40 protein-coding genes (1 of these 40 running past the window's edge) are annotated in these 43,575 nt (G+C 60.1%); 16 read left to right on the plus strand and 24 right to left on the minus strand.

Annotated features, from left to right (window positions below; all coding sequences use genetic code 11):
• Both DM813_RS03790 and DM813_RS03795 read right to left on the minus strand, forming a co-directional pair.
• Window positions 1–616, minus strand: partial view of a homoserine kinase gene (locus DM813_RS03790; RefSeq protein ID WP_128322090.1) — the 5' portion only. It extends 335 nt beyond the left edge of the window; only the first 616 of its 951 coding nucleotides appear in the window; it begins with the start codon at window positions 614–616; its stop codon lies off the left edge, out of view.
• A gap of 64 nt (window positions 617–680) precedes the next feature.
• On the minus strand, window positions 681–971 hold the full coding sequence (locus DM813_RS03795) for a DUF2782 domain-containing protein (RefSeq protein WP_128322091.1): 291 nt from the start codon (window positions 969–971) through the stop codon (window positions 681–683).
• A 74-nt stretch (window positions 972–1,045) separates the two neighbouring features.
• On the opposite strand from DM813_RS03795, the gene polA reads away from it, so the two are divergent.
• Window positions 1,046–3,808: a DNA polymerase I gene (gene polA / locus DM813_RS03800; RefSeq protein WP_128322092.1), complete on the plus strand. Its 2,763-nt coding sequence runs from the start codon at window positions 1,046–1,048 to the stop codon at window positions 3,806–3,808.
• Window positions 3,809–4,110: 302 nt separating this feature from the next.
• On the opposite strand, the gene yihA is transcribed toward polA, so the two are convergent.
• Entirely contained in the window at window positions 4,111–4,743 is a 633-nt protein-coding gene (gene yihA / locus DM813_RS03805) for a ribosome biogenesis GTP-binding protein YihA/YsxC (protein ID WP_128322093.1), read from the minus strand.
• 192 nt (window positions 4,744–4,935) lie between these two features.
• Here yihA and DM813_RS03810 point away from each other — a divergent pair, with 192 nt between their 5' ends.
• The 7 genes from DM813_RS03810 (at window position 4,936) to DM813_RS03840 (ending at window position 12,067) form a co-directional block, all read left to right on the plus strand.
• A complete protein-coding gene (locus DM813_RS03810; RefSeq protein ID WP_128322094.1) occupies window positions 4,936–5,238 on the plus strand; it encodes a c-type cytochrome in 303 nt (100 codons plus the stop codon).
• A gap of 33 nt (window positions 5,239–5,271) precedes the next feature.
• Window positions 5,272–5,889: a c-type cytochrome gene (locus tag DM813_RS03815; protein WP_128322095.1), complete on the plus strand. Its 618-nt coding sequence runs from the start codon at window positions 5,272–5,274 to the stop codon at window positions 5,887–5,889.
• A 173-nt stretch (window positions 5,890–6,062) separates the two neighbouring features.
• The gene (dsbA, locus tag DM813_RS03820; protein ID WP_128322096.1) at window positions 6,063–6,695 is read left to right on the plus strand and encodes a thiol:disulfide interchange protein DsbA; all 633 of its coding nucleotides are present in this window, start codon (window positions 6,063–6,065) and stop codon (window positions 6,693–6,695) included.
• A 12-nt stretch (window positions 6,696–6,707) separates the two neighbouring features.
• Entirely contained in the window at window positions 6,708–7,562 is an 855-nt protein-coding gene (locus DM813_RS03825; protein ID WP_128322097.1) for an endonuclease/exonuclease/phosphatase family protein, read from the plus strand.
• Window positions 7,563–7,590: 28 nt separating this feature from the next.
• Entirely contained in the window at window positions 7,591–9,534 is a 1,944-nt protein-coding gene (locus tag DM813_RS03830) for a diguanylate cyclase (protein WP_128322098.1), read from the plus strand.
• 61 nt (window positions 9,535–9,595) lie between these two features.
• The gene (locus DM813_RS03835) at window positions 9,596–10,369 is read left to right on the plus strand and encodes an N-acetylmuramoyl-L-alanine amidase (RefSeq protein WP_128322099.1); all 774 of its coding nucleotides are present in this window, start codon (window positions 9,596–9,598) and stop codon (window positions 10,367–10,369) included.
• 78 nt (window positions 10,370–10,447) lie between these two features.
• On the plus strand, window positions 10,448–12,067 hold the full coding sequence (locus tag DM813_RS03840; RefSeq protein WP_128322100.1) for an EAL domain-containing protein: 1,620 nt from the start codon (window positions 10,448–10,450) through the stop codon (window positions 12,065–12,067).
• Window positions 12,068–12,076: 9 nt separating this feature from the next.
• Here the strand turns inward: DM813_RS03840 and DM813_RS03845 are convergent, their stop codons facing one another.
• Window positions 12,077–13,861 carry an ATP-binding protein gene (locus DM813_RS03845; protein ID WP_128322101.1) on the minus strand — a complete coding sequence of 595 codons (1,785 nt, stop codon included), beginning with the start codon at window positions 13,859–13,861 and terminating at the stop codon, window positions 12,077–12,079.
• Window positions 13,858–15,204: a sigma-54-dependent response regulator transcription factor AlgB gene (gene algB, locus DM813_RS03850; RefSeq protein ID WP_128322102.1), complete on the minus strand. Its 1,347-nt coding sequence runs from the start codon at window positions 15,202–15,204 to the stop codon at window positions 13,858–13,860. The genes DM813_RS03845 and algB overlap by 4 nt, the downstream gene beginning before the upstream one ends.
• Before the next feature lie 288 nt (window positions 15,205–15,492).
• Between algB and DM813_RS03855 the strand changes: the two genes are divergently transcribed.
• From DM813_RS03855 to DM813_RS03875, 5 genes are all read left to right on the plus strand, one after another.
• On the plus strand, window positions 15,493–15,762 hold the full coding sequence (locus tag DM813_RS03855) for a hypothetical protein (protein WP_128322103.1): 270 nt from the start codon (window positions 15,493–15,495) through the stop codon (window positions 15,760–15,762).
• 41 nt (window positions 15,763–15,803) lie between these two features.
• Complete coding sequence (locus tag DM813_RS03860) at window positions 15,804–15,965, plus strand: DUF1328 domain-containing protein (RefSeq protein ID WP_008092060.1); 162 nt, start codon at window positions 15,804–15,806, stop codon at window positions 15,963–15,965.
• A gap of 2 nt (window positions 15,966–15,967) precedes the next feature.
• On the plus strand, window positions 15,968–16,438 hold the full coding sequence (locus DM813_RS03865; RefSeq protein WP_128322104.1) for an inhibitor of vertebrate lysozyme family protein: 471 nt from the start codon (window positions 15,968–15,970) through the stop codon (window positions 16,436–16,438).
• 745 nt (window positions 16,439–17,183) lie between these two features.
• Complete coding sequence (gene gltP / locus DM813_RS03870; RefSeq protein WP_128322105.1) at window positions 17,184–18,515, plus strand: glutamate/aspartate:proton symporter GltP; 1,332 nt, start codon at window positions 17,184–17,186, stop codon at window positions 18,513–18,515.
• Window positions 18,516–18,646: 131 nt separating this feature from the next.
• Window positions 18,647–19,876, plus strand: a complete 1,230-nt coding sequence (locus tag DM813_RS03875) for a nucleoside recognition domain-containing protein (protein ID WP_128322106.1) — start codon at window positions 18,647–18,649, stop codon at window positions 19,874–19,876.
• Here DM813_RS03875 and DM813_RS03880 read toward each other — a convergent pair.
• The 9 genes from DM813_RS03880 to DM813_RS03920 form a co-directional block, all read right to left on the minus strand.
• A complete protein-coding gene (locus DM813_RS03880; RefSeq protein ID WP_128322107.1) occupies window positions 19,858–20,490 on the minus strand; it encodes an ABC-type transport auxiliary lipoprotein family protein in 633 nt (210 codons plus the stop codon). The genes DM813_RS03875 and DM813_RS03880 overlap by 19 nt on opposite strands.
• Window positions 20,487–21,425, minus strand: coding sequence for an MlaD family protein (locus tag DM813_RS03885; protein WP_128322108.1), 939 nt, complete (start codon window positions 21,423–21,425; stop codon window positions 20,487–20,489). Before DM813_RS03885 ends, DM813_RS03880 begins: the two co-directional genes overlap by 4 nt.
• Window position 21,426: 1 nt before the next feature.
• A complete protein-coding gene (locus tag DM813_RS03890; protein WP_431311908.1) occupies window positions 21,427–22,197 on the minus strand; it encodes an ABC transporter ATP-binding protein in 771 nt (256 codons plus the stop codon).
• Window positions 22,198–22,235: 38 nt separating this feature from the next.
• Window positions 22,236–23,378 (minus strand): ABC transporter permease, encoded by a 1,143-nt coding sequence (locus DM813_RS03895; protein ID WP_128322109.1) that lies wholly within the window; start codon window positions 23,376–23,378, stop codon window positions 22,236–22,238.
• Window positions 23,379–23,416: 38 nt separating this feature from the next.
• Window positions 23,417–24,436, minus strand: a complete 1,020-nt coding sequence (locus DM813_RS03900; protein ID WP_128322110.1) for a DUF5924 family protein — start codon at window positions 24,434–24,436, stop codon at window positions 23,417–23,419.
• Window positions 24,437–24,501: 65 nt separating this feature from the next.
• On the minus strand, window positions 24,502–25,878 hold the full coding sequence (locus DM813_RS03905; RefSeq protein WP_128322111.1) for a M16 family metallopeptidase: 1,377 nt from the start codon (window positions 25,876–25,878) through the stop codon (window positions 24,502–24,504).
• Window positions 25,879–25,914: 36 nt separating this feature from the next.
• Window positions 25,915–27,573 carry a Na/Pi cotransporter family protein gene (locus tag DM813_RS03910; protein ID WP_128322112.1) on the minus strand — a complete coding sequence of 553 codons (1,659 nt, stop codon included), beginning with the start codon at window positions 27,571–27,573 and terminating at the stop codon, window positions 25,915–25,917.
• Window positions 27,574–27,792: 219 nt separating this feature from the next.
• Window positions 27,793–28,566 carry a TerC family protein gene (locus DM813_RS03915; RefSeq protein WP_128322113.1) on the minus strand — a complete coding sequence of 258 codons (774 nt, stop codon included), beginning with the start codon at window positions 28,564–28,566 and terminating at the stop codon, window positions 27,793–27,795.
• A 73-nt stretch (window positions 28,567–28,639) separates the two neighbouring features.
• Window positions 28,640–29,947: a CitMHS family transporter gene (locus DM813_RS03920; protein ID WP_128322114.1), complete on the minus strand. Its 1,308-nt coding sequence runs from the start codon at window positions 29,945–29,947 to the stop codon at window positions 28,640–28,642.
• A gap of 302 nt (window positions 29,948–30,249) precedes the next feature.
• Here DM813_RS03920 and DM813_RS03925 point away from each other — a divergent pair, with 302 nt between their 5' ends.
• Window positions 30,250–30,651 (plus strand): GFA family protein, encoded by a 402-nt coding sequence (locus DM813_RS03925; RefSeq protein ID WP_128322115.1) that lies wholly within the window; start codon window positions 30,250–30,252, stop codon window positions 30,649–30,651.
• 9 nt (window positions 30,652–30,660) lie between these two features.
• On the opposite strand, the gene DM813_RS03930 is transcribed toward DM813_RS03925, so the two are convergent.
• The 10 genes from DM813_RS03930 to gcvA form a co-directional block, all read right to left on the minus strand.
• On the minus strand, window positions 30,661–32,619 hold the full coding sequence (locus tag DM813_RS03930) for a DUF4105 domain-containing protein (RefSeq protein ID WP_128322116.1): 1,959 nt from the start codon (window positions 32,617–32,619) through the stop codon (window positions 30,661–30,663).
• On the minus strand, window positions 32,616–32,936 hold the full coding sequence (locus DM813_RS03935; protein ID WP_128322117.1) for a DUF2388 domain-containing protein: 321 nt from the start codon (window positions 32,934–32,936) through the stop codon (window positions 32,616–32,618). Before DM813_RS03935 ends, DM813_RS03930 begins: the two co-directional genes overlap by 4 nt.
• A gap of 27 nt (window positions 32,937–32,963) precedes the next feature.
• Window positions 32,964–33,257, minus strand: coding sequence for a DUF2388 domain-containing protein (locus DM813_RS03940; RefSeq protein WP_128322118.1), 294 nt, complete (start codon window positions 33,255–33,257; stop codon window positions 32,964–32,966).
• Between the two features lie 121 nt (window positions 33,258–33,378).
• Window positions 33,379–33,696 (minus strand): DUF2388 domain-containing protein, encoded by a 318-nt coding sequence (locus DM813_RS03945; protein ID WP_128322119.1) that lies wholly within the window; start codon window positions 33,694–33,696, stop codon window positions 33,379–33,381.
• A gap of 294 nt (window positions 33,697–33,990) precedes the next feature.
• Window positions 33,991–34,206, minus strand: a complete 216-nt coding sequence (locus DM813_RS03950) for a DUF1127 domain-containing protein (RefSeq protein WP_128322120.1) — start codon at window positions 34,204–34,206, stop codon at window positions 33,991–33,993.
• A gap of 319 nt (window positions 34,207–34,525) precedes the next feature.
• Window positions 34,526–36,019 (minus strand): acetyl-CoA hydrolase/transferase family protein, encoded by a 1,494-nt coding sequence (locus DM813_RS03955; protein ID WP_128322121.1) that lies wholly within the window; start codon window positions 36,017–36,019, stop codon window positions 34,526–34,528.
• A 177-nt stretch (window positions 36,020–36,196) separates the two neighbouring features.
• Complete coding sequence (locus DM813_RS03960; protein WP_128322122.1) at window positions 36,197–37,633, minus strand: NAD(P)(+) transhydrogenase (Re/Si-specific) subunit beta; 1,437 nt, start codon at window positions 37,631–37,633, stop codon at window positions 36,197–36,199.
• Between the two features lie 2 nt (window positions 37,634–37,635).
• Complete coding sequence (locus DM813_RS03965; protein WP_107024308.1) at window positions 37,636–37,953, minus strand: NAD(P) transhydrogenase subunit alpha; 318 nt, start codon at window positions 37,951–37,953, stop codon at window positions 37,636–37,638.
• 11 nt (window positions 37,954–37,964) lie between these two features.
• Window positions 37,965–39,086, minus strand: coding sequence for a Re/Si-specific NAD(P)(+) transhydrogenase subunit alpha (locus DM813_RS03970; RefSeq protein ID WP_128322123.1), 1,122 nt, complete (start codon window positions 39,084–39,086; stop codon window positions 37,965–37,967).
• 407 nt (window positions 39,087–39,493) lie between these two features.
• Window positions 39,494–40,420, minus strand: a complete 927-nt coding sequence (gcvA, locus tag DM813_RS03975) for a transcriptional regulator GcvA (protein ID WP_128322124.1) — start codon at window positions 40,418–40,420, stop codon at window positions 39,494–39,496.
• 161 nt (window positions 40,421–40,581) lie between these two features.
• Between gcvA and DM813_RS03980 the strand changes: the two genes are divergently transcribed.
• Window positions 40,582–41,763 carry an acyl-CoA dehydrogenase gene (locus DM813_RS03980; RefSeq protein WP_128322125.1) on the plus strand — a complete coding sequence of 394 codons (1,182 nt, stop codon included), beginning with the start codon at window positions 40,582–40,584 and terminating at the stop codon, window positions 41,761–41,763.
• 14 nt (window positions 41,764–41,777) lie between these two features.
• A complete protein-coding gene (locus DM813_RS03985; protein WP_128322126.1) occupies window positions 41,778–42,998 on the plus strand; it encodes a CaiB/BaiF CoA transferase family protein in 1,221 nt (406 codons plus the stop codon).
• The last annotated feature ends 577 nt before the right edge of the window (window positions 42,999–43,575 follow it).

Genomic DNA, 43,575 nt, shown 5'->3' on the forward strand with positions numbered 1-43,575 from the left:
CGGTCAGGTGTGTGCCTTCGAACAGCACGTTGTCGCGGAACAGGTCGGCATGCAGGTTGGCCCGTGGCAGCGCCATGATCTGCGTCTTGTGCTCGGCGATCTCGTCCAGGCAGCCCTGTAACAATGCTTGTTGCACCGGGGTCAGGCGCGGCATGAGTTCGGCGCCGGTCTCCAGCATCCAGTCCAGGCCGCGGTCAGTCTTGCGCTCCAGAACCTTGTTGCGCGTAGCCAGGTGCAAATGGCCGAGCAGCTCGCCGATCTGCACGCAGTGCTGGTTGTTGACGTCCTTGATGTGTTTGCCCGGAAGGCGTGGCTGCAGCAACGCCGGTTTGCCAGCCAGCTCGCGCAGGGCCACGCCATCGTTGCCGCGCAGGGCGTAAGGCACCGGCAGGTCGGCCTCGTGCAGCACGTCGAGCAACTCGATGAAGAACGGCAGGTCCTGGATCGGGCCACGTTCGACCAGCGTCAGCACGTACTCCCCCTGTTCCAGGCTGACAAAGAAGTTGCTGTTCTCGGTACCGGCGGCGATGCCCTGGAAGTCCCGCAGGCGACCCAGGCCATACGGCGCCAGAAAGGTTTCCAGCTCAGGCCGGGTCAGGGGGGTGAAGACTGACATGATCAAAAATTGCCCATACGGGCACTTCTACTGGGAAGTGCCGGGTTGATAGGAAAGGTACGGCTTATTTCCACTCGAAGATTTTCCACGACGGAATCAGCATGTTCGGCTGGTCGGAGCGAATATAGTTTTCCTCCGTACCATCGGCGCGCACCAGGAAATAAGGCTTGCCCCCTTTCGGGGTGACCTTGATTGCGTACAAAAAGCCATTCTGGCGGTATTCCTGAATGGTTTTATCGCCTTCCTGGCGAATGGTTACATCAGGTTCGGCCGTTGGTGCGTCATCCGCTGCCAGCGCGACGACCGGCGTGACTGCCAACAGGCTGAGCAGCAACAGGCGATTTAGTGTACGCATGATAACCTTGTCCCTTTGTCGTCAATGTTCCGGACATTCTAGCGCCGGGCCCGTCGAAAAGGTTGATTCTGCTCATGAGCCAAGCTCCCCTCGTCCTGGTGGACGGTTCCTCATACCTCTATCGCGCCTTTCATGCGCTGCCGCCGCTGACTACGTCCAAGGGCATGCCGACCGGTGCCGTCAAAGGCGTGCTGAACATGCTCAAGAGCCTGCGCAAGCAGTACCCGGACAGTTTGTTCGCGGTTGTCTTCGATGCCAAGGGCGGCACGTTCCGCGACGAAATGTTTGCCGAGTACAAGGCCAACCGCCCGAGCATGCCGGACGATCTGCGGGTGCAGATCGAGCCGTTGCACGCCAGTGTCCGTGCGCTGGGGTACCCGCTTCTGTGTGTCGAAGGCGTGGAAGCGGACGATGTGATTGGCACCCTCGCCCGCAGCAGCGCCGCTGCCGGGCGTCCGGTGGTGATTTCCACCGGCGACAAGGACATGGCACAGCTGGTGGATGGCCACATTACGCTGGTCAATACCATGACCGGTACCGTGCTGGATGTGCCGGGCGTGCATGAGAAATTCGGCGTCGGTCCTGAACACATCATCGATTTTCTCGCCCTGATGGGCGACAAGGTCGACAACATCCCGGGCGTACCCGGTGTCGGCGAAAAAACCGCCGTGGGCCTGCTCACCGGCATCGGCGGTGGCCTGCGTGAATTGTACGAGAACCTCGACAAGGTTCCCGGCCTGGCTATCCGTGGCGCCAAGACCCTGCCGGCAAAGCTTGAGGAACACCGCGATGCAGCGTTCCTCTCCTACGAACTGGCGACCATCAAGATTGATGTGCCGCTGGACGTGCAAGTCGATGAGCTGGTCTGCGGCGAGCCGGACCGTGAGGCGCTGCTGGAACTGTACACCGAGATGGAATTCAAGAGCTGGATCGATGAGGTTCAGCGCGAGGCCAAGCGGGCCGGGCAGGAGATCATCGCTGACGAACCTGAGGCGGTCGTCGAAGCCAAGTACGAAACCATCCTTGACCAGGCCCGCTTCGACGTCTGGCTGGAAAAGCTGCGTAACGCGCCGCTGTTCGCCTTCGATACCGAGACCACCGGCCTGGATGCGCAACAAGCGCAGCTGGTGGGCCTGTCGTTCGCCGTGCAGGCCCATGAGGCCGCCTATGTGCCGTTGACCCACACGTACATGGGCGTGCCTGAGCAACTGGATCGCGACACGGTACTGCTGGCGCTGAAACCGCTGCTCGAAGACCCGAAAAAGCTCAAGGTCGGGCAGAACGCCAAGTACGACATGAACATCCTCGCCAACTGCGCCATCGCCGGCGATATCACCAACGGCATTCAGATGCAGGGCGTGGCGTACGACACCATGCTTGAATCCTATGTGCTCGATTCGACGGCTACCCGTCATGACATGGACAGCCTGGCGCTCAAGTACCTGAACCACACCACCATCGGTTTTACCGACATCGCCGGCAAAGGTGCCAAGCAACTGACCTTCGACCAGATCAACCTGGAACAGGCTGGCCCCTATGCCGCCGAAGACGCCGACGTCACCCTGCGCCTGCACCAGGCGCTGCAACAGAAACTGGCGAAGACGCCGAGCGTGCTGCCGGTACTGAACGATATCGAGATGCCGCTGGTGCCCGTACTGGCGAAGATCGAACGTCAGGGCGCCTTGGTGGATGCCAACCTGCTCGGCATCCAGAGTGTCGAGCTGGGCGAGAAACTGGTGCAGCTGGAACGCGAAGCCTTCGACATCGCGGGAGAAGAGTTCAACCTCGGTTCGCCCAAGCAGCTGGGGGTGATCCTCTACGACAAACTCGGCATGCCGGTGCTTAACAAGACCGCCAAGGGCCAGGCGTCCACGGCTGAAGCGGTGCTGGCCGAACTGGCCGAGATGGAGTTCCCGCTGCCCAAGGTGCTCATGCAGTACCGCTCGCTGAGCAAGCTCAAAAGCACCTACACCGACCGGCTGCCGGAGCAGATCAATCCGCGTACCGGGCGTATCCACACCTCCTACCAACAGGCAGTGGCGGCGACTGGCCGTTTGTCGTCCAGTGACCCGAATCTGCAGAACATTCCGATCCGTACCGCCGAAGGCCGCAGGATCCGCCAGGCGTTCATTGCCGCGCCTGGCTACAAGCTGCTGGCGGCGGACTACTCGCAGATCGAGTTGCGCATCATGGCCCACCTGGCCAAGGACGAGGGGCTACTGCATGCCTTCCGCAATGATCTGGACGTGCACCGGGCCACGGCGGCCGAGGTCTTTGGGGTGGACCTGGCGGATGTCACTACCGACCAGCGGCGCAGTGCCAAGGCGATCAACTTTGGCTTGATCTACGGCATGAGCGCCTTTGGTCTGGCAAAACAGATCGGTGTCGACCGTAAACAGTCACAGGCTTATATCGATCGCTATTTCGCCCGTTACCCAGGGGTACTGGCCTACATGGAGCGCACTCGAGCGCAAGCCGCCGAGCAAGGCTTTGTCGAGACCCTGTTCGGTCGTCGCCTGTACCTGCCGGAGATCAATGCAAAGAACCCGGCCTTGCGTAAAGGCGCAGAACGCACGGCGATCAACGCGCCGATGCAGGGGACGGCGGCAGACATCATCAAGCGCGCCATGGTGGCGGTGGATAACTGGCTGACCGATTCGGGCCTGGATGCCCGCGTGATCCTGCAGGTACACGACGAATTGGTGCTGGAGGTTCGCGAGGATCTGCTTGAGCAGGTGAAGGAACAAATTCGTCCGCACATGAGCAATGCCGCCCAACTCGATGTGCCGCTGCTGGTTGAGGTGGGAACAGGGGCGAACTGGGACGAAGCTCACTAAAAAATCGGTTAAATGCAGGGAAACGTTGCGGCATATCGTCGCGGCTTTCTCTGCGTTTATAAGCGGGTTGGGCGAAGTTTTTTTGCGTTATCGCAAATAGTTTCTAAACCTTCGGAACTAAACCGGTGAACCACGACTCAGAGTAACTGAATGGCTGGTGAAGCCTTTCGATGCTCCTATGTTGTGTTAAGTGTTGGCAGATATCTGGACCCCGCCCTAGCGGTCCGGAACTTGGACCCCGAACTTCCCCCTCCCCATACGAAGTCCGGGGTTTTTTTTGCCCGGCGTTTGCCGGGCAGCCCTTATTCTGCGGGCTTGTCAGGCAGTTCCATCCAGTTCGCCAACACCCCGTAGGCCTCTTCCAGGCCTTGGCGTTTTGGCGCCGAGAATAGCTGGATGGTCACCGCATCACCCCAGCCTTTGCGGATTTCCGACTGCACCTTGAGCAAGGTGTTCTTGGCCGCACCGAAGGTCAGCTTGTCGGCCTTGGTCAGCAGAATGTGCATCGGCATGCCGGCGGCCTGCGACCAATCGAGCATCATTTTGTCGAAGTCGGTCATCGGATGGCGCACGTCCATCATCAGGATCAGGCCCTTGAGGCACTCGCGGCTACCCAGGTAGGCCTCCAGGTGCTTTTGCCAGTGTTGCTTGAGCGGAATAGGAACTTTTGCATATCCGTAGCCCGGCAAGTCGACCAAACGCCGTTCATCGTCCAGACTGAAGAAATTCAACAGCTGGGTGCGTCCCGGAGTTTTCGAGGTACGGGCCAGGCTGGCGTGGGTCAAGGTATTCAGCGCGCTGGACTTGCCGGCGTTGGAGCGGCCGGCGAAGGCTACTTCATAACCCTGGTCTTCCGGGCACTGGTCGACCTTGGCAGCGCTGAGAGCGAATTTGGCCTGTTGGCAGAGACCGAGGATGGGGTTTTTGACTTGCATGGTTTATCCGGTTGGGCGTTGCGCGAGGGCGTCTCGGCAAGCGGTGTCGTTTCCGTTTCAGTAACGGGAGTATATAATGCCCCAGTTTTTGTGTGCGCATTATCCCAGCGTAGGAGGATGTGCACGAGGGCGGTTGAATCAAGCTTGCGCGGTAGAACGCAGTGCAACCGCCAACCCTGAAAGGTCGTTCGTATGACGAAATGGCTGCTTGCTGTAGGTGTCTTGATACCGTTTTTCAGCGCTCAGGCTACACAGGATCCCCAGGCAGTGTACAAGCGAGCGTGTGTCGCTTGCCATGCCGGACAGCTACCGCAGGCGCCGCAACCGGGCGACCAGGCGGCGTGGGAGCCACGGCTGGCGCAGGGGATGGAGACGCTGGTGAAGCATGTCACACAGGGTTTCAAGGCTATGCCGCCGCGTGGATTGTGCATGGACTGCAGTGCCGAGGACTATCAGGCGATCATCCAGTGGATGAGCCGGAGTCCCGATACATAACTCTTTCACCCTTAGCCGTAGTTGGATTAGCTGATGAACAAACTACTCGTGAGTCTGCTGTTGACCTTGGGCGTCACCGGTGTAGCCAATGCCGCAGGCAATCTTACAGGCGATGCCGCGGCTGGTCAGGCCAAAACTGCTGTATGTGGCGCGTGTCATAATCCGGACGGCAACAGCATGGCGCCGAACTTCCCGAAACTTGCCGGCCAGGGTGAGCGGTACCTGGAGAAACAGCTTCACGACATCAAGTCGGGCAAGCGTACCGTGCTGGAAATGACCGGTATGCTCGCTGCCTTCAACGATCAGGACCTGGCGGACATCGCCGCGTACTTCTCCAGTCAGAAAGGCAGCGTGGGTGCTGCTGATCCGAAGCTGGTCGAGCGCGGGCGTGCATTGTTCAACGGTGGCGATATCGAGAAAGGCCTGCCGGCCTGCACCGGTTGCCACTCGCCAAACGGCGCCGGCATCGCCCTGGCGGGCTTCCCTCACCTGGGCGGCCAGCATGCAACCTACGTGGCCAAGCAGTTGACCGACTTCCGTGAAGGCAACCGTACCAATGATGGTGATGCCACCACCATGCGGACCATTGCCGCCAAGCTGAGCAACAAGGACATCGACGCACTGTCCAGCTACATCCAGGGTCTGCATTGATCCCGGTAGCAACGTTAACGCTGGGTTAATACTGCGGCGTAATGATGAAAAGGGTGGCTTTGGCCACCCTTTTTTATGCCCGCTGCCGTTACACTAACGAACTCGGGCCCGCTTCGACCTGTCTCAGGGCAGGTCAAGTAGAGGCGACCAAATTGACTGCTCAGGAGTGAAGCATGCGTAATCTGATTCTCAGCGCTGCGCTGGTGGCTGCCAGCGTATTCGGTATGACCGCCCAGGCCGCGGAGCCGATCGAAGCCGGCAAGCAGTATATCGAGCTGAGCAACCCGGTTCCGGTGTCGGTGCCTGGCAAAATCGAAGTGGTTGAGCTGTTCTGGTATGGCTGCCCACACTGCTATCACTTCGAACCGACCATCAATCCATGGGCTGAAAAACTGCCGGCTGACGTTAACTTCAAGCGCGTCCCGGCCATGTTCGGCGGCCCATGGGATGCCCACGGCCAGATGTTCCTGACCCTCGAAGCCATGGGTGTGGAGCACAAGGTTCATGCAGCGGTATTCGACGCCATCCAGAACCAGCGCAAGCAATTGACCAAGCCTGAAGACATGGCCAACTTCCTGGCGACCCAGGGCGTCGACAAGGACAAGTTCCTCTCCACCTTCAACTCCTTCGCCATCAAGGGTCAGGTAGAGCAAGCCAAAAAACTCGCCAAGCAGTATGAAATCACCGGCGTTCCAAGCCTTGTGGTAAACGGCAGGTATCGCTTCGACCTGGGCAGTGCCGGTGGTCCGGAGGCCGTCCTGGACGTTGCCGACCAGCTGATCGACAAGGAGCGCGCCGCCAAGTAAGCGGCGCCTACCATGCGCCGCTGGAAAGCTGAGCGAGGCGTTGGCCTGCACGATCCGCGGGTCAACGAACATCACCTGCAGGCTAACGGCCTGCCAGAGGATGGCCGACTGCGCCTGCTCAGTTTCAACATCCAGGTGGGCATCAGTACTGAGCGTTACCGGCACTACCTGACCAAGAGCTGGCAGCACCTGCTGCCGCACAACGGTCGTGCCGGCAACCTGCAGAAGATCGGCTCGTTGCTGGGCGACTTCGATCTGGTGGCCCTGCAGGAGGCCGATGGCGGCAGCCTGCGTTCAGGCTACGTCAACCAGGTCGAACACCTGGCCCAGTTGGGAGCCTTTCCTTATTGGTACCAGCAACTGAACCGCAACCTGGGACGTTTTGCCCAGCACAGCAACGGTGTACTCAGCCGCCTCAAGCCGCAACTGCTTGAAGATCACCCACTGCCCGGGCCAGCCGGCCGTGGGGCAATCCTGGTACGTTTTGGCGAAGGTGAAGATGCCCTGGTGGTGGTGATGATGCACCTGGCGCTAGGTTCCAAGACCCGCGCCCTGCAACTGGCCTACATCCGCGAACTGATCGGCGGCTATCGGCATCAGGTGTTGATGGGTGACATGAATACGCATGCCACCGACCTGCTCGAGCATTCGCCCTTGCGTGACCTGGGGTTGATTGCGCCTCAAGTTCAGGCCACCTTCCCCAGCTGGCGACCACAACGTTGCCTTGATCATATTTTGCTCAGTCCGAGCCTCACCCTTGAGCGGGTCGAGGTACTCGCCCAGCCCATTTCCGATCATCTTCCGGTCGCAGTTGAGATTCGTTTGCCTGATGCCCTCGCTGTGGATACGCTGCCCGCTTTGAGCTAATTGCCATCACCCCTCTGCGGACCCAGGCATGACCGACGAAGCCCAGCGCTGGAAAGAAAAATACCTCAAGAGTATCGAACAGCAAGAGAAGCTCGAGCGCCGTTGGGACGCGCGACTCGACTTGTTGCGCCGTGGCCTGGTGCGTAGCACCCTGGCGGCTGAAGGCAGCGACCGTGCCGTGGACCAGTGCATGAAGGAAATGCGCGAGGTCATTCGTACCGACAACATGGACGCGGCACTGGCGGGTCTTATTCCGCGTCTGGAAAAGGCAGTACTGGATTCCGAGCAACGGCGGGAAACCCGTATTGCTCAGGTCAGCACCGCGCTCAATGCACTGGTGAGTCAATTGCAAAGCCTGCCATTGCCCAGCGATGTCAGTCGCCCGTTGAAGAAGTTTGCCAAGCAACTGGACTCGCGGGCCACCCAGTCACGGGAAATGCCGTTGTTGCTGGGCGAACTCAGTGGCTTGCAGGGCCAGGCGCTGTCGGCGCTGGAGCGGCCAGAAGCGGCACAGCGCCCTGGTCTGCTGCAGCGCCTGTTTGGTGGCCGGGAGCTGGAAGCCGAAGGGCTACAGCCAGTGTTGGCCGGTGAGGCGCAGGTGCTGTCGAGCGCTGTTGCAACTGCGCAACCTGTGGCCACGACCGAACAGGCGGTTACGCACGATGAGCCTGAGCCTGTTGATATCGACGAACTGCGGCCACTGCCGGAAGACGAGCCCGTCTCTCTCGGGTTCGAAGCCGAAGCCGAAGCCGAACCGATTAGCCCCGAGCCAGTGGCGAGCACGCCGATGCCTGAGGCCATGGCTGAACCGCAAGAGCCTGAGCCGCTGTCACCGCTAGAAGGCGCTCCGCCCGAGGCACCGGAAGTGCCCGCCGAGCTACTGGAAGAGTCAATCCACTACGCCCTGCCCGATGGTACTGAGCCAAGTTACAGTTCAGTGGCCGCGCACATCGAAGAAACCCTGCTGGGGCTGCTCGATGACCTGAATTTTCCAGAACGACACAAAGCTCAGGCGCAGCACGTACGTGAACGCCTGGAGCATGGCCTGAACTGGTATGAGCTGTTGCCGGTACTCGACGATCTGGCCGTCCTCATGTTGGCCATCAACGACAGCGGCCAGCACGAATTCGAAGAATATTTGCAGCAACTCAATGAACGCTTGGAATCGTTCCAGAGCCACCTGCAGGAAGCCAGTGAAGGGCATGCGGACAACAGCACGGCCGCCCGCCACCTGGACAGCCAGTTGCGTGAGCAGGTCGATGGCTTGCAAAGCAGCGTGCAGGGTGCTGCCGACCTGGGCAGCCTCAAGCATATTCTGGAGAACCGTCTGGAAGGCCTGCTGGGCACGATGGACGAGCATCAGCACCAGCGCGATCAGCGCGAACAGGAAATGGCCAGCCGTCTTCAAGGCCTGGCCGAACGGGTAGCCAGCATGGAGCAGGAAGCCATGGGCTATCGTGAACATCTGGAAGAGCAACGGCAAAAAGCCTTGATCGACCCGCTAACCGGTTTGCCCAATCGAGCCGCCTGGTCAGAGCGTGTGGACCAGGAAGTGCAGCAGTGGCAGGAACAGGGTGGGCATTTGCTGATGGCCATCCTCGACCTTGACCATTTCAAGCGGATCAACGACAGCTATGGCCACCAGGCAGGCGATAAAGTGCTGAAAATTGTCGCCAGCGTGTTGAGAAAGCGCCTGCGAGCGCGGGATTTCATTGCCCGTTTCGGCGGTGAGGAATTTGTTTTGCTCATCCCGCAGACCGGAATGGCCGCCGGTTGTCAGTTGGCTGAAGCCTTGCGGGCGGCCATTGAAGCTTGCCCGTTCCATTTCAAAGGCGAGCGGGTGACCATCACACTGTCGATCGGCATCAGCGCATTCCGTTCCGGGGAGCGCAGTGAAGGGGTGCTCAAGCGCGCTGATGAGGCCCTGTACCGCGCGAAACATCTGGGTAGAAATCGGATCGAACAGGGCTGAGTGGCAACAAGGAGGATACGTTATGCTATTGCATTACAGATCACCACATGTGCCCTACCCGATGAAAGCCTTTTTCACTGCGCTGCTGCTACTGACCCTTGCAGGCTGCAGCAGTGGCCTGCGGATAGACCGCAGCCACCCTTCGGTCAACCAGGACAGCCGTATCCAGTTCGTTGTCCTGCATTACACCAATGCATCCCTTGAGCGCTCGTTGTCGTTGCTGACGCATGGCGAAGTGAGTGCCCACTACCTGATCGGTGATTCGCCGGCCACCGTCTATCAACTGGTCGACGAAAGCCGTCGCGCCTGGCATGCCGGCGACAGCCAGTGGGATGGCCGCACCTGGCTCAACTCCAGCTCCATCGGTATTGAGATCGTTAACCCGGGCTTTACCGATACCCCCAACGGCCGCGTCTGGCATCCCTATACCGAGGAACAGATCCAGGCGCTGATCGTGCTGCTCAAGGACATCGTCAAACGCAACAATATTGCGCCTCGCTACATCATTGGCCACAGCGACATTGCACCGTTGCGCAAGCTCGATCCGGGCCCGTTGTTCCCCTGGAAGCGGCTGGCGGATGCCGGCCTGGGTGTCTGGCCGGATGCACGGGCGGTGGCCCAGCAGCAGGCGCGATTCAGCGTCAACCCGCCGAGCATCACCTGGTATCAGCAGCAGCTGGCGCGATTTGGCTATGCCATCGAGCAGACCGGTGTCTATGACGTGAGCACCAAACATGTGCTGGCGGCCTTCCAGATGCGCTTCCGCCCCCAACGTTTTGACGGTGTAGCCGACGCGCAAACGGCGGCGATGTTGCAGGTGCTCAACAGTCGCTGATCAACGGCGCCGCCAAACGGCCAGGCTGACTTGACCGACAGTTGCTATACCTCTTGGTATTCAACTGGATGCTACTTGATGTCAGCTGCCTTATCTGTGCTGCGCCACTTGCTCTATCGTCCCTGGTTATTGGCCACACTCGCGGCTTCGGCCAGCGCAATCCTATTGCTGCTGGCCAGTATCGGTGTGGCCATGCATCAGGTGCAAGTAAGTGAAAGCGAGCAGATGAACGCCAAAGGCGAGCGTTTTCTCCAACGCCTTGAGCAAATTTTCGGGCAGTTGCGCGAAGGTGTCGATGAACTCCAGGCCCAACCCCTGCGCGGCTGTAGCACCGAAATGCTCAAGGTGTTGCAGTATGTGGGGTTCAGCTATCGCTTTGTGTATGAGGCCGCCTACGTCGATGGCACGCTGGCCTGTTCCAATCGCATCGGCCAACGTACCATCAACCCGTTGCGGGCCCCGGACATTCAGGGGCCGACCTACAGTTACTGGCTCAACACTACCACCGAGCCGGATGACAACCTTGCCGCCCTCATGCTGGGGCGTGGCAAGTTTCTGGTGTCGACGTCCCGTGGGCATTTGACCGATGTCGTCGACCTTCCGCCCAATGGCAGCCTGCTGGTTGTGCTGGACAACGGCGCACGTGCGGTACCGGTGCTTGGGCCGCCCCAGGCCTGGCCGCCCTCCACCCATTGGCCGCCCAAATCACTGGATGCGTTGCTGGAGTTGCCTGACCGCCTGATCTACCGCATGCCGACCATGTCGCCAGATTATCAGCTGGTATTGATTGCTCCGCGTGCCAGCCTGCCGTTGAAGATGAACGGTGTGCTTTGGCTATTGTTTCCCGGCAGCCTGGTACTGGCGTGGTGCATTGGCTGGCTGGTGCTGCAACTGGTCCGCCAGCACCGCTCGATGAGTTCTGAGCTGCAAGGTGCGTTGCGTCGGGGGGAGCTGCAGGTGTTGTATCAGCCCATCTTCGAGCTTAACAGCCGCCGCTGCGTGGGGGCCGAGGCCCTGGTGCGCTGGCGACGACCCGATGGCACTTTGACCAGTCCGGACCTGTTTATCCCGTTGGCAGAAAATACCGGCCAGATCAGGCAGATCACCGATTTTGTCCTGCAACGCGTGCTTGAGCAGTTGGGCCAGGTGCTACGTGCCAACCGGCAACTCTATATCTCTGTCAACCTGGCAGCGTGCGATGTCATGGTGCCGAGGATAGGCCCGGTAGCGGCGCGACTGCTGGCGTTGCACCATGTGGCCGCCAGCCAGATCGCCTTCGAAGTCACCGAGCGTGGCCTGATCGACGTGGTGGTTGCCCGCGATAACCTGCAAGCGTTGCGCGCAGTCGGCCATCAGGTGCTGATAGACGATTTTGGCACGGGCTACTGCAGTTTGGCTTACCTGCAGACGCTGCCTGTGGATTGCCTGAAAATCGACAAGGCCTTCATCGATGCGCTAGGCCATGATGCGGCCAGCAGTGGCGTGGCGCCGCACATCATCCGCATGGCGCATGCCCTGCAGTTGCGGGTAATTGCCGAAGGCATCGAGTTTGAGAACCAGGCGATGCTGCTTAACAGTGAAGGGGTGAACTACGGTCAGGGCTGGCTGTTCGCCCACCCGCTGAGTGCCCGTCAATTCGTCGAGCTGATCACCCGGGGCCGACGCATGACACCACGGCGCCTCGATGATGAGGCGTGATGTTGGGTGTCAGACAGGCAAGGCCATGTAGAACTGGGTGCCTTGGCCGGGGCGAGAATACACGCCCATGCGCCCGCCATGCAGCAGAACGATTTCCTTGCACAGCGCGAGCCCGAGACCTGCCCCGCCTTTCTTGCGTCCGACCTGGACGAACGGTTCAAAGATTCTTCCCTGCTGGCTGTAGGCAATGCCCTCACCGTTGTCTTCGATGCTGATGATCACCCGCTCGGCATTGCGCCTGGCGTGAAGGCGGATACAACCGGCCACGGGGGTATGGCGTAATGCATTGTCCAGCAGATTGTCCATTACCCGGTCCAGCTGCGCGGCGTCGGCCTGGATGTGTGGAAGGGGGGCTACCAGTTCCACCTGGATGTCTATCTGCTTGTCGCCCGCTACGGCGGCGAAGCGGTCGCAAGCGCGGGACAATAGTTGGTCCACGGCACAGGGTGTGAGTTCGAGCTTTTGCTGGCCACTCTGGTAGCGGGAGAAGTTCAGCAGGTCGTTGATCAATTGGGTCAGGCGCTGCATTTCATCGCTGATGGTGTCGACCAGGTCGGCTTCGCGCGCCTGTGGCGCAAACGTCAAACGCTCGCGCAGCAAGCCGAAGGCCATGTGCATGCCTGTAATCGGCGTGCGCAGCTCGTGCGAGGCGCGCAGGACAAACTCGCTGCGTACCCGTTCGAAGGCTCGCTGTTCGGTCACGTCATGAAGCACCATGACGGCACCGAGAATCTGGCCGTCAGGGCGGCAGACCGGTGTCAGGCTATAGGCCAACAGGCGCGGTTCTTCTTCTATATCCAGGCTCAGGTCTTCGGGTACGCGATCAAGGCTGGCGCCACGCAGTACCAGACGCACCTGCTCATCCAGCGCCGGGCGCTGCAGTGCTTGGCCCAGTCCGACGCCGAGGCGGCTGTCGTCCCAGCTCAATTGCCGTTGAGCGACCGGATTGATGTGCTCGATGTGACCCTGGCGGTCGATAATCAACAAGCCATCATCGATACTATCGAGTACGGCTTGCAGGCGTTGCTGGCCGGCGAGCAGTTCGTCGACATTGGTTGCCTGGTGCTTGCGCAAGGCTTGCGCCATCAGGCCGAAGCGCCGAGTCAACAGGTTCATTTCCTGCGACTGGGACACGGGCAGGGTAACGTCGAAGTCACCCTGGCCTATCTGGTCTGCCGCCTTCGCCAAGGCTTCAATGGGGTGCCCAAAACGCCGGGCGATGCCGTGGGCGGTCACGAACCCCAGAATCAAGACTGCCAGGCCTACCAGACCCAGTACTCCAGCAATCAACAAGGCGCGGTCATAGGTCTGTTGCTGGCTTTGACTGATGTGCTGCAGGGCGCGCTTGTGTGCGTCGAGCAAGTCACTGCGCAGCGCACTGAAGGCCTTGCCCAGCGGTTGGTCTGCGCCCAGGTTGCGCGGTGTAGGTGTATCGCGAAGTACTTGGAGATAGTGCTGGTAGTGATTGTTGGTGGTGGCAAAGCCTTTGTCGGTGCCCTGCTCACGCTCCAGTCTGATCCCTTCATCCAGCGATGCCTGAAAGCGTGCCTGCAGGCTCTCCAGCAAGGCGGGGTCGGGGGATGCATTGAGTATCAGGGTCAGTTGCTCTCCGAGATTGCGCCGCAGCTCCAGGCCAAGGTCAAGAACCATGGCATTCTCCCGGATCAGCACCTGCTGCGAGCTGGCCATTTGCACGACGCTGACCAGGCCAAGCAACAAACCGAGCAAGGCCACGGTAATCAGTGCGGAGATGCTGAGGAAAAGCCGCGTACGCAGCTTCATCGCCCATTTCATAAGTTGTACTGCTTGCGCTTGCGGTACAGGGTCGAAGCATCGATGCCCAGGGTCTTGGCAGCCTGATCAAGGGTTTCGCTGGTGGCCAGCACGGCTTCGATGTGGGCGCGCTCCAGCTCATCGAGACTTAGCGCCGCGCCGATGCGCGGTGTGTTGCTTGCGGGTTGCTCCGCCATGCCCAGGTGGCTGATCTCGACCCGTTCCTGCGGGCAAATGATGCTGGCGCGTTCAACCACGTTACGCAGCTCACGAATGTTGCCCGGCCAGCGGTAGTTGAGCAGTGCCGCCCGTGCCTCGTCGCTGAAGCCGCGTGCTGGGCGTGAGTACTCTTTGACGAACCTGGCAAGAAAGCGATCGGCCAGGGTCAGGATGTCCTCGCTGCGTTCGCGCAAGGGCGGCAGGTGCAAGGTAATGACGTTCAGGCGATAGAGCAGGTCTTCGCGAAAGCGCCCATCACGAACCATGTCTTCAAGGTTGAGGTTGGTGGCGGCCAGGATGCGTACATCGGCGCGGCGGGTTACCGGGTCGCCGACCCGTTCATATTCCTTATCCTGGATAAAGCGCAGCAGCTTGGGCTGGAGGGGCAGCGGAAAGTCGCCGATTTCGTCGAGAAACAGCGTACCACCATCGGCCTGGTTGACGCGGCCCAAGGTGCTTTCACTGGCGCCGGTAAAGGCCCCGCGGCTGTGGCCGAACAGTTCGCTTTCCATCAATTCCGTTGTCAGTGACGGGCAGTTGATGGTCACGCAGGCTTTACGCGCGCGCTTGCTCCAGCCGTGAATGGCCCTGGCCAACTCGCCCTTGCCGGTACCCGACTCGCCCAGGATCAGGATGTTGGCGTCGGTAGACGCGACCTGGCGGGCGGTCTCCAGCACCACCATCATCGCCGGGCTGTGTGAGTCCAGGCCGTCCTTGGGTTTGTTGACTTCGCCTTCGAGCGCCTCAAGACGTGCCGACAACTGACGCACTTCCAGCTGTTTGGCGGCGGCCAGGCGCAGTTGATCAGGGCTGCAGGGTTTTACCAGGTAGTCGGCCGCGCCTGCCTGGATAGCGTCGACAGCGGTATCGACCGCCGAGTGGGCTGTGACGATGACGATGCGCATCCAGGGGGCTTGAATACGCATCTGCGCCAGCACATCCAGGCCGTTGTCTTCACCCAGGCGCAGGTCGAGAAAGCACAGGTCGAAGACCTGGCGCTGCAGCAGGCTCTCGGCCTGGGCCGCGTTGTTGGCGGTGGCCACGCTATAGCCTTCATCTTCCAGGCAGTAGCGAAAAGTGCGAAGGATGGCGGATTCGTCGTCGACCAACAGGATACGACCTTGATGTTCCTGGGGTGCATCCATTTCCTACGCTCCTTTTAAGAATGATCTCTATTAGTGCCGGAGAAATCTGGCAAGTTGCATGCCTGGTTCCGATTTACTTCGATGTTTGCATGGTAGTCGCTGGTTCCGGACAAATCATGCAAAACGCCCGACCTCACAAGGTGCATCGTGCAGGATACGTTCTGGTGAAATCTTGAGAATAAAGCAACCTGCTGATTAATAAGGGAAATTAAAATTTCCTGAGGCTGGCATGCACGCTGCAACTACTCCTGCAAGACAACGAATAAACGCAGCAGGAGGAGCCCGGTAATGAATCACGTACCCGCCACCCGATTGCAGGTTTCCCCGATTCTGGTTCGCCAAGGGTTGTTCTTGAGCCTGGCGCTGCTGCTGACCCTGATTGCTGGCCACCTCTATTGCAGCTTGCAGGTTACCGAGGAAGCCCGTAGTGCGGTCGGTACGGTAGAGGCTGTCATAGTGCCGATGCCGACCTCCATAGCAGTGATGCAGTCGCGGTCCGCCGTGGCAACCACCGCTCCAGTTGAAACCAGCGTGGTACCTGAGCGCTGGGTGTTCTGAGACTGCGGCGACTTTTTTCTAGAACGGTAAGGAGAATCACCATGTTGAGCTGGGCTATCACCTTCCTGATCATCGCCATTATCGCAGCCGTACTGGGCTTTGGTGGTATCGCAGGCGCCGCTACCGGTATCGCGAAGATTCTCTTCATTGTCTTCCTGGTGCTGTTCGTGGCTTCTTTCTTCTTTGGTCGCGGCAGAGGTTGAACATGAAAAGGACGCTGTACAACGCCCTGGCTGCCGCCCTGTTGGTGGGTGGCAGCAGTGGGGCGATGGCGGCCAGTGATGGCCAGGTACGGGTCAACCAACTGTTGGCTTCGGACCCCGAATACCAGAGCACCTGGAAAAAAGTGGTCGAGAAGGAAGAGCGTCTGCCCGATTGGGTGCTCAACCTCTCTGGCGTCTCTGAGCAGCAAATGTCTGGCGTAGAGGAAGATGGCGACAAGTTCCTCGTAGGGCCACTGTGTGAAGTCGCTCAGAAGTGCCTGAACAAGCGCCTGATCGTTGCCTTCAGCTGGGACAAGGAAGACGCCTACGCCATGCTGGTCGAAGTCCCGGAGGGCCTGCCCGGTGAAAAGTCCCCGACCCGCCACGCCGATTACCGATGGCTGGGCAAGCCGGACCCGGGCATGCAGACGCTGTTGAAGGAGCAACTCAAACGTGATCCCAACTGGTACTGAATGCGCACCGGCATTGAGTACATATATAGAAGCTGAACCTTTTTCCATTTCAGGCTTCTATGTTGCGCCCGCCTGAGGAAGGCCGGCGTACGACCAAGGGGCTGGGCTGCTCTGATTGTTTCAGGATCGGAGGGGCCTAGGGGTACATGGAGTACCCCCGATGAGGGCCGGGTCGGGTTGAGCGGTAGCGGAAGTTACAGGTCGAGCGTCACTCTACTGGGGAGATTCTCGATCTGACTTCCGTAACGCTTTGTTCCTCATCCTTCGCCCTACTCCCCTTATCCACTTTTCCTACCTGGTGTGTCGACGCATATTTTCTGGCGACCGTACATCGATATTTTTTCGCTCCGCCCGGGTGTGTCGGCACAGGTGATTTCACGCATTCGGATTGTCGAACAGCGAGTGATTCCACTCAGGTGGATACGTCCAAATCGGCCGAAATGTGGCGCTTTGGCCATCGTCGGAATTCCGAACGCGGTTCGGAAAACGCTCTGGGACGCTCGTTTCGTTCCAAAAGCGTCATGCCGATTCGGCATAGGGTAGTCGTTTACGGCATTAGACGCCCCCCCTTCACGTGGGAATAGTTGCGCCTTTTTTCGCTGGCCTGAGCGTTCCTACGCTCGCTTGCGGTGACCTTCTACGGAGTCGCCTGTCGATACCATCAACGATCAATTGACGCTGGCAACAGCTCTGGATCGCGGTTATCAGCCAGGTGCCCGTGTCCACTTGAAGAAAAGGTAATGACATGAAGAAGGCAAAGCTAAGCCTCGCCTGGCAGATCCTCATCGGTCTGGTATTGGGGATTGCAATTGGCGCTTTACTGAATCATTTCAGTGCAGAAAAGGCATGGTGGATCAGTAACGTCCTGCAACCTGCCGGTGACATCTTCATTCGCCTGATCAAGATGATCGTCATCCCGATCGTGATTTCGTCGCTGATCGTGGGTATCGCCGGGGTAGGCGACGCGAAAAAACTGGGCAGTATCGGCCTGAAAACCATCATCTACTTCGAGGTGGTGACCACCATCGCCATCGTCGTCGGTCTGGTGCTGGCCAACCTGTTCCATCCGGGTGCCGGTATCGACATGAGTACCCTGGGTACTGTCGATATCTCCAAGTACCAGGCGACTGCGGCTGAGGTTCAGCATGAACACGCGTTCATCGAGACCATCCTCAACCTGATCCCGTCGAACATCTTCGCAGCGCTGATGCGTGGCGAGATGCTGCCGATCATTTTCTTCTCGGTATTGTTCGGCCTGGGCCTGTCGAGCCTTCAGGCAGACATCCGCGACCCGCTGGTGAAAACCTTCCAGGGCGTTTCCGAAGCCATGTTCAAGGTCACCCACATGATCATGAACTACGCGCCAATCGGTGTGTTCGCATTGATCGCGGTGACGGTCGCCAACTTCGGCTTCGCCTCGTTGCTGCCATTGGCCAAGCTGGTGTTGCTGGTGTACTTCGCCATCGCCTTCTTCGCCTTTATGGTGCTAGGCCTGGTTGCCCGTCTGTTCGGCTTCTCGATCCTGAAGCTGATGCGCATCTTCAAGGATGAGCTGGTGCTGGCCTACTCCACCGCCAGTTCCGAGACCGTGCTGCCGCGTGTGATCGAGAAGATGGAAGCTTACGGTGCGCCAAAAGCCATCTGCAGCTTCGTGGTCCCGACCGGCTACTCGTTCAACCTTGACGGCTCGACCCTGTACCAGAGCATCGCGGCAATCTTCATTGCCCAGCTGTACGGCATCGACCTGTCGATCAGCCAGCAGCTACTGCTGGTGCTGACCCTGATGGTTACCTCCAAAGGTATTGCCGGTGTTCCGGGCGTATCCTTCGTGGTACTGCTGGCGACCCTGGGCAGCGTGGGTATCCCGCTGGAAGGCCTGGCCTTCATCGCCGGTGTCGACCGCATCATGGACATGGCCCGTACCGCACTGAACGTGATTGGTAACGCCCTGGCGGTACTGGTTATCGCTCGCTGGGAAGGCATGTACGACGATGCCAAAGGCCAGCGCTACTGGAACTCGCTGCCGCACTGGCGCAGCAAAGAAGCTGCAACTGCCGGCAAGACTGCCAACCACTAAGGTGCAGTCCGGCTGAACGAAGAGCCCCGACCTGGTCGGGGCTTTTTCGTTTCTGCAGTCGATTGGCCGCAGCGGTGCATTGCTCGACCGCTACCGCTATCATGCGTCGCAACTGTGTGGGGGAATAACGGATGCTCAACGGCCTTTGGCTTGGTTTCTTCTTGGTCGCGGCCGTCTCCGCGCTGGCGCAATGGCTGGTAGGCGGTAATGCCGGGATTTTTGCCGCAATGGTCGAGAGCATCTTTGCCATGGCCAAGTTGTCGGTCGAGGTGATGGTCCTGCTGTTCGGCACCCTGACCCTGTGGCTGGGCTTTCTGAAGATTGCTGAAAAGGCCGGTATCGTTGACTGGCTAGCGAAAATCCTCGGCCCGCTGTTCGCCCGGCTGATGCCGGAAGTACCGCCCGGCCACCCCGCTCTGGGCCTGATCACCCTGAACTTTGCCGCCAACGGCCTGGGCCTGGACAACGCGGCTACGCCAATTGGCCTCAAGGCCATGCGCTCGCTGCAGGAGCTTAACCCCAGCTCAACGACCGCCAGCAACGCGCAGATCCTGTTTCTGGTGCTCAACGCCTCCTCCCTGACCCTGCTGCCGGTGACCATTTTCATGTACCGTGCACAGCAAGGTGCCATGGACCCGACGCTGGTGTTCCTGCCCATCTTATTGGCAACCAGTGCCTCGACGCTGGTCGGCCTGCTCTCGGTGGCGGTGATGCAACGGTTGCGGCTGTGGGACCCGGTGGTGCTGGCATATCTAATACCCGGCGCCCTGCTGCTGGGGGGCTTCATGGCCTTTCTCGGCACCTTGTCGGCTTCGGCGCTGGCCGGGCTGTCGTCGATCCTGGGCAACCTGACCCTGTTCGGCCTGATCATCCTGTTCCTGGTGATTGGCGCCTTCAAGCGCGTGAAGGTCTATGAAACCTTCGTAGAGGGCGCCAAGGAGGGCTTTGACGTCGCCAAGAGCCTGCTGCCGTATCTGGTGGCCATGCTCTGCGCTGTCGGCGTGCTGCGCGCCTCAGGGGCCCTGGAGCTAAGCCTGGACGGCATCCGTCACGTGGTGGAATGGCTGGGGATGGATACGCGCTTTGTCGAGGGCCTGCCCACGGCGCTGGTCAAGCCGTTTTCGGGCAGTGCGGCACGGGCGATGCTGATCGAAACCATGCAGACACACGGTGTCGACAGCTTCCCGGCCCTGGTGGCGGCAACTATCCAAGGCAGTACTGAAACCACCTTCTATGTCCTGGCGGTGTATTTCGGCGCCGTTGGTATCCAGCGTGCCCGCCACGCAGTGGGTTGCGCCCTGCTCGCCGAGCTGTCCGGGGTGATTGCCGCCATCTGTGTCTGCTACTGGTTCTTTGCCTGACGTTGCGCCTGGTTGGCCTGGGCATAGGTCCAGTCCACCAGTTGCGCCATCAGGCGGTCGCTGGCGACGCCAAAACCGCTGACTACCGCCGGGACCTGGGTATCGCTCAGTGGCTGACGCACTTCAAAGCGCCGGCTGGCGAGGATGCGTTGGTTGCGCCCTTCTACCAGCCGCGCGTCATAGCGGATCACCACCGCCAGGCCATCATTGCTGTACTCGCTCTGGAAGGCCTGTAGTTCGCCTGCCAACTCGTAGTCGGCCTGCAGGTTGCTGTCATCGGCACTCAGGCGCGGCACCCGGCCGTCGCGCTGGAAGGCGTCGAGCAGGCGGTTGCGCACCAGCAACGGGGCCGGATCACTCCAGCGGGCGCCCTTGTAGTTACTGATCAGGTCACCCTGAGGCACGACGGCAATCTTTGGATTGTCGAGGGCGTGGCTGGCCAGGGGCTTGTTCAGCCGTAACGACCAGTCGGCCACAGGGCCCTGTGTTGCCCGGCTGGTTGCAGCCGAAGGCAGGCGATAGACGTCGGAAGGCTCCGCCTTGGGCAGGATCGAGCAGGCACTGGCCAGGCTCAGCGCCACGGCCAGGGCCAGGTAACGGCAAGGACGACTCATGGCTCGAACTCCTTGTTGGTTTCACGGCCAAGCAGGTAGCCGCTGGGGTTGGCTTCCAGACGCTGGGAAATCGCCTTGAGTGCGGTCAGGGTCTGGCGCAGCTCGCGAATCGCCGGCGCCAGCTGGTTCAGGCCCTGTGCGCCGCCGCTCAGTGCTTCGCGATTGTCGTTGAGCAAGCTGTTGAGGGTGGCCGTGCTCTGGGCCAGTGACTGCATCGCCTGTTCGGCGCTGCCGAAGGTCTGCTTGCCCTGGGTGCTGAGCAGGCCATTGGCGTTGCGCACCAGGTCGTTGGTCTGCTTGAGCATGGCGCTGGCCTGGTTGCCCAGTTGCGACAGCTGCTGGATGGCAGTTCGGATGTCGTCGCGCTGATCACTGAATACGGCGGTGGTCTGTTCCAGGTTGGTGAGGGTCTTGCTCAGGTGCGCGGCATTGTCTTCAGAGAACAGTTCGTTGGCGTTGTGCACCAGCACGTTGATGTTGGTCAGCAGGTCGCTGCTGTTGTCGAGCAGACGCGCGATTGGCGAAGGCGAGGCCACTATCACTGGCAGCTTGCCGCTCTTACCCTTGAGCTCGGGGCTTTGCGGGGTGCCGCCGCTGAGCTGGATGAACGAAGTGCCGGTAATACCGGTGAGGGTCAATTTGGCACGCGTGTCTTCTTTTACCGGAGTGTCGGCACTCAGGCGTATGCGTGCCAATACCCGGCGCGGGTCCGCAGGGTCCAGGCGCAGGCTGGTGACGTCACCGACCTTGATCCCGCTGTACTGCACCGAGCTGCCCTTGGACAAACCGGAAACGGCTTCGTTGAACACCACCTCGTAGTCCTTGAAGGTGCTGTCGACGCTGGACTTGGTCAGCCACAGGCCGAACAGCATGGCGCCGACGACCACAATGACCGAGACCAGGCCGATCAGCACGTGATGTGCGCGGGTTTCCATCTCAGTTCTCCTTTGCCGCTGTGGCGGCCTGATACGCCGCGCGGCCACGCGGGCCATGAAAGTAGTCGTGAATCCAGGGGTCGTCGGTGTCTTCGACCTGGGTTATCGGGCCTGCCACCAGCACCTTCTTCTGCGAAAGCACGGCCACCCGGTCGGTAATGGTGTAGAGGGTGTCCAGGTCGTGTGTGATCAGGAATACGCTCAGGCCCAGCGCATCGCGCAGGGTCAGGATCAACTGGTCAAACGCGGCGGCACCGATGGGGTCCAGGCCGGCGGTGGGTTCATCGAGAAAGAGGATGTCCGGGTCCAGGGCCAGGGCCCGAGCGAGCGCGGCGCGCTTGATCATGCCGCCCGACAGCGATGAGGGGTACTTGTCGGCTGCAGAAATCGGCAAGCCAGCCAACGCCAGCTTGACCCCGGCCAGGTGTTCGGCATCGCCGCGCGACAGGCCGGCATGTTCAATCAGGGGCAAGGCGACGTTTTCGGTCACTGTCAGTGACGAAAACAGTGCGCCTTTCTGAAACAGTACGCCAAAGCGCCGCTCGACCTTCGAGCGTTGCTCGTCGTTGAGGGTGACAAGGTCTTCGCCGAAGACCTTCACCTGCCCTTCGTTGGGCCTGCGCAAGCCGATGATGCTGCGCAGTAGTACCGACTTGCCGCTGCCGGAGCCACCAACCACGGCGAGAATCTCTCCGCGGTAAAGGTCCAGGTCCAGTTGCTCGTGCACGCTCTGGGTGCCGAAGCGGTTGCAGATGCCGCGCGCTTCGATCACGGTCTCGCGTGTCGCGGGGGGTGTAGGGATCGTCGGGTTCACCAGCCCATCTCCATGTAGAACAGCGCGGCTATGGCATCGAGGACGATCACCACAAAGATCGACTGGACGACGCTGGAGGTGGTGTGGGCGCCAACCGATTCGGCACTGCCGCTGACCTTGAAACCTTCGAGGCAACCAATGGCAGCGATCAGGAAGGCAAAGAACGGAGCCTTGGCCAGGCCGACGAGGAAATGCTGCACGCCGATATCGCTTTGCAGCAGCGATAGAAACATCGCCGGCGAGATGCCCAGTGACAGCGCACAGACCACTGCGCCACCGACAATGCCGCAGATCATCGCAATGAACGTCAGCAGCGGCAGCGCGATCAGCAGCGCCACGACCCGCGGCACGACCAACAACTCGACAGGGTCCAGCCCCAGGGTACGAATGGCGTCGATCTCTTCGTTGGCCTTCATCGAGCCGATCTGTGCAGTGAAGGCACTGGCGGTGCGCCCCGCCATCAGGATGGCGGTCAGCAGCACACCGAACTCACGCAGGAAGGAAAAAGCGACCAGATCAACGGTGAAAATGCTGGCGCCGAAGCTGGCCAGCACGGTCGCGCCAAGGAAGGCGACGACGGCACCTACCAGAAAGGTCAGCAAGGCGATGATCGGGGCGGCATCCAGGCCGGTCTGTTCGATGTGGGCGACCACCGAGGTGATACGCCAGCGATGCGGTTGGAACAGCCGTAGAAACAAGGTTTGCAGGATCAGGCCGACAAATCCCAGTAATTGCAGTGTGTCTTGCCAGGCGGTATCGACCGCGCAGCCAATGCGGCTGAGCAGCTGGATGAAGACTGACTGTTCCGGTTGCTTCTGGGGGATACAGAAGTCCTGCACCGAGCAATGGACGGTTTGCAGCAGCGCACGGCTGGCTTCTGGCAACTGGCTGCCCTTGATCAACTCGGCCAGCCGTTCGGGGCCCAGGAGTTCCACCAGCAGGGCTGCGCCAGCGGTATCCAGTTGGCCGAGTTGCTCGAGGTCGACCTCGGTGCTGGGGTCGTATTGGCCGACCAAGCCCTCATTGCCACGCTTGAGGCTTGTGTAGTTGGCCAGCGTCCAGTCACCAACAATCCGCAGGCATGCGGGGCTGCTTGTGGTATCCAGGGTTGCGCCGGCTTGTGTAGTCATAGGCTCCATGCAGTCAGACCAACGGTTCGCAGCCCCTGAGCATAGCGTTACTCGGGCTTTGGCGCTTGACCGTCGTCAACCACACGGAAGCGCAGCACGCCAATGACCTGGCCATCTTCGGTCAGCACCCTCACCTGCCAGCGCCCTACCGGGTTGCCAGGAAAGTTCTGCTTGTGGGTCCAGGCGCGGTAGCCTTCCTTGCGCCCGCCATGAATGTCCAGGGCAATCCGGTCGACTTCTTTGCCGTTGAATTGCCAGACGTGGTAAATGCGCTCGTTCAGCCCACGCGGGGCGTTGATTGCGGTAAAGGCATAAAGCCCGGCACGGATTTCACTGGCCTTCAGTTCTGTCAGGCTCTTGCCGGGCGTGCGGTTCTCCACCTGGGTGCTGACCGCCACCTCGGTCATCCACAGCGTGGCTGGCGGCACCCAGGAGCGCAGCATCCAGCCACTGGCGCCCACGGCCAGGGTCACCACGACCAGCATTACCGCCCGGCGCCAGTGATTGATCGGGAAGCTGCTGGCCAGGCTTGGGAACGACAGGACCATGGCGGCTATCAGGGCCAGCTTGAAGCTTTGCGAGGTGGTCAGGTGCAGGATGATGGGTAGCGCGGTGAGCAATGCCGCGAACAGGGTCAGGGTGTGAAGTGCGAGAAACAGCCAGCGGCGAGGGGCCAGCCATTTGTAGTACAGCGGGTCGATGATCGCGATCAGACCGGCTGCAGCGAGCAGGCCGGTAAACACCAGCTGGCCACTGTTCCAGGTGGTGGTGACAAAAAAGAACGGCAGGACGAAGAACAGACTTTCCTGGTGAATCATCTGTGTCGCGTAGCGCAGTAGCGGCTGCGGAATCTCGCGCTTGAACACTTTGGCGAACAACTGGGTGAAGGTATTTTCCAGCATCAGCCAGACCCAGCTGATCAGCATCACGACAGCGATCCAGCTGGCCAGGCTCTCCTGGCGGTCAACCAGGATGAAACTGGCGATACCGGAGATAAAGCCACCGAGGGCAATGACGCCGGGATAGCGCTTGATCAATTCGATCAGGCGCTGAAGGTAAAGAGGCATGAAGGTGTTCGCAGGTCAGGTAAAAACCGCTTAAGGATACTCCGGTTTGAGTCGCCAGGCAGGCGTCAGTGACGGCGCCGCCTGCTCCAGATAAGGCCACCGGCAAGCAATACACCAAACCCTAGCGCCACCCCGCCATACAGTTCGTCGTAACTGATCAGCGGCTGCTCGATCCGCACGTACCCAGGTTCCGTCAGCAACTGCTGCAGCGCCCGGTTGGCATCGTGGAGGCTGACGCGCCGCAGTGCGCGCACCGGGTCTGCAAAACGACCATCGAGGTAGTCGTTCAGCGAACCCCAGTAATAGTCCGCCAACGCCGCGTTGCCCTGGGTGCTCCAGGCCTCGCGATCGATGGTTGCCTGTTTGACCCGGGCAAAGGTGGCGGGGTCCAGGCCGTGTTTGCGCAACTGGTCGAGCATGGCGCCCAGCACCTGCTCGGCCTCCTTGACATCGGCGCGATCGAGGTCGGCGTCGAGGCTCATCATACCGGTATCGCCGAAGCTTTCCCGTTGGCTGGAGGGGCCGTAGGACAGCCCGTGCTTGAGCCGCAGCTCTTCGTACAGAGCCCAGTCCAGGTAGCGTTGCAGCAGATCGAAGGTCTGCCCGTGATCGTTGTCGAGTACCGGCTCCAGGAACAACCAGTGCAAACGGGCGCTGTCGCCCAGCCAGCCGCGGACCAGTTCACGGCGCAATTCGGCTTTGCCGGTGATTCCGTCCAGCGCCCGGCGTTCGCCAGGCTCGGCTGGGGGAAGCTCGCCATAGGAGCGTTCCAGGTAGGCCGGCAACAGACGGTCCAGGCCACCGACGACGATCAGGCTCATGTTGTTGGCGGCGTACCAGTGCTGGCGCAGGTCGTTGACCTGCTCCAGGGTCATGTCGGCCACGGATGAGCGTTCCGGGCACTTCAGGCCCAGCTCGATAGCCAGCTGATCGCTGGCACGGTGGCCAATGTCCTGGCGATCCAGCCAGCGTTGCAGGCGGGAATAATGACCGCCGTCTTCGCGCTCGAGGATCTTCTTCGACAGCGCCAGGGCCTTTTCGTCGAAGCGGGTGTCTTTGATCACCGTCAGCAGCAGGTCCAGCACTTTGCGCTGATTGCGCGCGGGTGCCTCGATGACAAAGGTGGTATCGGCACTGCTGGTGTAGGCGTTCCATTCACCGCCCAACGCCTGCATGCGTTTTTCCAGCCCGCCTTCACCGCCTTCGTCGATGCCACTGAACAGCAGGTGTTCCAGCAAGTGAGGCAACTCTTGCTGCTCGCAAGGAAAGTCATCGAAGCCGACGCCGACCACCAGGCGAATCGACACATGGTTGCGTTCATAGCCTGACTTGAGCAGCACCTGCAGGCCGTTGGGCAGCAGGTAGCCTTCGACCTGCGAACGGTCGAGGGCAAAGCCGGGCATCGCGCCCAGCAGCAGGCACAGGAACATCAGGCAACGCATGTCGAGCTTCCTTGCGGGAGTTCTGGGTGGCAACAGTCAGGGTGAATGGGCATCGTCCGGGACACTGTCGAGCAACAGACCGCCCGTATCGGCGCTACCCAACACTACATAGGCACTGCTGCAAAACAAGGAGTTCAATCGTTTCATATCGGCAATCAGCTCCAGGTGCAAGGCGCTGGTTTCGATACTTTGTACCACTTTACGTTGCAACCGACTGACATGGGCATGGGCAAGGCGCCGCTCCTGGGCGCGAAAGCGTCGTTTTTCCCGCAACAGCTGCCGGGCACTTTCCGGGTCGGCACTAAGGAATACCGACAGGCCCAAGCGCAGGTTGGACAGCAATTGGCTTTGCAGCCCGGTCAGTTCCTCAAGGCCCACGTCGGAGAACTCCCGGCGTTGTGAGGTCTTTTGCTGCTGTACCTTGCGCAGCATGCGCTCGATGAGGTCGGCCGCCAGCTTGAGGTTGATCGCCAGCTCAATGATCTCCGCCCAGCGTTTGCTGTCCTGCGCGCTGAGGTCCTCGCGGGGCATCTGTGCCAGGTACAGTTTGATCGCGTTGTTAAGGGCCTCGACGTCCTCACCCAGGCTGCGCATCTGCTGGGTCATCGCCGTCTGCTTACCCTTCAGAACGTCCTGCATGGCATCGAGCATGGTGTCGATCAGGTCGCCCATGCGCAGTGTTTCGCGCACTGCGTTGGCCAGGGCCAGGCTCGGCGTGCCCAGTGCCGCCGGGTCCAGATGACGGGGGCGGGCCCGGCCATTGGTTTCTGCCCGTTCAGGCAGTAGCCAGGCGCACAGGCGCGACATCGGCGTGACGGTTGGCAGCATGATCAGGCAGCGCAGGCTGTTGTAGAGCAGGTGAAAGCCGATCACCAGCTCCTGGGGGCTGAAGCTCAGGCTGTCCATCCAGCTCACCAGCGGCTTGAGCACCGGAATGATCAGGATCAGGCCGATCAGCTTGTACATCAGGCTGCCCAAGGCTACCTGGCGGCCCGCCGCGTTCTGCATGCTGGTGCTGAGAAACGCCAGCAGACCGCTACCGATGTTGGCACCGATGACCAGGCCAATGGCCACTGGAAGGCTGATCAGCCCGGCACCGGCCAGGGTCGCAGTCAGCAGCACGGCGGCGAGGCTCGAATAGGAAATCAGCGCAAACAGCGCACCCACCAGGGCATCAAGGAGGATGTCGCCGGTAAGCGAGGCGAACAGCACTCGCACACCCTGGGCATGGGTGATCGGCGCGGCCGCTTCGACAATCAGTTGCAAGGCCAGGATGATCAGACCCAAACCGATCCCGACGCGGCCCAATTGCCCGGCACGGGTCTGCTTGCGCGACAGGAAGAAGATCACGCCGAGGAAGATCAGCAGCGGCGACAGCCACGACAGGTCGAATGTCAGTACCCGCGCCATCAGCGCCGTACCGACATCGGCGCCGAGCATGATTGCCAGGGCCGGGGTCAGCGACATCAGGCCCTGACCGACAAAGGACGTCACCAGCATGGCGGTGGCGTTGCTGCTCTGTACCAGGGCGGTCACCAGAATGCCGGCGACAAACGCCAGCGGCCGCTTGGACATGTTCTGGCTCAGCACACGCCGTAGGTTGGAGCCGTACACGCGCAGGATGCCGGTACGCACAATGTGCGTCCCCCAGATCAGCAGTGCCACAGCGGAGAGCAGATTGAGCAGGGTCAGCATTGGTCGGGCCCCCTGTTGGCGTGCCCCAGTGGGGGCAAATGGATAAAGCGGTGAGCCTGGCCTGGTGACAGGCGGTTTTTCCCAGTGCTCACTTAAGCTGTAGTCGGCCCAAGGCCTGGGCGCCAGCATGGCATAGGCAATGTGGCCTTTGAAACAAAACCGTCATGAACGCCCATGAAAAAAGGCCCCGCAGGGCCCTTTTTTGTTGCCAAACCAGGTTTATTGACCCGGAATGTCCTTGCGAAGTTTCACCGGCTCGGTTTGCTCCTGGTTTTTCTTCCGGGCCATGGCCGTGCGCATCTTGATGTTGATGGCTTCGACCGCCAGGGAGAACGCCATGGCGAAGTAGACGTAGCCCTTCGGCACGTGCACATCAAAGGCTTCGGCGATCAGCACGGTACCGACCACGATCAGAAATGACAGGGCGAGCATTTTCAGCGACGGGTGCTTGTCGATGAAGTTACTGATGGCACCGGCGCACAGCATCATCACCAGCACGGCGACAACGATGGCTGCAATCATCACCGGCACGTGAGAAACCATGCCGACGGCGGTGATCACCGAGTCCAGGGAGAACACGATGTCGATAATCGCGATCTGAATGATGGTGTAGAAGAACTTGCCGCCTTTGCCGGTCGGCTCATCGGGCGATTCATCTTCGCCTTCCAGTCCGTGGTAGATCTCCTGCGAGCTTTTCCACAGCAGGAACAGGCCACCGAAGAACAGGATCAGGTCACGTCCGGAAATGCCATGCTCGAACACCACGAACAGGTCGGTGGTCAGGCGCATGACCCAGGTGATCGACAGCAGCAGCAAAATGCGGGTGACCATGGCCAGGGCCAGGCCGAAGATCCGGGTGCGTGGCTGCATGTGCTTGGGCATGCGGCTGACCAGGATCGAGATCATGATGATGTTGTCGATGCCGAGAACGATCTCAAGTGCAGTCAGTGTGAAAAAGGCAACCCAGATCTCTGGGCTGGTCAGCCATTCCATGTGTATTCCTTCAAGCGATAAATGCAGGGCGCCCGGGCAAGGAGCACCGCTGCGGTTGGATGAATCTGTAGCCTTATAGGCTGCTGAACAGCGGGAAAATTCCCATGAGCAGCGCGGCGAACATTATGCACAGGCAGACCAGCACTGCCCACTTCAGGGTAAAGCGCTGATGATCGCCGAACTCGATGCCGGCCAGGGCAACCAACAGGTAAGTAGAGGGTACCAGTGGGCTGAGCAGGTGAACCGGCTGGCCGACGATCGACGCACGGGCCATTTCCACCGGCGAGATGCCATAGTGGCTGGCGGCTTCTGCAAGCACAGGCAGAACCCCGTAGTAGAAGGCGTCGTTGGACATGAAGAAGGTGAACGGCATGCTTACGATCGCGGTGATCACCGCCAGGTAAGGGCCCAGCGCGTCAGGAATCACCGCCAGCAGGCTCTTGGACATGGCCTCGACCATGCCGGTACCCGAGAGGATGCCGGTGAAGATACCGGCGGCGAAGATCAGGCCGACAACGGCCAGCACGCTACCGGAGTGGGCCGCCACACGGTCTTTTTGCTGCTGCAGGCATGGGTAGTTGGCAATCATGGCGATACTGAAGGCCACCATGAACAGCACGGGCAATGGCAGCAGGCCAAGGATCAGGGTCACCATCAGCGCTGCGGTCAGTGCGCCGTTGAACCAGATCATCTTCGGGCGACGGGCGTCAGGAAACTGCGAAACGCTGATTTCACTGTGATCGATTTCGTCGCCTGGCAGGTGCAGCTCGCCCAGACGGGCACGCTCGCGCTTGCCGTACATATAGGCAATGGCAAGGATTGCCACCACGCCGGCAAGCATCGCCGGGATCATCGGTACGAAAATATCTGAAGGGTCGACATGCAAGGCGCTGGCGGCACGTGCGGTCGGGCCGCCCCATGGGGTCATGTTCATCACACCGCCGGCGAGGATGATCAGGCCGGCCATGATCCGTGGGCTCATGCCCAGGCGGCTGTAGAGCGGCAGCATTGCCGCCACGCAGATCATGTAGGTGGTGGCACCGTCGCCGTCCAGCGAAACGATCAGGGCCAGTGCGGCCGTGCCGACCGAGACTTTCAGCGGGTCACCTTTGACCAGCTTGAGAATCTTGCGCACCGCCGGGTCGAACAGCCCTGAGTCGATCATCAGGCCGAAATACAGGATGGCGAACATCAGCATCACCCCGGTGGGGGCCAGTTTAGTGATGCCTTGCAGCATCATCGGGCCGATGTCGCCCGAGAAGCCGCCAAACAGGGCAAACAGGATCGGTACCAGAATCAGGGCGATCAAGGCCGACAGGCGCTTGGTCATGATCAGGTACATGAAAGTAAGGACCATGGCAAAGCCGAGGAAGGTCAGCATGGGAGTACTCCAGGCGTTTCGCGTCGAAAGAGGAACGAGTCGGGCGGGATCAGCGCGTGAGGCGCGGCGCAGGGAGTAACGGCGGGCGTGCAGCAAGAAGGCGGGCGTAGAAGGACATCAGTATCACCATTGTTGTTGTTAATTGGGCCGGGCGAGTCGGGTGCCCTGGCTGACCGGTCTGTGCCGGTGGTGATCGCAATCCTAAGGCGGGAAGCTTTCAGCCAGCTTTCGCTGGCTCAAAGGCGACGAGAGGTGCATTGTTGAGTATCAATCAACTGCATTGACGGGAAGCGGAGGAAACGATGCGCGAGACGTATGAAGGTGGATGTCATTGCGGCGCCCTGCGCTATCGGGTTCAAGGGCCGCTGGCAGACGTCGCTCATTGTCACTGTTCGGTGTGCCGCCGGGTCAGTGGCGGGCTGCTGGTGACCTGGGCCACCCTGCCCTGCACCGACTTTCAGTGGCTCAGCGGTACGCCGCAATGCTACGACTCTTCACCGAGTTGTGTACGGTACTTCTGCAGCCGCTGTGGTGCCCACCTGGCATTGAGCACCGACCTGAGTCCGGAAACCATCGACATCACCGTTACCTCCCTGGATGAGCCAGAGCGGGTAGTGCCGAAAAAACACATCTGGACCAGCAACCGTCTACCCTGGCTGCACCTGGATGAGCATCTCCCCGGTGAGGCCGAAGAAACGCTCTAGGTCATGGGCTCAGGGCAGTTGCAAGCCGCCGGCGGCCTTGTGCAGGGCACGCAGATGCTCGCCAACCTGCTTGATGTTGGCTTCGACGGCTGCGATTTCGGCTGCCCGTTCCGGGCCAAGCAGTGCGCGCACTTCCTTGTCCAGTTCGGCGGTAAGCGTCTGAAGTTGCTTCTGCCGCAGGTTGGTCTCTTGACGTAACAGCGCTTGCTCACTGGCCTGTGGCAGTCCGTAGCCACTGGTTCCCAACAGTTCTGCCGGTCGGCTGAGAAAGCCGCTATTGGCGAGAATCTGCTGCAGGGTGCCGTTGGCCTTGGCGACGCTGGCGTCGTTCGCTTCACGACCGCTCAGGTAGCGTTGCTTGACCTCTTCCTGCGCCAGCAGCAGTTGCTGGCGCAAACTGGCCTGCTCCAGCAGCAACAGGGCAGCACTGGTACGCAGGTCAGCCTTCTCGAACCATGGTTGACGCTGCCTGGCAGATTGCTCCAGCCAGGCTTCGACTGTGTCCTGAGGCACCGGCAGTTGCTGTTTTAGCACCAGGAACATGGCCTGGTAGCGGTCACGGTAGGAGTCGAAGCGATAACCCAGGCGCAGCGCCTCATGAGGATCATCAAGGACGCTGGTGTCGGCCAGGCCGCGCCCTTGCAGCACCTCGAGCAAACCATTGGGCATGATGTTGTCCAGGTCTGTCAGGCGCGGGTTGGCAGTGCCGCTGCGCAGCAGCTTGAGGGTTTCCACTGCACAGTTGTTGGACAGGAAGTAGTAGTTGCCGTCATAACTCCAGTGCATCTCGGCGGCTTGGCGTACCAGGTTTTCCAGCTCGGTGCGATCAAGCTTGAGCGGGATGGAGGCGAGGCTACGCAGCTCGGTCTTGGTGTACTCGTCGATAACCTGCCCCAGGGGCAGGACAAACAGCCGCGATGGGTAGGCGCCGGTCAGGCCGCCCCAGCTCGATAGCTGCACATCGTTGACGAAGGCCCGATACGACAACACGAGGTGCTGGTCGAGATCGAGTCGGCAGTCAGGACCGCGTGGCCGCCCCGGGGCGCAGATCACCAGGCGCAGCATGCTGTGCCCCCAGCGACTGACCAGGTTCTGGTTTGCCTCGGCCAACAGATAGTCCACGGAGTAGACCCGTTCAGGGTCGATCTCTCCCAATGGGGCTTTCTCGAAGTCGTTGCCGGCATTGAGAAAAGGCAGCTGCTGCGGGCAGGCCGGGTGCTCCGGAGCCCAGTCGAAATGTGCTTTCAGGTAGCTGTGAAGCGCTGGCCGCCGGCAGGCGAAGCCAGGGTCAAGGAGGAAGTACTCCATGTTGACTGCGATGAATTCCTTGGGGCTGCTCAGCTCGTAGCTGTCAGGGCTGCGCGCGACTTGGCGGTTGTACTGCTCGCGCTCCCCTCGCCTGCCCACATACTGCGGCCATCCGGCCAGGTCGAGCAGGCGCGGGTCATCGCTGAGGGTGAAGCGCCGTTCGGTTTGCCCACGGCATGGCTCGGGCAGGCCGACCTTGCCCTGGCTGTTCAGTTGCCGCGTGCAGCGACTGATCAACTGGCGTTCGGCACCCTGCCACAGGCGGGCGCGATCATAGATATGGGTCAGCTCGTGCAGTACGGTAGCCAACAGCTCCTGGCGCACGGTGCCGTGGGGGCGCCCCGTCTTGCGGGTGGCAGCGCTGCCATCGACAAGGCCAGGCAGAAGCCGGCTATTGAGCGTCAGGGTTGATACCAGCGAGGCCTGTCCATAGGCATCTTCAGGCATGTTTGCGCTCCAGCTGACCTGGACGCGACGGTCCAGGCGCGCCTTTAAACTGGGCGGCAGTGCCTGCATGGCTTCATCGAGCAATGCCTGGCTGGCACGTTGTTGCGCGGGCCCAAGCCCGTCGGTTTGCAACTGCAGCTGCAAATCGGCCAGCGCTGGGCCTGCCAGTAGCGTCAGCAGGCCACCGAGCAGCCAGGCGCGCAGGTTTCTCACAGAGCGAGAATGGCTTCAGCCAGGTCTTGATCGCTGGCCTGGCGCGCCTCGGGTACACGCTGGCGCAGCGTGTCGAAGGCGGCTTCCAGCTGTGCACCACGGATTTCACCGCGGCTGGCGACGTAGCTGGCGGCATCGTCACGGGCCTCACGCACGACCTTGGAGTCACGGATCGAGGTGGTGGTATCGGACGTGAAGTCGATTGAACGGCCAAACGCGCGCACGATGATGTTGCTGGTGGCCACCAGGGTTTGTGCCTGGGCCACATCGGCCAGCAACAGAAAGCCAAGAGTGGCGGCAATCAGCGGGTTACGCATGGAACATCTCCGGAAAAGCAGGGGTAATCATTGGACGAGAATTGCCTGTGCCAGTTCAAGGTCGCCGACATGAAGTTTGGGGTAGTCCTGGCGTAACCGATTCAAGGCAGCCTGCAGTTGAGCACCACGTACCGCACCGTCGCTCGCGACAAACATGGCCGCGTCATCCTGGGCATGCAGTATCAATTTGCGATCGAAGGGTGCCGAGGACACCTTGCTGGTGACGTAGCCACTGACGACCAGGTTGTTGGTAGTCAGGTCAAACGCCTGGGCGGTACTGCTCCAGCAGCATACAAGCAACAGCAATGACAGATAGCGCATGGGTCTCGCAAGGCCGGTGAAACTGGCCGCAAAGGCTATCCCAATGCGCCGGCAAGGACCAGCACAGGGGGCCCGGCTTCATTGCATGTTGTTACATGGCTGAAGCCGGTGTCAGACGACCTTAGAGCGCCAGGATAGCCTGGGCCAGTTGGGCGTCGCTCGCCTGCAGGGTTGGGGCCTGCTGACGAATGTGGGCGAATGCGCTTTCGAGTTTTACGCCGCGGATATCACCGTGGCTGGCCACGAAGCTGGCAGCATCGTCACGGGCGGCGCGCACGATCTTGTCGTCCTTGAACGACGAAGACACATCGGAGGTGGCGTCGGTGGAAGCGGCAACACCGCGTACCACGGTGTCAGTTGTTACGACGAAGCTGGTTGCATTGGCAGTGGAAGCCACGGCCAGCACCAGCGCGGCGCCAAACAAGCGTGAACGGAACATGGTCGATCTCCTGATTAAGCGGGTTCGTTTGTGTCAGACGCACGCTCAGCTGGTTGCGCTACTTTTCACCAAGCTGGGTGCTTTAAGGTTATCACGCCAAAAGCGACTGCGAGGTAAGACAGTGTCGCAGGCGAAAGTATCAACTGTACCTATGAAAAATAACTATTTGTAAACTGTACCTGTTCTGCGTGCGGCCGCTCTATTATGCGGCTTCAGAACGACAAAACCCGTCAGCAGTCACCTGTGACGGGTTTCGGGAATTCAAGGTGTCGGCAAGCGCCGACCAGCCTTGCATCAACGCCAGAACGGCTTGCTCAGTTCTTCGTAACGCTGTGCTTCGCTGATACCTGCATCGGCCAGCAGGCGGGAATCCAGGCGAGCCAGCTGGTGGCGGCTGGCGATGCGGCGTTGCCACAGCATCAGGTTGGCCAGCAGGCGCAGCGGCAGTGCAGCCTTGGATTGTTGGGCGGTGTTTTCGAAAACCAGATCGGAACTGAGGGTACGTTCCATGATGTCATCCTTCCGCTTGTGGCGGCATTAGGTAGTGATTTAACTGATGCCAATGATCCTCCTCTGTCGTCCAGAACAGTAGATACAGTTCATCTACATTGTGATGGGCCAGTTAACTGTTTTAGAGCACTGTTGCACTCAAAATAGACGTAACTGTACTGGTTCGCACTAGTGTGGTGCGTTTTTGAGTGAGAGGGAGATCGGGGGTCGGAGAATCGAGGCTAAAACACCGGTACAGTAGAACAGTTTTTTGCTGATTGTGGGTGGCAACTGTTTTCAGCCGGTGAGCATTGCACCCAACCGGCTGAAACAGTGAGGCTTAGCTGGCCAGCATGCGCCCGGTTTCTTCCAGGTTTTCATGCCATGCCAGCGCTTCGCGCAGGATGTGCGGGGTATGACCACCACGCTCGCAGGCGCGGGTGAAGTAGTCGTTGAGCGCTTCGCGATAATCCGGATGCACGCAGTTGTCGATGATCACCCGGGCACGTTCGCGAGGCGCCAGGCCACGCAGGTCGGCCAGGCCTTGTTCGGTGACGAGGATGTCGACGTCATGCTCGGTATGGTCGACATGACTGACCATTGGCACCACGCTGGAGATCGCACCGCCCTTGGCAATGGATTTGGTGACGAAGATGGCCAGGTGCGCGTTGCGGGCGAAATCGCCGGAGCCGCCGATACCGTTCATCATCCGCGTGCCGCAGACGTGGGTGGAGTTGACGTTGCCATACAGGTCGAACTCAAGGGCGGTGTTGATGCCGATGATACCTAGGCGACGGACCACTTCCGGATGGTTGGAGATTTCCTGTGGGCGCAGGACCAGCTTGTCCTTGTAGCGCTCCAGGTTGCCGAACACGTCCGCGTTGCGACGGGTCGACAGGGTAATCGAGCTGCCCGAGGCGAAGCTCAGCTTGCCGGCATCGATCAGGTCAAACGTCGAGTCCTGCAGTACTTCGGAGTACATGGTCAGGTCTTCGAATGGCGAGTCGATCAGGCCGCACATCACCGCGTTGGCAATGCTGCCGATACCGGCTTGCAGCGGGCCGAGCTTGTTGGTCATGCGACCGGCGTCGACTTCTTGCTTCAAGAAGTTGATCAGGTGATTGGCGATGCCCTGGGTTTCATCATCCGGTGGCAGCACGGTAGAGGGCGAATCCGGTTGCTCGGTGATGACGATACCAACGATTTTCGCCGGGTCGATCGGGATCGCGGTGCTGCCGATGCGGTCATCGACTTTTACCAGCGGGATCGGCGTGCGGGTCGGCCGGTAGGTCGGAATGTAGATGTCGTGCAGGCCTTCCAGGTTGGCGTTGTGGGCCATGTTGATCTCGACGATCACCTGTTTGGCGAAAATGGCGAAGCTGGCCGAGTTGCCTACCGAGGTAGTCGGCACGATGTGGCCTTGCTCGGTGATGGCGACGGCTTCAATTACAGCGATATCTGGCAGTTTCAGTTGCTGGTTGCGCAACTGTTCCACGGTTTCCGACAGGTGCTGGTCGATGAACATGACCTTGCCATCGTTGATGGCCTTGCGCAGGGTACTGTCGACCTGGAAAGGCATGCGGCGCGCCAGAACACCGGCCTCGGTCAGTTGTTTGTCCAGGTCGTTACCCAGACTGGCACCGGTCATCAGGCTGATTTGCAGCGGCGATTGCTTGGCGCGTTCGGCCAGTGCATGCGGCACGGCCTTGGCTTCGCCGGCGCGGGTAAAGCCGCTCATGCCGACGGTCATGCCGTCCTCGATCAGGCCAGCGGCTTCAGCCGCACTCATTACCTTGCTGTGCAGGGAGGACAAGCGGATACGATCACGGTACATGGATTGTTATCTCAGGCTACTAAAGCTAGATGCGCAGTCTAGTGATTTAGCAGCCCGGCGTCCCGCGACCAAGGTCGAATGCGAAGCCATGAAATAGAGCCTTCTGTCGGCGGGCCGGGCACTAAAAAGCCCCAGCCGGTACCGCGCTGGGGCTAATTGTCACAGGCATTCAAAGGCTTAGTCGACAGCTTTGACCATGTCTTCAATAACCTTCTTGGCGTCGCCGAACACCATCATGGTTTTGTCCAGATAGAACAGTTCGTTATCAAGGCCGGCGTAACCACTGGCCATCGAGCGCTTGTTGACGATGATGGTCTTGGCTTTGAAGGCCTCAAGGATCGGCATGCCGGCGATAGGCGACTTCGGATCGTTCTTGGCGGCCGGGTTGACCACGTCGTTGGCACCCAGCACCAGCACCACGTCGGCCTGGCCAAACTCGGAGTTGATGTCTTCCATCTCGAACACCTGGTCGTACGGCACTTCGGCTTCCGCCAGCAGTACGTTCATGTGCCCTGGCATACGGCCTGCCACCGGGTGGATCGCATACTTCACGGTCACACCATTGTGGGTCAGCTTCTCGGTCAATTCCTTGAGCGCGTGCTGGGCACGGGCTACCGCCAGGCCATAGCCTGGAACGATGATCACGGTGTCGGCGTTGCTCAGCAGGAAGGTGGCATCGTCGGCCGAACCGGATTTCACCGGGCGGGCCTCCTGCGCACCGGCTGGGCCGCCGGCGTCGGTTGCGCCACCGAAGCCACCGAGGATCACGTTGAAGAACGAACGGTTCATCGCCTTGCACATGATGTACGAGAGGATCGCACCGGACGAACCGACCAGGGAGCCGGCAATGATCAGCATCGAGTTGTTCAGCGAGAAGCCGATACCCGCAGCTGCCCAACCCGAGTAGCTGTTGAGCATCGACACCACCACCGGCATGTCGGCACCACCAATCGGGATGATGATCAGCACGCCCATGACGAACGCCAGGATCAGCATCAGTGCGAAGGCGCTGTAGCTACCGGTGAAGGTGAACACCAGGCCCAGACCGATGGTTGCCAGGCCCAGCACCAGATTCAACTGATGCTGGCCGCTGAACTGCACAGGCGCGCCCTGGAACAGGCGGAACTTGTACTTGCCAGAGAGCTTGCCGAAGGCAATGACCGAACCGGAGAAGGTGATTGCACCAATCGCAGCACCGAGGAACAGTTCCAGACGGTTACCCGTCGGGATCGGGTCGCTGATACTGGAGACGATGCCCAGCGACTGTGGCTCGATGACGGCAGCAATGGCGATGAACACCGCAGCCAGGCCGATCATGCTGTGCATGAACGCCACCAGCTCTGGCATCTTGGTCATTTCAACGCGCTTGGCCATGATCGAACCGGCGGTGCCGCCGATCAGCAGGCCGACGATCACATAGCCGATACCGGCAGTGGCCAGTTCAGCTCCGAGCTTGTAGATCAGGCCGATAGTGGTGATGACCGCCAGTGCCATGCCCAGCATGCCGAAGAAGTTGCCGCGGCGTGAGGTGGTCGGGTGCGACAGGCCCTTGAGCGCCTGGATGAAGCATATCGAGGCGACAAGGTAGAGAAGTGTTACCAGGTTCATGCTCATGTTTACTGCTTCCCCTCAGCCTTTGCGGCTTTCTTCTTGAACATCTCCAGCATGCGCCGGGTGACCAGAAAACCACCGAATACGTTGACCGCTGCCAGGGCCACCGCGAGGGTGCCCATGATCTTGCCCAGCGGGGTCACGGTCAGCGCGGCAGCCAGCATGGCGCCGACGATGACGATGGCGGAAATGGCGTTGGTAACCGCCATCAGGGGGGTATGCAGTGCAGGGGTGACGTTCCACACCACGTGATAACCGACATAGATCGCCAGCACGAAGATGATCAGGTTATAGACGCCGTGAGAGATCAGCATGTCTTCCATTGTCTGGCTCCTTATCCGTTCTTGCGGATGATCTGGCCGTCGCGGCACATCAGGCACGCGGCGACGATATCGTCTTCGAGGTTGATCACCAGCTGACTGTCTTTGTCGAACAGCAGCTTCATGAAGTCGAGCAGGTTACGCGCATACAGCGCCGAGGCATCCGCGCCGACCTGCGCCGGCAGGTTGGTCGGGCCGACGATGGTCACGCCGTTCTCGATCACTACCTGGTCGGCAACGGTCAATGGGCAGTTGCCACCCTGAGCGGCGGCAAGGTCAATGACCACCGAACCTGGCTTCATTTGCGCAACGGTCTCGGCGCTGAGCAGCGTCGGTGCCTTACGGCCGGGGATCAGCGCTGTGGTGATGACGATGTCGGCCTGTTTCGCACGTTCGTGCACCGCCTGAGCCTGGCGCTGCATCCAGCTGGCCGGCATCGGCCGGGCGTAACCGCCGACCCCTACCGCGCACTCACGCTCTTCTTCAGTCTCGTACGGCACATCGATGAACTTGGCGCCCAGCGACTCGATCTGCTCCTTCACCGCCGGACGCACGTCCGAGGCTTCAATGACGGCGCCCAGGCGCTTGGCCGTGGCGATCGCCTGAAGCCCGGCCACACCGGCGCCGAGAATCAGTACGCGAGCGGCTTTCACGGTACCGGCGGCGGTCATCAGCATCGGCATGAAGCGCGGATAGTGATGCGCTGCCAGCAGCACCGCCTTGTAACCGGCAATGTTGGCCTGCGACGACAGGACATCGAGACTCTGCGCCCGTGAAGTGCGGGGGGCAGCCTCAAGCGCGAAAGCGGTTATGCCGCGTTCGGCCATCTTGGCGATGATGTCGTTATTGAACGGATTGAGCATGCCCACCAGTACGGTGCCGCTCTTGATCTGGGTCAGTTCGCTATCGTCAGGTGCCACAACTTTAAGAACAAGTTGCGCACCAAACGCATCGGCAGCGCTGCCAATAGTGGCGCCTGCTGCTTCATAGGCACTGTCCGGAACGCTGGCGTTAATGCCGGCGCCGCTCTGAACGGTGACCTGATGCCCTTGGCCAATCAATTTCTTGATGGTTTCGGGGGTTGCAGCAACCCGTGTTTCGCCCGTCTGCGTTTCGAGAGGAACACCAATGTGCACGTCAAATCTCCTGCGTGATCTTTTTTTGGAAAACCAGCGCACTACGGATGGTGCGTCTGGGGCGGCCGATCAGCACGATCCCGCCGAATTCAGGCGGGGCGCGGCATTTTGCAGGTGATTCTCGAATCGCTTCAACCAGTTTTGAAGGGTGACGCCAAGTAAACTACAAGTCACCCTGTGACCGAATGTCGCAAGAATAGGCTGCGGGCCCGTCAACGACGGGCTTTAGGGAGATTACGATGATTTTTTAAATAAATCCGTCGAAATCGCTGATTGCCCGAAACAAAACGCGATTTATACGGTGAAACCCGCATGGCCAGAAGGGTTAAGGGCTGTTGGAGGGGCTGTTATAACAGTTGTATCAATTGCGACATTTCCGTACATCTGTAGGGTTCCATTTTATTTGACTACGGAGTCAGGTTATAGCTGTCATCCTTGTGTGCCGCGGCGTAGCGGTGAGCTTCGGCCACCAGCCAATCGCGAAAAGCACGCAGCGAAGCGGATTCAACCTTGCGCTCAGGGATCATCAAGTAATACGCCTTGATGCTCGACAGCGCATGCCGGTTGGCCACAACCAGGCGCCCTTCAGCCAGTTCGCGCTGGATAAGGAAGGGTGGAATCAGCGCCACGCCCATCTCGTGCATGGCTGCCTGCGCCAGCATCGAGAATAGCTCATAGCGTGGCCCCGTCATGTCGCGTGCAACATTCATCTCCAGGCTGTTGAACCACTGGCGCCAGGCATAGGGACGTGTGGTCTGCTGCAGTAAAGGCAGCTGCGCGATCTGCTGAGCGTCCAGGCGCCCTGCTCCCCCCAGCAATCTCGGGCTGCATACCGGGACGGGGTTCTCGCCCATCAGCCGATGCGAGTGGGTGCCGGGCCAATCGGCGTCACCGAAGTAAATGGCCGCATCGAAGCTTGTATCGGCAAACAGGAACGGCCGGGTGCGGTTGGTTAGGTTGACGGTCACTTCCGGGTGGCGTTGCTGAAAGTCTTTAAGCCTGGGCAGTAGCCATTGAGTGCCGAAGGTCGGCACCACGGCCAATTCGATGACGCTGGCGCCCTGCTGGCCCATCACCGACAAGGTGTCGCGCTCCACTGCATCGAGTTGCGTAGCCACCCGGCGGCTGTACGAAAGCCCTGCTTCGGTCAGCTTTACGCCTCGTCGTGAACGGCGAAACAGTTCTACGTTAAGAAACTCCTCCAGCCCGGCGATTTGCCGACATACGGCGCCCTGGGTCAGCGACAGCTCCTGAGAGGCCTTGGTAAAGCTCTCGTGGCGGGCAGCGGCCTCGAAGCAGACAAGGGCCGTTGTGCTGGGGATTTTTCGGCGCATGTACGTCAACCTCACTAATAAGGCCTGAAGATGGCCGTTGCAGTCATTACGAAGTGAGAAATTATCACAAGACTATGCGTATTCCTCGTTTGTCTCGCGTGCTGAACAGGCCTAGGATCAATGGCACAGCAACTCTGCTCCCATCATTCGAGGATTCACTCATGGCCGGTAAAGCAAGCTTCAACTGGATCGACCCGCTGTTGCTCGACCAACAGCTCACTGAAGAAGAGCGCATGGTGCGTGACAGCGCTTATCAGTTCGCCCAGGACAAGCTGGCCCCGCGCGTGCTGGAGGCCTTCCGTCATGAGCAGACCGACCCGGCTATCTTCCGCGAGATGGGTGAAGTGGGCCTGCTTGGCGCCACCATTCCTGAGCAATACGGCGGCAGTGGCCTGAACTACGTGTGCTACGGCCTGATTGCCCGTGAGGTCGAGCGTGTCGACTCTGGCTACCGTTCGATGATGAGTGTGCAGTCCTCTCTGGTAATGGTGCCCATCAACGAATTCGGTAACGAAGCCACCAAGCAGAAGTACTTGCCCAAGCTGGCCAGCGGCGAGTGGATCGGTTGCTTCGGCCTGACCGAGCCCGATCACGGTTCTGACCCGGGTTCGATGATCACCCGGGCCAAGAAGGTCGAAGGTGGCTATCGCCTGACCGGCAACAAGATGTGGATCACCAACAGCCCGATTGCCGATGTGTTTGTGGTCTGGGCCAAGGATGATGCCGGCGATATCCGCGGGTTCGTGTTGGAGAAAGGCTGGCAGGGTCTGAGTGCCCCGGCTATTCACGGCAAGGTTGGCCTGCGCGCCTCGATCACTGGTGAAATCGTCATGGACAATGTGTTCGTGCCGGAAGAAAACATGTTCCCTGAAGTGCGTGGCTTGAAAGGTCCGTTCACTTGCCTGAACTCGGCTCGCTACGGCATCTCCTGGGGTGCACTGGGCGCTGCGGAAGCTTGCTGGCACACTGCCCGCCAATACACCCTGGATCGTAAGCAGTTCGGTCGTCCTCTGGCAGCCAACCAGCTGATCCAGAAGAAGCTGGCCGACATGCAGACCGAGATCACCTTGGCCCTGCAAGGCTGCCTGCGCCTTGGTCGCATGAAGGATGAAGGCACGGCCGCCGTCGAAATCACCTCGATCATGAAGCGCAACTCGTGCGGCAAGGCGCTGGACATTGCCCGTATGGCGCGCGACATGCTCGGCGGCAATGGCATCTCCGACGAATTCGGCGTCGCCCGTCACCTGGTTAACCTGGAAGTGGTCAATACCTACGAAGGTACCCATGACGTTCATGCCCTGATCCTCGGGCGTGCACAAACCGGCATCCAGTCCTTCTACTAATAAGGAGCCAGCCCATGGGCGCGCTATCTCATCTGCGGGTGCTGGACCTGTCGCGTGTACTGGCCGGGCCGTGGTCCGGTCAGATCCTCGCTGACCTCGGAGCCGAAGTGATCAAGGTCGAGCGCCCGGGAACCGGTGATGACACGCGCGCCTGGGGGCCACCCTTCCTCAAGGACGCCTACGGCGAGAACACCAGCGAGGCGGCTTACTACCTGTCGGCCAACCGCAACAAGCGCTCGGTGACCATCGACTTCACCCAGCCCGAGGGGCAACGCCTGGTGCGGGAGCTGGCAGCGAAGTCCGATGTGGTTATCGAGAACTTCAAGGTGGGTGGCCTGGCGGCTTACGGCCTGGACTACGAGAGCTTGAAGGCGCTCAACCCGCGGCTGGTCTACTGCTCGATCACCGGCTTCGGCCAGACCGGGCCGTACGCCAAGCGTGCCGGCTATGACTTCATGATCCAGGGGCTGGGCGGGCTGATGAGCCTGACCGGACGTCCTGAAGGTGAAGACGGTGCCGGTCCGGTAAAGGTCGGTGTAGCGCTGACAGATATCCTCACTGGTCTGTATTCGACCGTGGCGATCCTGGCCGCCCTCGCCCACCGCGACCATGGCGGTGGTGGTCAGCACATTGATATGGCATTGCTGGATGTGCAGGTGGCATGCCTGGCCAACCAGGCCATGAACTACCTGACCACAGGTACGCCACCGCGGCGCCTGGGCAATGCGCATCCCAACATTGTGCCGTACCAGGATTTCCCTACGGCCGACGGTGACTTCATCCTTACCGTTGGGAACGACGGGCAGTTCCGCAAGTTTGCTGAAGTGGCCGGGCAACCGCAGTGGGCAGATGATCCGCGCTTCGCTACTAATAAGCAGCGGGTCGCCAACCGTGCGGAGCTGATTCCGCTGATTCGTCAGGCTACGGTGTTCAAGACTACTGCCGAGTGGGTGGCACAGCTGGAGACGGCAGGTGTGCCCTGTGGGCCGATCAACGATCTGGCGCAGATGTTTGCCGACCCTCAGGTCAAGGCGCGCGGGTTGGCCATCGAGATTCCGCATCCGCTGGCCGGGCACGTACCGCAGGTGGCAAGCCCTATCCGGCTTTCCGAAACGCCTGTGGAGTACCGTAATGCGCCACCGCTGCTGGGTGAACATACCCAGCAGGTACTGGGCGAGGTACTTGGCCTGGCGGCAGCAGAGATCGAGCGGCTGCAGCTGGCCAAGGTGGTCTGAAGTAACAGGCTATATAGCGGGCGCGCCGCGCCCGCTTTGCTTATATATAGCTAAAACACCCCTTCTGAAACAAATATGAAATAAGTCCTTGACGCCCCTGCAGATCTCTCTATAATTCGCCCCACTTCCGGCGCAGTCGGAACGGAAAACTCCTTGACATTCAACGAGTTAGATGTTCCAGGTAGTACCGGAGGGGCTTCGATCGAAAGATCGACAGCGGTGAAAAAGGTGGTTGACAGCGGATTGAAACGCTGTAGAATTCGCCTCCCGCTGACGAGAGATCGCAGCGAGTTAAGCGGTTGAAGTTGAAAGAGAAATTCTGAAAAACTTCAAAATAAACGCTTGACAGACACTGAGGAAAGCGTAGAATGCGCGCCTCGGTTGAAGCGAAAGACTTCAACCACCGCTCTTTAACAATCGAATCAAGCAATTCGTGTGGGTGCTTGTGATTCAGACTGATAGTCAGAAAGATTATCAGCATCACAAGTGACTGCACGAGAAGTCGAAAGACTTCGAATTAGTCATTTGAGATTGCTGAGCCAAGTTTAGGGTTTTCTCAAAACCCAAGCAGTATTGA

The organism is Pseudomonas alkylphenolica (assembly GCF_004025535.1).
GTDB classification, from domain to species: Bacteria; Pseudomonadota; Gammaproteobacteria; order Pseudomonadales; family Pseudomonadaceae; genus Aquipseudomonas; species Aquipseudomonas alkylphenolica_A.

Bases quoted from the DNA above. Each gene is read 5' to 3' on its own strand.
- DM813_RS03880 (WP_128322107.1), bottom strand. From the start codon at position 20,490: ATGAGTCGTCCTTGCCGTTACCTGGCCCTGGCCGTGGCGCTGAGCCTG.
- DM813_RS03920 (WP_128322114.1), bottom strand. From the start codon at position 29,947: ATGCTGACCTTCCTCGGCTTTGCCATGGTCCTTACTTTCATGTACCTG.
- DM813_RS03935 (WP_128322117.1), bottom strand. From the start codon at position 32,936: ATGCGTAACCCGCTGATTGCCGCCACTCTTGGCTTTCTGTTGCTGGCC.
- DM813_RS03910 (WP_128322112.1), bottom strand. From the start codon at position 27,573: ATGCTGACCCTGCTCAATCTGCTCTCCGCTGTGGCACTGCTGATCTGG.
- DM813_RS03860 (WP_008092060.1), top strand. From the start codon at position 15,804: ATGTTGAGCTGGGCTATCACCTTCCTGATCATCGCCATTATCGCAGCC.
- algB (WP_128322102.1), bottom strand. From the start codon at position 15,204: ATGGATGCACCCCAGGAACATCAAGGTCGTATCCTGTTGGTCGACGAC.
- DM813_RS03965 (WP_107024308.1), bottom strand. From the start codon at position 37,953: ATGGAAGACATGCTGATCTCTCACGGCGTCTATAACCTGATCATCTTC.
- DM813_RS03945 (WP_128322119.1), bottom strand. From the start codon at position 33,696: ATGTTCCGTTCACGCTTGTTTGGCGCCGCGCTGGTGCTGGCCGTGGCT.
- DM813_RS03885 (WP_128322108.1), bottom strand. From the start codon at position 21,425: ATGGAAACCCGCGCACATCACGTGCTGATCGGCCTGGTCTCGGTCATT.
- DM813_RS03835 (WP_128322099.1), top strand. From the start codon at position 9,596: ATGAAAGCCTTTTTCACTGCGCTGCTGCTACTGACCCTTGCAGGCTGC.
- DM813_RS03955 (WP_128322121.1), bottom strand. From the start codon at position 36,019: ATGTACCGTGATCGTATCCGCTTGTCCTCCCTGCACAGCAAGGTAATG.
- dsbA (WP_128322096.1), top strand. From the start codon at position 6,063: ATGCGTAATCTGATTCTCAGCGCTGCGCTGGTGGCTGCCAGCGTATTC.
- polA (WP_128322092.1), top strand. From the start codon at position 1,046: ATGAGCCAAGCTCCCCTCGTCCTGGTGGACGGTTCCTCATACCTCTAT.
- gltP (WP_128322105.1), top strand. From the start codon at position 17,184: ATGAAGAAGGCAAAGCTAAGCCTCGCCTGGCAGATCCTCATCGGTCTG.
- DM813_RS03925 (WP_128322115.1), top strand. From the start codon at position 30,250: ATGCGCGAGACGTATGAAGGTGGATGTCATTGCGGCGCCCTGCGCTAT.
- DM813_RS03795 (WP_128322091.1), bottom strand. From the start codon at position 971: ATGCGTACACTAAATCGCCTGTTGCTGCTCAGCCTGTTGGCAGTCACG.
- gcvA (WP_128322124.1), bottom strand. From the start codon at position 40,420: ATGCGCCGAAAAATCCCCAGCACAACGGCCCTTGTCTGCTTCGAGGCC.
- DM813_RS03895 (WP_128322109.1), bottom strand. From the start codon at position 23,378: ATGGAGCCTATGACTACACAAGCCGGCGCAACCCTGGATACCACAAGC.
- DM813_RS03900 (WP_128322110.1), bottom strand. From the start codon at position 24,436: ATGCCTCTTTACCTTCAGCGCCTGATCGAATTGATCAAGCGCTATCCC.
- DM813_RS03830 (WP_128322098.1), top strand. From the start codon at position 7,591: ATGACCGACGAAGCCCAGCGCTGGAAAGAAAAATACCTCAAGAGTATC.
- DM813_RS03865 (WP_128322104.1), top strand. From the start codon at position 15,968: ATGAAAAGGACGCTGTACAACGCCCTGGCTGCCGCCCTGTTGGTGGGT.
- DM813_RS03840 (WP_128322100.1), top strand. From the start codon at position 10,448: ATGTCAGCTGCCTTATCTGTGCTGCGCCACTTGCTCTATCGTCCCTGG.
- DM813_RS03940 (WP_128322118.1), bottom strand. From the start codon at position 33,257: ATGCGCTATCTGTCATTGCTGTTGCTTGTATGCTGCTGGAGCAGTACC.
- DM813_RS03825 (WP_128322097.1), top strand. From the start codon at position 6,708: ATGCGCCGCTGGAAAGCTGAGCGAGGCGTTGGCCTGCACGATCCGCGG.
- DM813_RS03815 (WP_128322095.1), top strand. From the start codon at position 5,272: ATGAACAAACTACTCGTGAGTCTGCTGTTGACCTTGGGCGTCACCGGT.
- DM813_RS03845 (WP_128322101.1), bottom strand. From the start codon at position 13,861: ATGAAATGGGCGATGAAGCTGCGTACGCGGCTTTTCCTCAGCATCTCC.
- DM813_RS03875 (WP_128322106.1), top strand. From the start codon at position 18,647: ATGCTCAACGGCCTTTGGCTTGGTTTCTTCTTGGTCGCGGCCGTCTCC.
- DM813_RS03980 (WP_128322125.1), top strand. From the start codon at position 40,582: ATGGCCGGTAAAGCAAGCTTCAACTGGATCGACCCGCTGTTGCTCGAC.
- yihA (WP_128322093.1), bottom strand. From the start codon at position 4,743: ATGCAAGTCAAAAACCCCATCCTCGGTCTCTGCCAACAGGCCAAATTC.
- DM813_RS03960 (WP_128322122.1), bottom strand. From the start codon at position 37,633: ATGAGCATGAACCTGGTAACACTTCTCTACCTTGTCGCCTCGATATGC.
- DM813_RS03905 (WP_128322111.1), bottom strand. From the start codon at position 25,878: ATGCGTTGCCTGATGTTCCTGTGCCTGCTGCTGGGCGCGATGCCCGGC.
- DM813_RS03985 (WP_128322126.1), top strand. From the start codon at position 41,778: ATGGGCGCGCTATCTCATCTGCGGGTGCTGGACCTGTCGCGTGTACTG.
- DM813_RS03855 (WP_128322103.1), top strand. From the start codon at position 15,493: ATGAATCACGTACCCGCCACCCGATTGCAGGTTTCCCCGATTCTGGTT.
- DM813_RS03915 (WP_128322113.1), bottom strand. From the start codon at position 28,566: ATGGAATGGCTGACCAGCCCAGAGATCTGGGTTGCCTTTTTCACACTG.
- DM813_RS03810 (WP_128322094.1), top strand. From the start codon at position 4,936: ATGACGAAATGGCTGCTTGCTGTAGGTGTCTTGATACCGTTTTTCAGC.
- DM813_RS03950 (WP_128322120.1), bottom strand. From the start codon at position 34,206: ATGGAACGTACCCTCAGTTCCGATCTGGTTTTCGAAAACACCGCCCAA.